This window comes from Streptomyces sp. NPDC040432 (genome assembly GCF_055595445.1).
Genome location: NZ_JBVIVP010000021.1, coordinates 1 through 56417 on the forward strand (window position 1 = coordinate 1; position 56417 = coordinate 56417).

52 protein-coding genes and 1 pseudogene (1 of these 53 running past the window's edge) are annotated in these 56417 nt (G+C 71.4%); 31 read left to right on the top strand and 22 right to left on the bottom strand.

Annotation, left to right across the window (positions count from 1 at the left end; all coding sequences use genetic code 11):
- Positions 1–98: 98 nt before the first annotated feature.
- The 4 genes and pseudogenes from ACZ58N_RS30500 to ACZ58N_RS30515 all read right to left on the bottom strand — a co-directional run bounded on the left by ACZ58N_RS30500 (position 99) and on the right by ACZ58N_RS30515 (position 2638).
- On the bottom strand, positions 99–701 hold the full coding sequence (locus tag ACZ58N_RS30500) for an NUDIX hydrolase (protein ID WP_471166329.1): 603 nt from the start codon (positions 699–701) through the stop codon (positions 99–101).
- Positions 702–984: 283 nt separating this feature from the next.
- Positions 985–1140: pseudogene (locus ACZ58N_RS30505) on the bottom strand (pirin); the annotation flags it as partial.
- 189 nt (positions 1141–1329) lie between these two features.
- Positions 1330–1770 (bottom strand): acetate--CoA ligase family protein, encoded by a 441-nt coding sequence (locus ACZ58N_RS30510; RefSeq protein ID WP_471166332.1) that lies wholly within the window; start codon positions 1768–1770, stop codon positions 1330–1332.
- A gap of 319 nt (positions 1771–2089) precedes the next feature.
- Complete coding sequence (locus ACZ58N_RS30515; RefSeq protein WP_471166335.1) at positions 2090–2638, bottom strand: universal stress protein; 549 nt, start codon at positions 2636–2638, stop codon at positions 2090–2092.
- A 255-nt stretch (positions 2639–2893) separates the two neighbouring features.
- On the opposite strand from ACZ58N_RS30515, the gene ACZ58N_RS30520 reads away from it, so the two are divergent.
- Positions 2894–3247: an SAV_915 family protein gene (locus ACZ58N_RS30520; protein WP_471166337.1), complete on the top strand. Its 354-nt coding sequence runs from the start codon at positions 2894–2896 to the stop codon at positions 3245–3247.
- Positions 3247–4596, top strand: coding sequence for a diaminopimelate decarboxylase (lysA, locus tag ACZ58N_RS30525; protein ID WP_471166339.1), 1350 nt, complete (start codon positions 3247–3249; stop codon positions 4594–4596). The genes ACZ58N_RS30520 and lysA overlap by 1 nt, the downstream gene beginning before the upstream one ends.
- Here the strand turns inward: lysA and ACZ58N_RS30530 are convergent.
- The 4 genes from ACZ58N_RS30530 to ACZ58N_RS30545 form a co-directional block, all read right to left on the bottom strand.
- Complete coding sequence (locus ACZ58N_RS30530) at positions 4593–4766, bottom strand: hypothetical protein (protein ID WP_471166342.1); 174 nt, start codon at positions 4764–4766, stop codon at positions 4593–4595. The genes lysA and ACZ58N_RS30530 overlap by 4 nt on opposite strands.
- Positions 4767–4835: 69 nt before the next feature.
- Positions 4836–6773: an APC family permease gene (locus ACZ58N_RS30535; protein WP_471166345.1), complete on the bottom strand. Its 1938-nt coding sequence runs from the start codon at positions 6771–6773 to the stop codon at positions 4836–4838.
- Between the two features lie 198 nt (positions 6774–6971).
- The gene (gene kdpB, locus ACZ58N_RS30540; RefSeq protein WP_471166348.1) at positions 6972–9122 is read right to left on the bottom strand and encodes a potassium-transporting ATPase subunit KdpB; all 2151 of its coding nucleotides are present in this window, start codon (positions 9120–9122) and stop codon (positions 6972–6974) included.
- A gap of 313 nt (positions 9123–9435) precedes the next feature.
- Positions 9436–11319, bottom strand: coding sequence for an APC family permease (locus tag ACZ58N_RS30545; RefSeq protein WP_471166351.1), 1884 nt, complete (start codon positions 11317–11319; stop codon positions 9436–9438).
- Between the two features lie 243 nt (positions 11320–11562).
- Here ACZ58N_RS30545 and kdpF (ACZ58N_RS30550) point away from each other — a divergent pair, with 243 nt between their 5' ends.
- The 12 genes from kdpF (ACZ58N_RS30550) to ACZ58N_RS30605 all read left to right on the top strand — a co-directional run bounded on the left by kdpF (ACZ58N_RS30550) (position 11563) and on the right by ACZ58N_RS30605 (position 23443).
- Positions 11563–11652, top strand: a complete 90-nt coding sequence (gene kdpF / locus ACZ58N_RS30550) for a K(+)-transporting ATPase subunit F (RefSeq protein WP_381621716.1) — start codon at positions 11563–11565, stop codon at positions 11650–11652.
- A gap of 34 nt (positions 11653–11686) precedes the next feature.
- Positions 11687–12445, top strand: coding sequence for a DUF4118 domain-containing protein (locus ACZ58N_RS30555; RefSeq protein ID WP_471166353.1), 759 nt, complete (start codon positions 11687–11689; stop codon positions 12443–12445).
- A 238-nt stretch (positions 12446–12683) separates the two neighbouring features.
- Positions 12684–12773: a K(+)-transporting ATPase subunit F gene (kdpF, locus tag ACZ58N_RS30560; RefSeq protein WP_037789535.1), complete on the top strand. Its 90-nt coding sequence runs from the start codon at positions 12684–12686 to the stop codon at positions 12771–12773.
- Between the two features lie 8 nt (positions 12774–12781).
- Positions 12782–14446 carry a potassium-transporting ATPase subunit KdpA gene (gene kdpA / locus ACZ58N_RS30565; protein ID WP_471166356.1) on the top strand — a complete coding sequence of 555 codons (1665 nt, stop codon included), beginning with the start codon at positions 12782–12784 and terminating at the stop codon, positions 14444–14446.
- A complete protein-coding gene (gene kdpB / locus ACZ58N_RS30570) occupies positions 14443–16548 on the top strand; it encodes a potassium-transporting ATPase subunit KdpB (protein WP_471166359.1) in 2106 nt (701 codons plus the stop codon). The genes kdpA and kdpB (ACZ58N_RS30570) overlap by 4 nt, the downstream gene beginning before the upstream one ends.
- A gap of 5 nt (positions 16549–16553) precedes the next feature.
- Entirely contained in the window at positions 16554–17270 is a 717-nt protein-coding gene (locus ACZ58N_RS30575) for a potassium-transporting ATPase subunit C (protein ID WP_471166362.1), read from the top strand.
- Between the two features lie 128 nt (positions 17271–17398).
- The gene (locus ACZ58N_RS30580; RefSeq protein WP_471166364.1) at positions 17399–18088 is read left to right on the top strand and encodes a response regulator; all 690 of its coding nucleotides are present in this window, start codon (positions 17399–17401) and stop codon (positions 18086–18088) included.
- A gap of 74 nt (positions 18089–18162) precedes the next feature.
- Positions 18163–20706, top strand: coding sequence for a DUF4118 domain-containing protein (locus ACZ58N_RS30585; RefSeq protein ID WP_471166366.1), 2544 nt, complete (start codon positions 18163–18165; stop codon positions 20704–20706).
- A 633-nt stretch (positions 20707–21339) separates the two neighbouring features.
- Complete coding sequence (locus tag ACZ58N_RS30590) at positions 21340–22146, top strand: SDR family NAD(P)-dependent oxidoreductase (RefSeq protein ID WP_471166368.1); 807 nt, start codon at positions 21340–21342, stop codon at positions 22144–22146.
- 14 nt (positions 22147–22160) lie between these two features.
- Positions 22161–22235, top strand: a complete 75-nt coding sequence (locus ACZ58N_RS30595) for a 50S ribosomal protein bL37 (RefSeq protein WP_466395514.1) — start codon at positions 22161–22163, stop codon at positions 22233–22235.
- 159 nt (positions 22236–22394) lie between these two features.
- A complete protein-coding gene (locus tag ACZ58N_RS30600) occupies positions 22395–22730 on the top strand; it encodes an ArsR/SmtB family transcription factor (protein ID WP_471166370.1) in 336 nt (111 codons plus the stop codon).
- Entirely contained in the window at positions 22730–23443 is a 714-nt protein-coding gene (locus ACZ58N_RS30605) for a cation efflux transmembrane domain-containing protein (RefSeq protein WP_471166372.1), read from the top strand. Before ACZ58N_RS30600 ends, ACZ58N_RS30605 begins: the two co-directional genes overlap by 1 nt.
- Positions 23444–24014: 571 nt before the next feature.
- Here ACZ58N_RS30605 and ACZ58N_RS30610 read toward each other — a convergent pair.
- A complete protein-coding gene (locus ACZ58N_RS30610) occupies positions 24015–24701 on the bottom strand; it encodes a response regulator transcription factor (protein ID WP_471166374.1) in 687 nt (228 codons plus the stop codon).
- Positions 24702–25286: 585 nt separating this feature from the next.
- Between ACZ58N_RS30610 and ACZ58N_RS30615 the strand changes: the two genes are divergently transcribed.
- The 4 genes from ACZ58N_RS30615 (at position 25287) to ACZ58N_RS30630 (ending at position 29611) form a co-directional block, all read left to right on the top strand.
- The gene (locus tag ACZ58N_RS30615; protein WP_471166377.1) at positions 25287–26072 is read left to right on the top strand and encodes a GNAT family N-acetyltransferase; all 786 of its coding nucleotides are present in this window, start codon (positions 25287–25289) and stop codon (positions 26070–26072) included.
- A 222-nt stretch (positions 26073–26294) separates the two neighbouring features.
- Positions 26295–26384 (top strand): K(+)-transporting ATPase subunit F, encoded by a 90-nt coding sequence (gene kdpF, locus ACZ58N_RS30620; RefSeq protein ID WP_391345116.1) that lies wholly within the window; start codon positions 26295–26297, stop codon positions 26382–26384.
- A gap of 2 nt (positions 26385–26386) precedes the next feature.
- Entirely contained in the window at positions 26387–28960 is a 2574-nt protein-coding gene (locus ACZ58N_RS30625; RefSeq protein WP_471166379.1) for a sensor histidine kinase, read from the top strand.
- Between the two features lie 93 nt (positions 28961–29053).
- A complete protein-coding gene (locus ACZ58N_RS30630; protein ID WP_471166382.1) occupies positions 29054–29611 on the top strand; it encodes a hypothetical protein in 558 nt (185 codons plus the stop codon).
- A 661-nt stretch (positions 29612–30272) separates the two neighbouring features.
- Here the strand turns inward: ACZ58N_RS30630 and ACZ58N_RS30635 are convergent.
- Complete coding sequence (locus ACZ58N_RS30635; protein ID WP_471166385.1) at positions 30273–31238, bottom strand: pirin family protein; 966 nt, start codon at positions 31236–31238, stop codon at positions 30273–30275.
- Between the two features lie 116 nt (positions 31239–31354).
- Between ACZ58N_RS30635 and ACZ58N_RS30640 the strand changes: the two genes are divergently transcribed.
- From ACZ58N_RS30640 to ACZ58N_RS30670, 7 genes are all read left to right on the top strand, one after another.
- Complete coding sequence (locus ACZ58N_RS30640) at positions 31355–31705, top strand: tetratricopeptide repeat protein (RefSeq protein WP_281207038.1); 351 nt, start codon at positions 31355–31357, stop codon at positions 31703–31705.
- Between the two features lie 218 nt (positions 31706–31923).
- Positions 31924–33129 (top strand): methyltransferase, encoded by a 1206-nt coding sequence (locus ACZ58N_RS30645; protein WP_471166388.1) that lies wholly within the window; start codon positions 31924–31926, stop codon positions 33127–33129.
- A 28-nt stretch (positions 33130–33157) separates the two neighbouring features.
- Positions 33158–33940, top strand: coding sequence for a MerR family transcriptional regulator (locus tag ACZ58N_RS30650; RefSeq protein WP_471166390.1), 783 nt, complete (start codon positions 33158–33160; stop codon positions 33938–33940).
- A 215-nt stretch (positions 33941–34155) separates the two neighbouring features.
- A complete protein-coding gene (locus ACZ58N_RS30655; RefSeq protein ID WP_389702491.1) occupies positions 34156–34713 on the top strand; it encodes a DUF6230 family protein in 558 nt (185 codons plus the stop codon).
- Entirely contained in the window at positions 34704–35138 is a 435-nt protein-coding gene (locus ACZ58N_RS30660) for a DUF6114 domain-containing protein (RefSeq protein ID WP_471166392.1), read from the top strand. The genes ACZ58N_RS30655 and ACZ58N_RS30660 overlap by 10 nt, the downstream gene beginning before the upstream one ends.
- Positions 35135–35785 (top strand): hypothetical protein, encoded by a 651-nt coding sequence (locus tag ACZ58N_RS30665; protein ID WP_471166395.1) that lies wholly within the window; start codon positions 35135–35137, stop codon positions 35783–35785. Before ACZ58N_RS30660 ends, ACZ58N_RS30665 begins: the two co-directional genes overlap by 4 nt.
- Before the next feature lie 79 nt (positions 35786–35864).
- Positions 35865–36200: a DUF2087 domain-containing protein gene (locus tag ACZ58N_RS30670; RefSeq protein ID WP_471166397.1), complete on the top strand. Its 336-nt coding sequence runs from the start codon at positions 35865–35867 to the stop codon at positions 36198–36200.
- Here ACZ58N_RS30670 and ACZ58N_RS30675 read toward each other — a convergent pair.
- The 8 genes from ACZ58N_RS30675 to ACZ58N_RS30710 all read right to left on the bottom strand — a co-directional run bounded on the left by ACZ58N_RS30675 (position 36173) and on the right by ACZ58N_RS30710 (position 45957).
- Positions 36173–36937 (bottom strand): metallophosphoesterase, encoded by a 765-nt coding sequence (locus tag ACZ58N_RS30675; RefSeq protein ID WP_471166400.1) that lies wholly within the window; start codon positions 36935–36937, stop codon positions 36173–36175. The two genes, ACZ58N_RS30670 and ACZ58N_RS30675, sit on opposite strands and share 28 nt — an antisense overlap.
- A gap of 45 nt (positions 36938–36982) precedes the next feature.
- Positions 36983–39217: a hypothetical protein gene (locus ACZ58N_RS30680; RefSeq protein ID WP_471166402.1), complete on the bottom strand. Its 2235-nt coding sequence runs from the start codon at positions 39215–39217 to the stop codon at positions 36983–36985.
- Positions 39218–39265: 48 nt separating this feature from the next.
- A complete protein-coding gene (locus tag ACZ58N_RS30685) occupies positions 39266–39817 on the bottom strand; it encodes a hypothetical protein (protein WP_471166404.1) in 552 nt (183 codons plus the stop codon).
- 160 nt (positions 39818–39977) lie between these two features.
- Complete coding sequence (locus ACZ58N_RS30690) at positions 39978–41408, bottom strand: dihydrolipoyl dehydrogenase family protein (protein ID WP_471166407.1); 1431 nt, start codon at positions 41406–41408, stop codon at positions 39978–39980.
- A 43-nt stretch (positions 41409–41451) separates the two neighbouring features.
- Positions 41452–41874 (bottom strand): thioredoxin family protein, encoded by a 423-nt coding sequence (locus ACZ58N_RS30695; RefSeq protein ID WP_471166409.1) that lies wholly within the window; start codon positions 41872–41874, stop codon positions 41452–41454.
- Between the two features lie 79 nt (positions 41875–41953).
- Positions 41954–43396 carry an aldehyde dehydrogenase family protein gene (locus ACZ58N_RS30700; RefSeq protein ID WP_471166412.1) on the bottom strand — a complete coding sequence of 481 codons (1443 nt, stop codon included), beginning with the start codon at positions 43394–43396 and terminating at the stop codon, positions 41954–41956.
- A gap of 150 nt (positions 43397–43546) precedes the next feature.
- A complete protein-coding gene (locus ACZ58N_RS30705; protein WP_471166414.1) occupies positions 43547–44746 on the bottom strand; it encodes a thiolase family protein in 1200 nt (399 codons plus the stop codon).
- Positions 44747–44952: 206 nt separating this feature from the next.
- On the bottom strand, positions 44953–45957 hold the full coding sequence (locus tag ACZ58N_RS30710; protein WP_471166416.1) for a LacI family DNA-binding transcriptional regulator: 1005 nt from the start codon (positions 45955–45957) through the stop codon (positions 44953–44955).
- A gap of 783 nt (positions 45958–46740) precedes the next feature.
- Here ACZ58N_RS30710 and ACZ58N_RS30715 point away from each other — a divergent pair.
- The gene (locus ACZ58N_RS30715; protein ID WP_471166600.1) at positions 46741–48165 is read left to right on the top strand and encodes an amidase; all 1425 of its coding nucleotides are present in this window, start codon (positions 46741–46743) and stop codon (positions 48163–48165) included.
- 186 nt (positions 48166–48351) lie between these two features.
- The gene (locus tag ACZ58N_RS30720; RefSeq protein WP_471166418.1) at positions 48352–48816 is read left to right on the top strand and encodes a type II toxin-antitoxin system PemK/MazF family toxin; all 465 of its coding nucleotides are present in this window, start codon (positions 48352–48354) and stop codon (positions 48814–48816) included.
- A 119-nt stretch (positions 48817–48935) separates the two neighbouring features.
- Here the strand turns inward: ACZ58N_RS30720 and ACZ58N_RS30725 are convergent, their stop codons facing one another.
- Positions 48936–49772 carry a TIGR02452 family protein gene (locus ACZ58N_RS30725; RefSeq protein ID WP_471166421.1) on the bottom strand — a complete coding sequence of 279 codons (837 nt, stop codon included), beginning with the start codon at positions 49770–49772 and terminating at the stop codon, positions 48936–48938.
- Between the two features lie 107 nt (positions 49773–49879).
- Between ACZ58N_RS30725 and egtA the strand changes: the two genes are divergently transcribed.
- From egtA to egtD, 4 genes are read left to right on the top strand one after another with little or no spacing between them, the layout of a single operon-like run.
- A complete protein-coding gene (gene egtA, locus ACZ58N_RS30730; RefSeq protein ID WP_471166424.1) occupies positions 49880–51220 on the top strand; it encodes an ergothioneine biosynthesis glutamate--cysteine ligase EgtA in 1341 nt (446 codons plus the stop codon).
- Positions 51217–52542, top strand: a complete 1326-nt coding sequence (gene egtB, locus ACZ58N_RS30735; protein ID WP_471166427.1) for an ergothioneine biosynthesis protein EgtB — start codon at positions 51217–51219, stop codon at positions 52540–52542. The genes egtA and egtB overlap by 4 nt, the downstream gene beginning before the upstream one ends.
- Complete coding sequence (gene egtC / locus ACZ58N_RS30740) at positions 52542–53300, top strand: ergothioneine biosynthesis protein EgtC (protein WP_471166429.1); 759 nt, start codon at positions 52542–52544, stop codon at positions 53298–53300. The genes egtB and egtC overlap by 1 nt, the downstream gene beginning before the upstream one ends.
- Entirely contained in the window at positions 53297–54271 is a 975-nt protein-coding gene (egtD, locus tag ACZ58N_RS30745) for an L-histidine N(alpha)-methyltransferase (protein ID WP_471166432.1), read from the top strand. The genes egtC and egtD overlap by 4 nt, the downstream gene beginning before the upstream one ends.
- Here the strand turns inward: egtD and ACZ58N_RS30750 are convergent.
- The 3 genes from ACZ58N_RS30750 to ACZ58N_RS30760 form a co-directional block, all read right to left on the bottom strand.
- Positions 54154–55281 (bottom strand): lysophospholipid acyltransferase family protein, encoded by a 1128-nt coding sequence (locus tag ACZ58N_RS30750; protein WP_471166434.1) that lies wholly within the window; start codon positions 55279–55281, stop codon positions 54154–54156. The two genes, egtD and ACZ58N_RS30750, sit on opposite strands and share 118 nt — an antisense overlap.
- Positions 55278–56054, bottom strand: coding sequence for a GNAT family N-acetyltransferase (locus ACZ58N_RS30755; protein ID WP_471166437.1), 777 nt, complete (start codon positions 56052–56054; stop codon positions 55278–55280). The genes ACZ58N_RS30750 and ACZ58N_RS30755 overlap by 4 nt, the downstream gene beginning before the upstream one ends.
- A gap of 212 nt (positions 56055–56266) precedes the next feature.
- A protein-coding gene (locus tag ACZ58N_RS30760; RefSeq protein WP_471166440.1) for an extracellular solute-binding protein crosses the window boundary here: on the bottom strand, positions 56267–56417 show its 3' portion. It continues 1112 nt past the right edge of the window; only the last 151 of its 1263 coding nucleotides appear in the window; its start codon lies beyond the right edge, outside the window — the gene reads right to left on this strand; the stop codon is at positions 56267–56269.

Here is a 56417-nt window from a genome sequence, read left to right on the forward strand (position 1 = left end):
CCTCACCGGCATCTACGACCTCACCCTCCTCAACAAGGTCCTCAAGGCCGCCGGCAAGCCCGAGGTCACCGACGCCGGCCTCGGCGCCAAGTAACCCCTCAGCCCGGCAGACCCGGGAGGTGACGACCAGAGCTCCCGGCGAGCCCGTCACCCTCCCGGGCGGTGCCCTGCTCCGACGAGCGGGATGGACGGGCGTCCCCGGGTCGCCCACGAGGCAGCGCCGACATGAGGCCCCGACGGCACGTCAACATGGAGACGAATCGCTGCTTCGCCACCTCCGCCCGAAGGCTGCCGGCGACGACGGCACCCCGCAGGACGCGGGCGATCTCCACGGGCCTGAGGTCGATGCCGTCGAGTCCCTCCACGGTCAACGGGATCTCCTCCAGCGCGTATTCACCACGGCCCTCGGCGTTGAACTCGGGACCGGTGCGGTCCCCGAAGGACCAGGTCGCGATGGCGGCGAGATAGAAGAGCTGACGCTCACCGTCGGACTCCACCGTGTGGAGCAGGCGGACGATGTCGGCCTTCCCCGCGATCTCCTCGTGGATCTCCCGGTGGAGGGCGGCCTCCCTCGACTCGTCGCCGGGCTCGACACCGCCGCCGGGGAGCACCCAGTACGGGGGGATGTCGGGTCTGGTGCGGCGGATGACCAGCATCATCTTGTCCGGGGTGACGAGGACGGCGCGGACGCGTTCCTTCATTCCGGTCTGTCTCCTTGCTTGTTGTCGGTCTCCGTGCGGCAGCCGGCCGCCGTCGACGTGGACGGATCGCCCGTGACGAACGATGCGCCGGCGCTCGATCCGCTCCGCCCGCCCTGCCGGGTGGGGACGGTGTTCCCGGCTTCGATCCGGATGGCACCGGGCATGAACGCCGGGGGCCCACAGAGGGCCTCCCGGAGCCTCCCCTCGCCGGTATGCCCTCAGCAAGGGACACGCCCCTCCCGTGCCGAGCTCGGCCGGTCGACGTGCCTCACCAAAGCCCAGGTCAGCGCACCCGACCCCGCGCCTTCAGCGGCACCGGCGGGAGCTGCGGAGCGGGGATCGGGGGGCCGTCGTAGCCCTTCACCTCGCCGTACCGGGTGCCGTTCGTCCAGTCCTCGCGGAACCGGACGATCTCCTCGTTGCTCCGGCCGATCCAGTTCGAGCTTCCCAGCGCTGTGTGGCACGGACTCCTCACTCACGGGCGGTACCTGGACCTGGAGCCGTTCGAAGCCCCCGGGGGCAGTCACCGCCGGGGACGAGGTGCAGGACGGGGACGGGGAGGCGTTCCCCTGCATGTTTCCGTTACCGCGGCTTCGTCACGACGGGGCCGCTCGCGTGGGCGTTCCTGTCAGCGTTCCGTGGCGGCTTCGCGCTGGTAGATGTCGGGGATGCCGTCGGCGTCGGCGTCGACGGTCTCCTCCTCGTAGAGCCGCTTGTACACCGTGTTGCGGCGGCGCAGCACGACGGCGGCGAGGAGGGCCGCGGTCACGGAGCCGATGAGGACGGCTGCCTTGGCGTGTTCGCCCGCCTCCTGGCCGGGCGGCGTGGTCGGCGAGCACCTCGGTCGCTGTGCCTCGTCCTGAACGACACCGGCGATGAGTTCGACGCCTCGCCGCGCCATGGGCTGCACCAGGACACCGGCAAGCCTCCCGCGGAAGCGCTCGGCCAGGTCCCAGTAGGCGGCCGACACCTGGGCATCGCCCTGGAGGTCGAGCCCGACGGCGTGTTCCTCGCTCTTGTGGACGAGGCCCGGCCAGTGCCTTGAGCACTGCTCCGCCGTGCCTGTCACGGAACCTGAGGGCGGCGGAAACGGCGTCCGCCTCGTTCTGCGCCCACGCCCACAGAGTCTGCGAAATGCCGGAGCGATCCAGGAGGTTGGCGCAGGTACCGGGGTTCGGGGTGGGCCATCGCTACGGCCGAGGCCCGTGTGGAAGGCCCCAAGGCTCTGGACCGACCCCGGAGCATCGGTGCGTCAGCGGGGTCAGTCCTGTGTCCAAGCCGAGAAATCGAAGCACAGGCCGCCTTGATCGTCCGGGTGGCCGCCGCCACCGACTCGGCAGTGGACCCGCCGACCTGGTCACTCCTGATGGCGTCTCGGTACGGGTGGCTCAAGACGTCAGCTCTCGCGGGTCCAGCGGGATTCTCCAGACGTTCCGGCGGTGCACGGCGTCCAGGTCGGCCTTGAGTACGGACGGGGGTACCGTCAGGACGGGGCAGGCTGCGTGGGCGAGGCAGTAGCGGGCCACCGAGGGACGGACGAGGCGGCGCATCGGGGCACGGGATCCCGTGCCGACCACGAGGAGGTCCTCCGGGTCGCGGGCGGTGTCCACGAGGGCTGCACCAGGGTTACCACGTACCGTGTGGCCCACCAGGATGACACCGGGCTTCAGCGTGCCGAAGGCCGTGTCGAGGACCTCACGGAGTCTTTCGACGGCTGCGGCGCGGCACGCCGCAAGAGCCGAGGGCCCGAGGCCGTTGCGACTGGCAAGTTCTCCGCCCGGTGACTGCCAGGCCAGGACGGGCCATAGGGCAGCGTCCCGGGCGCGAGCCTCCGCGGCGGCCCGGTGCAGCGCGGAGAGATTCCCCGGGGTTCCTGTCACGCCCACCACAACTCTTCGCACGGCCTCGTTCCTCTCGTTTCGTCCGACGGCCTCCATGAAACGGTCACGGCGGCAGGTGAAGCACCGTTGCTGATGACCCCCTGATGCGGAAATCCGCAACCATGACGGGTTTCTGACGCCACCGCCGGCCGGCGTCAGTGATCCGTCAGAACTTGGCCTCGCGCCGTATGGGTCCCGTTACGGGGCGGCCTCAGGTACAGAAGTGCGGGGATAGCTTCGATGGCGTGCCCCGGACTGCCTCCCCGCACCCGGAGCCTCACCTGCCGCTCGTGGTTCCTCCGGGAGGGCCTCATGTGTTTGTTCCAGTACGACGACGACCCCGAACCTGAAGAACGGATCCCTGCCGGGCCTCTCTGTGTCCCGGTCCGGCCGGGACGGTCGGAAGTCGTGCTGCGGCTCTTCCGCACCCCGCTGGGGGCTCGTACCGCCGTCGGTTTCACCAGCCCGGACCGGCTGCGGGCCACCCTCGGCGCCGAACAGTCCTGGATCAGGCTCTCCGAAGCCGCGCTCCGCGCGATGACCGGGCCCCTGGGCGCATCTCTGCTGACCGTCGACCCGACGTTCACCGCTCCTGCGGTCACCACGACGCCCGCGGTCGTAGGTCCATGGGCGGAGCAGCCGCCAGTCGCGGCCCGGACCATCTGATGGGTGATCAAGCGACGGCTACCGCCCTCCTTTCGAAGGTCCGGGCCGATACGGACGATCTGTCGATCTGGCCGGCTTCCACGACGCGGCTCCCGCACGGTGGGCTTGCTGTCGGCGGAGTGTCGCTGGTGGAGCTCGTCGAGCGCTTCGACACCCCTGCCTATGTCCTGGACGAGGGCGAGGTCCGCGGGCGCTGTCGGACCTATCGGGATGCCTTCCCCGAGGCCGATGTCCTCTACGCCGCCAAGGCGTTCCTCTCCCGGGCCATGGTGCGCTGGGTCGACGAGGAGGGCCTCGGGCTCGACGTGTGCTCGGCCGGCGAGCTGGAACTTGCTGTCACCGCCGGTTTCCCACGGGACCGGATCGTGCTGCACGGAAACGCGAAATCTCCCCGCGACCTGGAGGCGGCACTGCGCCTCGGGGTGGGGCGGATCGTCATCGACAGCGCGTCCGAGATCGCCAGGATCGCCGCGGCCGTCGGTCCCGACGGCCGCCAGAAGGTCATGATGCGGGTGGTGCCGGGCGTCTCGGCCGGGGCCCACGAGAAGATCCGCACCGGTGAGGACGGCCAGAAGTTCGGTCTCTCCCTCACCGATGGCGGCGCTCAGCACGCGATCACCCGGGTACTCGGTCAGCCGCAGCTCGAACTCACCGGGCTGCACTGCCACATCGGCTCCCAGATCTCCGACGTCAAGCCCTACCTGGTGGCTCTGCGCCGGATGGTCGGGCTGATGGCCCGCGTCCGTGACGCCCACGGCATCGTCCTGCCCGAGCTGGACATGGGCGGCGGCCACAGCGTCGCCTACCGGCCGGGCGAGTCCGCCCTCGACCTCACCGCCCTCGCGCGGAGGATGCGCTGTGAACTCGTCAGGGGCTGCGCAGCTGCCGGGCTGACCGTGCCCCGGCTCGCGGTCGAGCCCGGGCGGGCCATCGTCGGGCCGTCCGGAGTCGCCCTGTACCGGGTGCTCACCGTCAAACGCAGCGGCGAGAAGGTGTTCGTCGCTGTCGACGGAGGGATGAGCGACAACCCCCGGCCGGCTCTGTACGGGGCGAGGTACGCGCCCCGCCTCATCGGCCGTCACTCGACCGCGGCGCAGGGCACGGCGACCGTCGTGGGCCGGCACTGCGAGGCGGGCGACGTCCTGGCAACCGATGTGGAACTGCCGGGCGACCTTCGCTCCGGCGACCTGCTCGCCGTGCCGGTGGCGGGCGCCTATCAGTTGTCGATGGCGTCCGGCTACAACCTCGTCGGCCGGCCCGCGGTCATCGCGGTCCACGAGGGTTCGGCCCGGGTGCTGGTCCGGCGCGAGACCCTGGAGGACTTCCGCCGCCGGGACATCGGCGGTTAGGGGCGGTGGACCAGCTCTATCGCCAATGCGCCGATGACTCCCCAGACGCCGATGCCGAGCAGCCACAGCGTGTCGAGGGCGGCTCCTGCCGTGATCAGGGTCAGGCCGGCGGCCCCGAGGGCGAGCATGGTCCGGCGGATGCCGCGGTCGGGGTGCCAGGAAGACGTCACAACACTGAGAATCGCGCCGGATCCTCCCCGAGGGGAGGATCCGGCGCGATTCCTGTCGGGTTCTTGACGTCAGCCGGCGTGGACGTGGGGGCGGCGGTTCCGGTCCGGTTCGGCCTCGCGGATGACCTCGCGGGTGACGGGGGCCACCTCGCCCTGCCCGAAGAGGAAGAAGCGGAGGAAGTTGGCCATCGGGTTGCCTTCGGTCCACTCGAAGTAGATGTGCGGACGCTGGCCGGTCTCGTCCCGGACGTGGAGGAGGAGGGCGGCGAGGGCGTTGGGGATGCTGGAGCTCTCCAGGGTCAGGACGCGGTAGCGGTCGTGCAGCACTTCGCCGCGTACGCGCATGCCGGATTCGAACTCGGAGGCGTCCAGGACGGTGACCTCGACGAACATCACGTCGTCCCCGGCGGGGATGTCGTTGTCCGCGCGGATCTGCTCCTTCTTCAGCCGGTATTCGGTGAGGTCCCGGTTGTCGGGCTCGTTGGCGATGAACCGGATGGTGCGGTTGGAGGTGTCGCGGATGAAGCGCTGGGCCATGTCGTCGAACTCGATGTGCGTGACGCGCAGCTCGAAGACCCGGGCCAGACGGGAGAGCAGCGAGAGGGCGATGATGCCGGCGATGAAGCAGGCGCCGATCTTCACGCCGTCGGGGCGTTCGACGATGTTGACGGCGGTCGTGTAGATGAAGACGGCGGAGATGACGCCGAAGCCGATGGTCCAGCCGCGCTCTCCGGCCCTGCGGGCGGCGATGGTCACGGCGACTGCCGCCGAGGTGATCAGGACGAGGACACCGGTGGCGTACGCGCCGCCTTGTGCGTCCACGTCGGCGTCGAAGATCCAGGTGACCAGGAACGCGATCAGGGTGAAGACGATGACCATGGGGCGCAGGGCGCGGGCCCAGTGCGGGGCCATGCCGTAGCGGGGCAGGTAGCGCGGCATCAGGTTGAGCAGGCCGGCCATGGCGGACGAGCCTGCGAACCACAGGATCAGGATCGTGGAGATGTCGTACGCCGTGCCGAAGGCGGAGCCCAGGTACTCGTGGGCCAGGTAGGCCAGCGCCCGGCCGTTGGCCTCGCCGCCCGGCTCGAACTGGGCGGCCGGGATCAGCAGGGTCGTGATGAGGCTGGAACAGATCAGGAAGATGCTCATGATCACGGCAGCCGTGGTCAGCAGCTTCTTGGCACCGCGGATCCGACCGGCCGGCTTCTCCGGTGCGTCGTCCGGGTTGCCCTTGACGTGCGGCATGACCGCGACGCCGGTCTCGAACCCGGAGAGGCCGAGCGCGAGCTTGGGGAACACCACGAGCGCGATGGCGATCATCATGAAGGGGTTGCCGTGCTCGGTGGTCAGCGCGGTCGTCCAGTCGGTGATGACCTGCGGTGCGGTGAACACGTGCCACAGCCCGACGGCCACGACGACGACGTTGAGGCCGAGGTAGGTGACGACGAGGACCACGGCGACACCGATGGCCTCGCTGAACCCCTTGAGGAACACAGCGCCGAGGAGCGCGATCATGATGAGGGTGATCAGCACCTCGTGGCCGTGCAGGGTACTGGTGAGGTGCGGGTTCTCCACCAGGTGCGCGGTGGCGTCGGCGGCCGAGAGGGTGATGGTGATGAGGAAGTCGGTCGCCGCGAAGCCGAGCAGTGTCAGGACGAACAGCTTCCCCTTCCAGAACGTCAGCAGCCGCTCCAGCATGGCGATGGAGCCCTCGCCGTGCGGGCTCTCCTCTGCCACCCGCCGGTACACCGGCAAAGCGCCGAACAAGGTCAGCAGCACGAGCACGATGGTCGCCAGGGGCGACAGCAGACCGGCGGCGAGGAACGCGATACCGGGCTGGTAGCCGAGGGTGGAGAAGTAGTCCAGACCCGTCAGGCACATGACCCGCCACCACGGGCGTCCGTGGGGCTGGGCCGCCGCCTCCTTGGCGGCGGGCGAACTTTTCTCGGCGGTCAAGCCTTCCAGCATCCAGGCGCGCAGGCGCGTGGAGCGGGCCGGGGTGGCCATCGTGGGGAGCTCCTGTCGTACGGCAAAGCTTCAGCCATCGACATCGATGGCTGAGCCAGCGTACGCAGCCCGGTCATTTATGCACGTGAGGGGACAGATCCTGACGTGTCCTTAACGCAGATGGATGGCGTCTGTGGCGTACGGCACGTCGCTGTCCTGCCTTCCCGCGGCCGGCCGGCTACGGGGAGCGGGTGGCATCTATCCGAGACCGGGGATGGTGGATACCACCAGGTCGATCAGCTTGATGCCGACGAAGGGCAGGATCAGGCCGCCGAGGCCGTAGACGCCGAGGTTGCGGCGCAGCAGGGCGTGGGCGGAGGCCGGCTTGTAGCGGACGCCGCGCAGGGCCAGGGGAATGAGGGCGACGATGATCAGGGCGTTGAAGATGATCGCCGAGGTGATGGCCGAGGTCGGGCTGCTCAGGCCCATGATGTTGAGGGCTTCGAGTCCTGGATAGGCCGCGGTGAACATGGCGGGGATGATCGCGAAGTACTTCGCGACGTCGTTCGTGATGGAGAAGGTGGTGAGGGCACCGCGGGTGATGAGGAGCTGCTTGCCGATCTCGACGATGTCGATGAGCTTGGTGGGGTTGGAGTCGAGGTCCACCATGTTCCCGGCCTCCTTGGCGGCCGAGGTGCCGGTGCTCATCGCGACGCCGACGTCGGCCTGGGCCAGGGCCGGGGCGTCGTTCGTACCGTCTCCGGTCATCGCGACGAGCTTGCCGCCCTCCTGCTCCCGCTTGATGAGGGCCAGCTTGTCCTCCGGGGTGGCCTCGGCGAGGTATTCGTCGACCCCGGCCTCCGTGGCGATGGCGCGGGCCGTGAGCTCGTTGTCGCCGGTCACCATGACCGTACGGATGCCCATGGCGCGCAGTTCCGCGAAGCGGTCCCGGATGCCCTCCTTGACCACGTCCTTGAGGTGGATGATGCCGAGGACACGCGGTCCGTCCCAGTCGTGGACCGCGACGAGCAGCGGCGTGCCCCCGGACTCCGACACGCTCGCGGACCAGGTGACGGCTTCGGCGGGGACGGTACCGCCACGCGCCGCCACCCAGTCGCAGACCTGGGCGGTCGCGCCCTTGCGGATGGCGCAGCCGGCGCCGTTGTCCCAGTTGAGGTTGACGCCACTCATCCGGGTGCGGGCGCTGAACTGGGTGAAGTGCGGGTTGCTGAGGTCCTCCGCGGCGGCCGGCTGCAAGCCGTACCGCAGGGCCAGGGCGACGACCGACCGGCCCTCCGGCGTCTCGTCGGCGAGGGAGGACAACTGGGCCGCGTCCGCGAGCTTGGTGTGGTCGACGCCGGGCAGCGGGATGAAGGCCGCGGCCTCCCGGTTGCCGAGGGTGATGGTGCCGGTCTTGTCGAGGAGGAGAGTGTTGACGTCGCCGGCCGCCTCGACGGCGCGGCCGCTCATCGCGATGACGTTGCGCTGGACGAGGCGGTCCATGCCGGCGATGCCGATCGCGGACAGCAGGGCGCCGATGGTGGTGGGGATGAGGGTCACGAGGAGGGCGACCAGGACGGTCGTGGACTGTGCGGCGTGCGCGTAGGCGGCCATCGGCTGGATGGCGACGACCACCAGGATGAAGATGACGGTCAGGGCTGCCAGCAGGATGTTGAGTGCGATCTCGTTCGGGGTCTTCCGGCGGGTGGCGCCCTCGACGAGGGCGATCATGCGGTCGATGAAGCTGTTCCCCGGGCGGGAGGTGACGCGTACGACGACCGAGTCGGAGAGCACGGTCGTTCCGCCCGTGACCCCGGACCGGTCGCCGCCCGACTCACGCAGCACCGGAGCCGATTCACCGGTGACGGCCGACTCGTCCACCATCGCGGCCCCGTCGACCACGTCGCCGTCCGCCGGGATCAGCTCGCCGGCCTCGACGAGTACGAAGTCGAAGGGCTGGAGCTCGGCGGGCGTGACCACCTCCGACTCCGCCCGGCGCAGGTTCGTCCCGTACGTCCAGTGGTTCAGCCGCACCGCGACCGTGTCCGTGCGCGCCTTGCGCAGCGACTCGGCCTGGGCACGGCCCCGCCCTTCGGCGACCGCCTCGGCCAGGTTGGCGAACAGGACGGTCAGCCACAGCCAGACGCTGATCACCCAGGTGAAGACGGACGGGTGGATGAGCGCCGAGAGCGTGGTGAGGACGGATCCGACGGCTACGACGAACAGCACCGGCTTCTTGACCAGTTCGCGCGGGTGGAGCTTGCCGACGGCCTCCCGTGCGGAGGCCGCAAGGAGCTCGGGATCCAGCACGTTCGCCTGGCCGGACCGTTTGCGGGACGGCCGGTTGACCGGAGTCCGCGGAGGGGTCCCCAGACCTGGAGGAATGTGCTGCGCGGCGGCGGGAGGCATGAAGCGACCTTATGGATGGGTTCGGAGGTGTGGCAGCCCCTGTCAGAGCGGGCTCAGGGCGCCTAGGGCCTGTCGTCAAAGTCCCGTCTTCGCCGAGGCAGACGGGACTTTGACGACAGGCCCTAGAGGAGTGTCGCCGCCGGGGACCGTCTCCATGGACCCCCTCGGCCGTCATGTGAGTGATCGAGATCCCCGGCGGCGCAACAGGCAGGAAACTACTGCCCGTTCCAGCGGAACTGCGCGTGTGGGAGCGGGATTTGGCGCCGTCTTGACGGCGGCGCACAGGTCGCGTCAAGCCGCCGTCAGGGGTGCGTCAATGCGTGTCGGACGTGATGCGGAAGCGGAGTCGGCAGATGACGGCGTCGGTGTCACGGCGCACCGCGTGGGCGACGACGGAGCCGCGCTGGTTCTGGAGCAGCCGCTGCCACAGGCGAGCGGGTTCGGTCTCCGGGATGAGTACGGTGACCTGGGCATCCGGACGGGTCCGTGCCAGCTCCCGCACGTACGCGGATACGGGGCGTCCGAGCGAGCGCGTGCCCGAGGGAAGCTCGAGCAATGCGACGCCCGGGTTCCACAACTCCCAGTCCCTGCGAAGGGCTTCGGAGACCCGCCGGTCCTCGTCGGCGGGATGTGTGACGGTGACGGCGAGGACCTCGTCGCCGAGCGAGCGGGCAGCGGTGAGGGCCTGGCCGGTCAGTCGTGACAGGCCGGAGACGGGGACCACGACCAGGGAGCGGAAGCGGTGCGGGGGCTCCGGGATGCGTCCCAGCTCCAGCCGGTCGCCGATCTCGGTGTACGCGCGGTGGATCCGCTCGAAGCCGACCACGATGAGCGGCAGGGCGAGGACGATCAGCCAGGCGCCCTCCGTGAACTTGGTCGCGGTGACGACGATCGCCGAGATGCCGGTGAGCAGGGCGCCGAAGCCGTTGAGGCCGGCCTTCGCCCGCCAGCCGCGCGGTCGTTCGCCGCACCAGTGCCGGACCATGCCGACCTGGCAGATGGTGAAGCCGACGAAGACACCGATGGCGAACAGTGGGACGAGGGTGTTCGTATCACCGCCGGAGAAGACCAGCAGTGCCGCGGAGACGGCCGCGAGGGCGAGGACTCCGTACCGGTGCACCTGCCGGTCCGCCTTGAGGGCGAAGAGGTGCGGCAGGTGGTTGTCGCGGGCCAACAGGCTCATCAGCACGGGCAGACCGCCGAAGGAGGTGTTCGCAGCCAACGCCAGCAGCACCATCGTGGCGAACTGCACGATGTAGAAGGCCGCGTTGTGACCGAAGGAGGCGTCGGCGAGCTGGGCGAGGACGGTCACGCCCTCGACCGGTTGGAGGTGGAAGCGGCCGATGAGGATCGACAGGCCGATCAGCATCACGCCCAGGAGCGCGCCGAGTGCGACCTCCGTGTGCTGGGCGCGGCGAGCCGCCGGAGCCCGGAAGGAGGGCACGGCGTTGGCGACGGCCTCGACTCCCGTCAGGGCAGAACAGCCTGCGGCGAACGCCTTCAGCAGCAGGAGCGCGCCCACGGTGGTGGCGCCCTCGCCGAGCACTGAGGCGTGGCCGGCGGCCGAGGCCGTACTGACGGGGCCGTCCCGGAGGAGTCCGGCGACGATCATGGCCAGGATCGACCCGACGAAGACGGCCGTGGGGACGAGGAACGCCTTGGCTGAGTCCACGACCCCGCGCAGGTTCACCGCGGTCACCAGGAGCAGGATGCCCAGGCAGATCCATACCCGCTCGCCGTACAGCTCGGGGAAGGTGGAGGTCAGGGCGGCCACGCCGGCGGTGACGGAGACCGCGACGTTCAGCACGTAGTCGAGGATCAGTGAGGCGGCGGCGACCAGGCTCGTCCGCCGGCCGAGGTGCTTCTTCGCGACGGCGTACGAGCCGCCGCCGTCCGGGAACGCGGCGATCACCTGCCGGTACGAGGCCACCAGGACCGCGAGCAGCGCGGCGATCGCCAGGGTGACGGGGAGGGTGAAGCCCATCCCGTAGGCACCGGCCGCGGCCAGAACGAGCACGATCGACTCCGGCCCGTACGCCACGGACGCCATCGCGTCGAGTGACAGTGCGGCGAGGCCCTGGAGGGCGGTCAGCCGGTGCCGGTCCCCGGCCTCGGGCGTCCGTACGCCGGTATCAGGAGGCTCCTCCGTGCCCGGGACCTGTCCTGCTGTGCTCGGCTTTCCCATCTCTATGGACATCTTTCGCAGTTCCTCCGTTGGACAAAAGTGAGGACAGCGTCGGAATGCCGTGGCCGGATCGCCAGTGTCCTTGGCGATATCCATACGGCCTTCGCTTCGGTCTTCGCGCGCCCTTGATGTCGGGACACGAAAGGCATATGAGGTGCGTCAAGACCTCGTCGGAGTGTGCGGCGGCCCCGCCCCGGCGGGCAGGGTTGACATGGGTGCTTTCCCACCCGCCACCGGAAAGGGAAGAAGGCTTCCATGGAAGCGGAGAACGTGGTCGGGTTGCTCGTCGCCGTCGCTCTGCTCGGCTATCTCGTGGTCGCGCTCATCAGGCCCGAGAAGTTCTGATCCCCTACCCACCCGTCCGGACGGGAGGCTCCATATGTCCGGAAACGCGTACAGGCTCCGCGACCGCGCCGCCCTGCTCGCGGCGCTGCTGGTCCCCTTCCTCGTGGCGCTCGCGCTCGTGCCGGTCCGCGCCGACCTCTCGGCGACCAACACGGCTCTCGTCCTCGTCGTCGCCGTGGTTGCGGTCGCCGCCGTCGGTACGCGGGCCGCAGGAGCTCTGGCCGCCCTCTCGGCCGCCGCCTGGTTCGACTTCTTCCTCACCGAGCCCTATCAGCGGTTCGTGATCGCCGACCGGAACGACGCCGAGACGGCGGTCCTGCTGCTCGTCGTCGGCCTGATCGTCTCGCAGCTGTCCGTGCGCGCACGGCGGCTCCAATCGACCGTGACCAGCGATGCCGCGCAGCTGTCCAGCCTCCGCGGAAGCGCCCGGCCGGCCGAGGACGGCCGCTCACCGGAAGCGGTCGTCGAGTACGTGCGCCGGGAACTCGTCGGCCTGCTGGGGCTCCGCGGCTGCCGCTTCGAGTACGGAACCCTGATGGGCCGGCTGCCGCGGCTGGAGCACGACGGCAGTGTGTGGCTGCGCGGAGGGGGCGTGATCACGGAGTACGCCGACTGGCCGAACGGCGAGACCGAACTGCGGGTCGTCGGTGGCGGCCACTACTACGGCCGCTTCCTCCTCGATGCGTGTCCCGGCCGCCCCCTGCCGTCGGAACAGGACCGCTTGGTGGCCGTCACCCTGGCCGCACAGGCCGGCGGCGCCCTGGACACGGCAGGCCTGTCCCGCCGGGGCTGATCGGCTTCTCCGGCCTTTCGCGTAAGGGCCGCGTCAAGAGTTCCCCTGCGCTCGTATGGACCCCGTCAAGGCGTCTTAACACCGGGCCGAAGACACGGTTATCTCGTCATCGGCCAGCTGGCCGATTTCATTCCTTCCACTTCATCCAGGAGCTCACGGTGGCCGATCTGGCCTTCGTCGTCACCACGGTCGCGGTGTTCGCGCTGGTGGCTCTCATCGCCCGGGGGGTGACCAAGCTGTGAACGCCGAGAACATCGTCGGCCTCGTCGTGGCCGTCTCCCTGCTCGGATACCTCGTCCTCGCCCTTGTGTACCCGGAGAGGTTCTGAGCACTGATATGAGCCCCGTAACCGCTGGTGTGCTCCAGCTGCTCGCGCTGATCGCCGCGCTCGCGCTTGCCTACCGTCCGCTGGGCGACCACATGGCCCGCGTCTACTCCTCCGAGAAGCACTGGAAACCGGAGAAGTGGATCTACAAGGCCATCGGCGCCAACCCGTCGGCCGAGATGCGCTGGCCCGCCTACCTGCGCGGCGTCCTCGCCTTCTCCGCCGTGAGCGTCCTCTTCCTCTACCTCCTGCAACGTCTGCAGGGCGTCCTGCCCGGCTCGCTCGGCTTCGTGGCGATCGACCCCGACCAGGCCTTCAACACCGCCGCCTCGTTCGTCGCCAACACGAACTGGCAGTCGTACTACGGCGAGCAGGCCATGGGCCACGTCGTGCAGACCGGCGGCTTGGCCGTGCAGAACTTCGTCTCCGCCGCGGTGGGCATGGCCGTCGCGGTCGCCCTCGTCCGGGGCTTCGCGCGCTCCCGCACCGGTGAGCTGGGCAACTTCTGGGCCGACTTGGTCCGCGGTGTCGTCCGGATCCTGCTGCCCCTCTCCGTGATCGGTGCGATCATCCTGGTCGCGTGCGGTGCGATCCAGAACTTCGCCGGGATCCACGAGGTCGGGCAGTTCATGGGCGGCAGCCAGCAGTGGAACGGCGGCGCGGTCGCCTCCCAGGAGGTCATCAAGGAGCTGGGCACCAACGGTGGCGGCTACTTCAACGCCAACTCCGCCCACCCCTTCGAGAACCCCACCCCGTTCTCGAACCTCTTCGAGATCTTCCTGATCCTCGTGATCCCGTTCTCGCTGACCCGGACCTTCGGCAAGATGGTCGGCTCGGTCAAGCAGGGCTACGCGATCCTCGCGACCATGGCGGTCATCTGGGTCGGCTTCGTCGCGCTGATGATGTGGACCGAGTTCGCGGGCAAGGGCCCGGCCTTCGAGGTCGCGGGCGGGGCGATGGAGGGCAAGGAGACCCGCTTCGGGATCGGCGCGTCGGCGGTCTTCTCGGTCTCCACCACGCTGACCTCGACCGGTGCGGTGAACTCCTTCCACTCCTCCTACACCGGTTTCGGCGGCGGTATCCAGCTGCTGGGCATGCAGCTGGGCGAGATCGCGCCCGGCGGTGTCGGCTCCGGCCTCTACGGCATGCTGATCATGGCGATCATCGCGGTGTTCATCGCCGGGCTGATGGTCGGCCGTACGCCGGAGTACCTCGGCAAGAAGATCGGCACCCGCGAGATCAAGTTCGCCGCCTGCTACATCCTCATCACCCCCGCCCTGGTACTCGGCTTCACCGCCGCCGCGATGGCGCTGGACACCCCGGTCAACTCGATGACCAACTCCGGCGCGCACGGCTTCTCCGAGATCCTCTACGCCTACACCTCCGGCGCCAACAACAACGGCTCCGCCTTCGCCGGCCTGAACGCCGACACCCAGTGGTTCAACAGCACCATCGGCATCGCCATGCTGCTCGGCCGCTTCCTGCCCATGGTGTTCGTCCTCGCACTCGCCGGTTCGCTGGCCGAGCAGAAGCCAGTGCCGGAGACGGCGGGCACCCTGCGCACCGACAAGCCGCTCTACACCGGCCTGCTCGTCGGCACCATCCTCATCGTCACCGGACTCACCTACTTCCCTGCCCTCGCGCTGGGACCGCTCGCCGAAGGGCTCGCAGCATGAGCACCGCCACACCCACAAGGGCTCCGCACCAGGACGTGCCCACCGGCCACAAGCCGGACGGCGGACGCGTCGGCGGCGGCCTCTTCGACCCCAAGCAGCTACTGAAGTCCTTCCCCGACGCGATCCGCAAGCTCGACCCCCGCATCATGATCAAGTCGCCGGTCATGTTCGTGGTCCTGATCGGCTCCGTCGTCACCACCGTCCTGGCGGTCAAGGACCCGACGGACTGGTTCGGCTGGGCCATCACCGCCTGGCTGTGGCTGACCACGATCTTCGCGAACCTCGCCGAAGCCGTCGCCGAGGGCCGCGGCAAGGCCCAGGCCGACACCCTGCGCAAGGCCAAGACCGACTCCGTCGCCCGCCGCCTGACTCAGGACGGAACGACCGAGGAGCAGGTCCCCGGCACCGATCTGAAGATCGGCGACCTGGTCGTCTGCGAGGCCGGCGACATCATCCCCGGCGACGGTGACGTCGTCGAAGGCGTCGCCTCGGTCGACGAGTCCGCCATCACCGGCGAGTCCGCCCCGGTCATCCGCGAGTCCGGCGGCGACCGCTCGGCCGTCACCGGCGGTACGAAGGTCCTCTCCGACCGAGTCGTCATCAAGATCACGACGAAGCCCGGTGAGACCTTCATCGACCGCATGATCGCCCTCGTCGAGGGCGCCGCCCGGCAGAAGACGCCCAACGAGATCGCGCTGAACATCCTGCTCGCCTCGCTGACGATCGTCTTCCTGCTGGCCGTGGTCACTCTGCAGCCGTTCGCGATCTACGCGGGCGCCGAGCAGTCGATGATCGTGCTGACGGCGCTGCTGGTCTGCCTGATCCCCACCACGATCGGCGCCCTTCTGTCCGCCATCGGAATCGCGGGCATGGACCGCCTCGTCCAGCGCAACGTGCTGGCCATGTCCGGCCGCGCGGTCGAGGCAGCCGGGGACGTCTCCACGCTGCTGCTCGACAAGACCGGCACCATCACCCTCGGCAACCGGCAGGCCTCCGAGTTCGTACCCGTCAAGGGCACCACGGAGGCGGAGCTGGCGGACGCCGCGCAGCTGTCGTCGCTGGCCGACGAGACGCCCGAGGGTCGTTCCATCGTGGTCCTGGCGAAGGAGAAGTACGGGCTGCGCGAACGCCACCAGGGCGAGCTGTCGCACGCCGAGTGGATCGCCTTCACCGCCCAGACCCGTATGTCGGGTGTCGACGTCGACGGCAGGAAGACCCGCAAGGGCGCGGCCGGCTCCGTCATCACCTGGGTCAAGGAGCAGGGCGGCCGGGTCTCCGACGATGCCGACCTTCTGGCCAACCGGATCTCGGAGGCCGGCGGCACCCCGCTCCTGGTGGCGGTGGAGGACGAGCGCGGCGCCCGCGTCCTGGGCGTCATCCACCTCAAGGACGTGGTCAAGGAGGGCATGCGCGAGCGGTTCGCCGAACTGCGCCGCATGGGCATCAAGACCGTCATGATCACCGGCGACAACCCGCTCACCGCGAAGGCCATCGCCGAGGAGGCGGGCGTCGACGACTTCCTCGCCGAGGCCACCCCCGAGGACAAGATGGCCCTCATCAAGCGGGAACAGGCCGGCGGCAAGCTCGTCGCGATGACCGGCGACGGCACCAACGACGCCCCCGCCCTCGCCCAGGCCGACGTGGGCGTGGCCATGAACACCGGGACCTCGGCCGCCAAGGAGGCCGGGAACATGGTGGACCTCGACTCCAACCCCACCAAGCTCATCGAGATCGTCGAGATCGGCAAGCAGCTCCTCATCACGCGGGGCGCGTTGACGACCTTCTCCATCGCGAACGACGTCGCGAAGTACTTCGCGATCATCCCGGCCATGTTCGCGGTCGTCTACCCGGGCCTCGACAAGCTCAACATCATGGGCCTGACCTCACCCGAGTCGGCGATCCTGTCCGCCGTCATCTTCAACGCGCTGATCATCATCGCGCTCGTCCCGCTCGCCCTGAAGGGTGTCCAGTACCGGCCCACCAGCGCGGACAAGATGCTCCGCCGCAACATCGGCCTCTACGGACTCGGCGGTCTGATCGCACCGTTCATCGGCATCAAGCTCATCGACATGGCTCTCTCCCTCATCCCCGGAATCGGCTGACACCCATGAACAACTCTGTAAGCAACACAGTGCGGTTGATCGGGGCCGGCCTGCGAGCTCTGCTCGTTCTGACCGTGATCTGCGGGGTCATCTACCCGCTCGCCGTCACCGGGATCGCCCAGGCCCTCTTCAACGACAAGGCCAACGGCTCCGAGATCAAGGACAAGAGCGGCCAGGTCGTCGGCTCCTCCCTCATCGGCCAGACCTACAACCTGCCGAAGAACGACCCGAACGACGCCGAAGAGGCCGCGCGGCCGGACCTGAAGTGGTTCCAGCCGCGCCCGTCCAACGGCCTGGGCTCCAACAGCGTCAACACCCAGTACTCGCTGATCCTCTCCGGCGCCACCAACCGCTCCGCCGACAACGGGGCCGTGAACGGCCGGTGCACCAAGGACGCCGAGGAAGGCACCCTCTGCGCCCAGGTCGTCGCCGCCAAGGAAGCCGTCATCGCCGACAACTCCACCGCGGGCCATCCCGTCAAGCCCGAGGACGTCCCGGCCGACGCCGTCACCTCCTCCGGCTCCGGCCTCGACCCCAACATCTCCCCCGCCTACGCCAAGCTCCAGGTCCACCGCGTCGCCGAGCGGAACAATCTCGACGTCAAGCAGGTCGAGAAGCTCGTCGCCGACCACACGACCGGCCGGACCCTCGGCTTCATGGGCGAGCCCCGTGTCAACGTCCTCGAACTCAACATCGCCCTGAAGGCGCTGCCCAAGAGCTGATGTTCCCCATCGCGCGGATCGGGAGCCGACGGTACGCCGGTGCCTCCCCCAGGAGACTCCGGGGAGGCACCGGCGTACCGTCGGCTCCCACCGTGCCGTGCCCGCAACGAAGGAAAGGCTGCACACCGATGACCCGGGTGCTGGTGGTGGAGGACGACCCACAGCTCGTCCGCGCGCTCAAGATCAACCTCCAGGCGCGCAAGTTCGACGTGGAGGAGGCACCCGACGGCGGCTCGGCCCTGCGGCTCGCGGCCGCCCGCAAGCCCGACGTCATAGTGCTGGACCTCGGGCTGCCCGACCTGGACGGCGTCGACGTGATCAAGAGTGTCCGCCGCTGGAGCCGGGTACCGATCCTGGTCCTCTCCGCCCGTCACACCTCGGAGGACAAGATCCGGGCGCTGGACGCCGGCGCGGACGACTACGTGACGAAACCGTTCAGCATGGACGAGCTCCTGGCCCGTCTGCGGGCGGCCTCGCGGAGACAGGAGGCCCCGTCCCCCTCGCAGGCCGACGAGGTCACCGTCGTCACGACCGACGAGTTCACCGTCGACCTCGTCGCGAAGAAGGTACTGCGAGGTGAGCGCGCCGTACGGCTGACCCCGACCGAGTGGCACCTGTTGGAGATCCTCATCACCCACCCGGGACGCCTGATCACCCAGAGTCGCCTCCTGCTGGAGGTCTGGGGCCCGACTTACGGGGAGAACACCAACTACCTGCGCGTCTACATGGCCCAGCTCCGGCGCAAACTGGAAGCGGACCCTTCGCATCCGCGATACCTGATCACCGAACCGGGCATGGGCTACCGCTTCGAGCCCTGATCACCCGCCCGATCACCACCAGAAACCGATCGTCACCGAAGACCCCACCGTCAGCAGAGAAGAAGAGTCGGAACATGAGACGCGGCAAGCTCCGCATCTACCTCGGCGCAGCGCCGGGCGTCGGCAAGACCTACGCGATGCTGTCCGAGGCGCACCGCCGGATCGAGCGGGGCACCGACTGCGTCGTCGGCTTCGTCGAACACCACAGCCGGCCGCGCACCGAGGTCATGCTGCACGGCCTCGAACTCATCCAGCGGCGCGAGATCGACTACAGGGGCGGCACGTTCACCGAGATGGACGTCGACGCGATCCTCGCGCGGCGCCCTGCCGTCGCGTTGGTGGACGAGCTCGCCCACACCAACGTCCCCGGCTCCCGCAATGCCAAGCGCTGGCAGGACGTCGAGGAACTCCTCCAGGCCGGCATCGACGTCGTCTCCACCGTCAACATCCAGCACCTGGAATCGCTGGGCGACGTGGTCGAGACGATCACCGGAGTCCGGCAGCGGGAGACGGTCCCCGACGAGGTCGCGCGCCGCGCCGACCAGATCGAGCTCGTCGACATGTCCCCGCAGGCACTGCGCCGCCGCATGGCCCACGGCAACGTCTACAAGCCCGACAAGGTCGACGCGGCCCTTTCCAACTACTTCCGCCCCGGCAACCTGACCGCGCTGCGCGAGCTCGCCCTGCTGTGGGTCGCGGACCGGGTCGACGAGTACCTCCAGGAATACCGCGGCGAGCACAACATCCGCTCCACCTGGCAGGCCCGCGAACGCATCGTCGTCGGTCTCACCGGCGGCCCCGAAGGGCGTACGCTCATCCGTCGCGCGGCCCGGCTCGCCGAGAAGGGAGCGGGCGGCGAGGTCCTCGCCGTCTACATCGCCGCCAGTAACGGGCTCACCTCCGCCTCCCCGAAGGAACTCGCCGTCCAGCGCACGCTCGTCGAGGACCTGGGTGGCACCTTCCACCACGTCATAGGCGACCACGTGCCCGACGCGCTGCTGGAGTTCGCCCGTGGTTGCAATGCCACCCAGATCATCCTCGGCGTCAGCCGCCGCCGCTCCTGGCAGTCCGTGTTCCGCCCGGGCGTCAGCGCCACCGTCGCCCGCGAGTCAGGCCCTGACCTCGACGTCCACATCGTCACCCACGACCAGGCCGCCAAGGGCCGGGGGCTGCCCACCGCGCGCGGCGCGCGTCTGGGGCGGTCCCGCGTCATCTGGGGCTGGCTGACCGGTATCGTCGGCCCCGCCCTGCTGACGGTCCTGCTGAACCAGGTCGTCCCCGACCTCGGCCTCGCCAACGACATGCTGCTGTTCCTCACCTTCACCGTGGCGGCAGCCCTGCTCGGCGGGCTCCTCCCCGCTCTGGCCTCGGCGGCGTTCGGGTCCCTGCTCCTGAACTACTTCTTCACTCCCCCGCTGCACGAGTTCACGATTTCCGATCCGAAGAACATCGTCGCCATCGTGATCTTCGTGGGTGTGGCCGTGTCCGTGGCGTCCGTGGTCGACCTGGCCGCCCGGCGCACCCACCAGGCAGCCCGACTCCGTGCCGAGTCCGAGATCCTCTCCTTCCTCGCGGGCAGCGTCCTGCGCGGCGAGAACTCCCTCGACGCCCTCCTGGAACGCCTCCGCGAAACCTTCGCCATGCAGTCGGTCGCACTTCTGGAACGCACCAGCGACGTCGATCCCTGGACCACGGCGGCATCGGTCGGCATCAGCCCGGCCGCCCGCCCCGACGAAGCCGACGTCGACCTGCCCATAGGCGACACCATGGCCCTCGCGCTCACCGGCCGTGTCCTCCCGGCCGAGGACCGGCGCGTGCTCGGCGCCTTCGCCGCGCAGGCAGCCGTCGTGCTCGACCGACAGCGCCTCGTCGACGAGGCGGGCAAGGCCCGTGAACTCGCCGAGGGCAACCGCATCCGCACCGCCCTGCTCGCCGCCGTCAGCCACGACCTGCGCACCCCGCTCGCCGGCATCAAGGCATCCGTCACCTCACTGCGTTCCGACGACGTCGAGTGGTCCGACGACGACAGGGCCGAGCTGCTCGAAGGCATCGAGGACGGCGCCGACCGCCTCGCCGCCCTGATCGGGAACCTCCTCGACATGTCCCGCCTCAACACCGGCACCGTCGTCCCCCTCATCCGGGAGACCGACCTCGACGAAGTCGTCCCGATGGCCCTGGGCGGCGTACCCGAGGACAGCGTGGACCTCGACATCCCCGAAACGCTGCCGATGGTGGCCGTCGACCGCGGCCTCCTTGAGCGGGCCGTCGCCAACATCGTCGAGAACGCGGTCAAATACAGCCCGGCGGGCCAGCCCGTCAACGTCTCCGCGAGCGCCTTGGGGAGCCGCGTCGAGCTACGGGTGGTCGACCGCGGCCCCGGCGTCCCGGACGAGGCCAAGGACCGCATATTCGAACCCTTCCAACGCCACGGCGACGCCCCGCGCGGCGCCGGAGTCGGGCTCGGCCTCGCCGTCGCCCGCGGCTTCACCGACGCGATCGGCGGGACCCTGACCGCCGAGGACACCCCAGGCGGCGGACTCACCATGGTCCTCACCCTCCCCATAGCCGGCGGTACCCCTCCGGTCACGGCGCAACCCCCGACCGCGGCGTTCACCTGACGCCTCCGGGCGCCCCCGGGCGCCCCGCCCGAAAACCACGTGAGCCGTCCGGCTCCGGAATCCCCACCCCGGAAAGCCGGACGGCTCATGTGGTGTGCGACAGCTGACCGGCACGCGGATCGCATCGGCCCGTACCCCCACGGTGGGACCGTGCAAGCGTCGCGGGCGGTGTTCAGGTCACCACCCACCAGCCGCGTGCCGCCGGTCCGTCGTCCGGCTCTGTCGCCACACCAGTCTGTGCCCGGCCGACCGCCGTGGCAGCACTCCTTGACGAGCTTCTTCCGCCCCCAAGTCGATCTTTGACGCGCCCCTGACGAACGACGTCAGAAGGTCATCAAGGAAGCATTCCGGGCTTGCCACCACATCCCCTCATGCGCTGGGATTGCGGTCATGAACAGCGGTCCGCACTACGACGATCGGCCACCCCATCGGGTGCAGCCGACGGCGCCCGCTGTCCGCCCGGCCCTCTGACGTCGGCCGCGCGTCATCCGCGTATGTCTGCCACCAGCCCTTGAAGGGCGCTGTTCGAGGCTTCGTACGCATCCTCACCTTCACCGCATGATCCGAGCCCGCACTCCCGCCTCGCGCCGGGGCGCCGGGCACGTCAGCCATGCCTGTTTACGGGAATCCGACATGTCCTCATCCCTGTCCGGCCGTACCGTCCTCGTCACCGGAGCCACCTCCGGTATCGGCTACGAGGCCGCACGCCAGCTCGCCGAGCGCGGCTGCACCGTCCTCCTCCACGGCCGCACGCCCGAGGAAGCCCAGGGGGCCACCGACCGGCTGATCGCCACCACCGGCATCGACGGCACGCTCCTGCGCCCTCTCGCAGCCGACTTCGCCCGTCTGGAAGAAGTCGAAAACCTGGCCCATGCCGTCGTACGGGAGCACCCGCGCCTGGACGTACTCGTCAACAACGCGGCGATCGCCGCGCCCGAGCGCCACACGCTCACCACCGACGGCAACGAGATCGCCTTCCAGGTCAACTTCCTCGCCCACTACCTCCTGACGAACCTCCTGGAGCCGGCGCTGACCACCGACCCGGGCGGCCGGGTCGTCAACGTCTCCTCCTCACTGCACCGCACCGGCGCCATCCAGTGGAACGACCCCCAGCGCATCCGCCGGTACTCCCGCCTCGCCGCGTACGCGCAGTCACAGCTGGCACTGACCGTCTTCGCCGCCGACCCGCGCGTCACCGCCGTCTCGGTCAACCCCGGCACCTGCGAGACCGGGCTCCTCCCCCTCTACGGCCACGCGGGCGCCCCGGCGACCGAGGGTGCGGCTCACGTCGTGCGGCTCTGCGACCCGGCCACCGAGATCGTCAACGGCGCCTACTACGACCGCGACGAGCGCGTCGCCCCGGCCCCGGCCGCGACCGAGGACCGGACCGTCAAGCGCCTCAACAAGCTCGCCGACCTCCTCGTCGGCCACACCGCCTGAAGGGAACGACCCCCATGTCCAAGCGCGCACGCAAGAAGAGGGCCCGCCGCAAGAAGGGCTCCAACCACGGCAGTAAACCCTCCTGCTGACCAGCGACCCACTCCACGGGGCGGCCCTCCGAACAGGGCCGCCCCGCTTCGACGTCCGATCGAAGGGCACGGCCCATCCCACAGCGGCGAGCAGCGGCGGGCAGCGGCGTCAAACAATCCACGATTTCCTGAATTCAGACTCCCATGTACTGTCGTGGTGTGCTGAATGTCGCTCCTGACATCGAGGTGCTGGCCCGTTTCGGCCGCGCGCTCGCCGATCCGATCCGCTGCCGGATCCTGCTCGCCCTGCGCGAGGCGCCGGCCCACCCCTCCGATCTCGCCGAGGCCATCGGCGTCTCACGGACCCGACTGTCAAACCACCTGGCCTGTCTGCGGGACTGCGGGCTGGTCGTCGCGACCCCCGACGGCCGGCGCACCCGATACGAGCTGGCCGACGAACGCCTGGGCCACGCCCTGGAAGACCTGCGCCAGGCCGTCGTGGCGGTCGAGCACGACAAGACCTGCCCGGACGCCGAGAGGGAAGGATGCTGCTGATGGCCTCCATGTCCCTGGGGCCGTCGCCTGCCCGCCGCGACGCCCTGGCCCGCCGGATACGTCTCCTGGTCGCCGCGACCATCACCTACAACGTCGTCGAGGCGGTGGTCGCCATCACAGCGGGGACGATGGCATCGTCGACGGCGCTGATCGGCTTCGGCCTGGACTCGGTCATCGAGGTGTCCTCGGCCGCCGCGGTGGCCTGGCAGTTCTCCACCCGCGACCACGTCGTACGCGAGGCGCGGGAGAAGACGACATTGCGGATCATCGCGGTCTCCTTCTTCGCGCTCGCCGCCTACGTCACGCTCGACGCCGTCCGCGCGCTGACCGGCACCGGCGGGGCGGAGGTGTCCGTCCCCGGCATTGTCATCGCCGCGCTGTCGTTGGCGGTCATGCCGTTCCTGTCCGCAGCCCAGCGCCGGGCCGGGCGGGAGCTCGGCTCCGCCAGCGCGGTCGCGGACGCCAAGCAGACCCTGCTGTGCACGTACCTGTCCGCCGTCCTCCTGGCCGGCCTGGTGCTCAATGCCACCCTCGGCTGGTCGTGGGCCGACCCGATCGCGGCCCTGGTCATCGCCGCGATCGCCCTCAAGGAAGGCCGTGATGCCTGGCAGGGCAAGGGCTGCTGCGCCCCCACGGCCACGCCCGACCGCGTCCCGGTGGCGGACGCCCCGGACGGGTGCGGCCGCGCACCCGGATGCTCCTGCTGCTCCTGAACATCGCACCGACCCGCACCGGCCCGCCGCCGGCAGGCAGCAGCCGGCTCGAACTCCTCGCCTGCGGGCTCGCAACCGGCACTCGGGTACAGGTTTACCGTCGGAGGTGTTCCCCCTTTGCGGGAAGCGTGACGACGGGAGTGAGCGCGATGAGTTAATACGGCATGGGTGCCGCAGTCCTGCACGCTGCCCACCGAGGAGCGGCCCCTGCGGGTCGCGGAGTGGGACGGACTGTTCGCCGAGCGGCTGACTTCGCTGTCGCGGCTCGGACCGCTGCGGCTGCGCGTGGACCTGGCCGGCGGTCCCGGAGTGGAGGAGCGGGTGCGGGACCTGGTGGGGCGGGAGGTCGGCTGCTGCTCGTTCTTCAGCTTCACTGCCGGACGTGCCGGCCGTGCTGGATACATCCTCCGAGATCCCCGACCTGATCCAGGGCACGGTGAACGCCTCGTCCCCGGCGTGGCGGAGACTCGACGCCCTCATCCGCGCCCAGTTGGGATCGTGAGCCGACCTCCATGGAGACGGGCCCCCTCCACCAGGACTCGGCCCGTCGACGCGCCGCGGGCTCGCCCGCTCACGCGTCGAAGCGGTACCCCATCCCCGGGGAGGTGATCAGGTGGCGCGGACGCGACGGGTCGGCTTCCAGTTTCCGTCGGAGGTGAGCGATGTACACGCGCAGGTAGTTGGTCTGCGTTCCGTAGGAGGAACCCCACACCTCCTGGAGCAGACGGCGTTGGCTGACGAGACGGCCCCGGTCTCGGATCAGGACCTCCAAGAGGTGCCACTCCGTGGGCGTGAGCCTGATGGCCTTCCCCCTGCGCCTGGCCTTCTTCGCGAGCAGGTCAATGGTGAACTCCTCGGTCTCGACGACCTTTGCATCCGCCTCACCCGAACCGCCGGCCCTCGTACGGCGGGCGACGGCTCCAAGCCGTGCCAGCAGTTCGTCCATGCTGAAGGGCTTGGTGATGTAGTCGTCGGCGCCCGCGTTCAGGGCCTGGATCTTCTCCTCGGAGCCGTGGCGGGCGGACACCACCAGGATGGGCACGCGTGACCAACCGCGCAGATGCCTGATCACATCGATCCCGTCCATGTCGGGAAGTCCGAGGTCGAGGAGCACGACGTCCGGTCGGCAGGCCGCCACGGCGTCCAGAGCCGAACCTCCGTCCTGCGCGCAGTCCACCTCGTACTTCCTCGCCTTCAGATTGATGACCAGCAACCGAGCAAGCTGCGGCTCGTCATCCACCACCAGTACCCGGGGCATCGGCGTGCCGCCTTCCTGTCGTGATTCCTTCAAGGTCCGGCCGTCTCGCACCGGGAGCTCCTGATGCACTTCGGGCGACACGGTTGGCTAGAGGAAACAGCACCTTTGGAAGGGTTCGGCAGACGTTGACGACGTCCGTACGGCTGCGGGCACTACCTTGACGCCGTTCTGACGGCACGAGTTTCACGTCAGGGCCCGGGGCTGCCGAGGGTGCTGCACCGGCCCGTATCAGAGCCGCGTCAAATACTGGTCCGCCTGCTTGAGACCCGTCTCGCAAAGCTGTTGGCTGAGCCGTGTGAACAGCGGCCTGCGCCATGACGACCGGCCACCTCATACGGTGGGCCCGGCTTCGCGCGCCGCTCACCCTCCGGTGCGCTGACACACCGTCCCGTTCGCGGCCGCCCGCCCCCGCCCGGTTCGCGGGCGGCCGCTTCCGTCCCGGGCCCACGGCCCCGGGACATCACTGGTACGTACCTCCGCTCAGCCCGTGTCCCTCAGGCCACGGCGCGGAGCCGGAGACGCCACCCGTTCAGGGCCGCACTTCTCCCCCTGACCGCTGACCCGTGCACCGCCTGGAGACCCTTCATGATCGAGATCTCCCCCCAGCAGCTCCCTGCCCTGAGCCGTTGGTTCCCCACTGGCTCCCCCGGACCCGGGACTCTCGCCGAGCACGTCCTGGCCACCGGTGCCGGCCGCTGGTGGGCGGACCGCGTCAACCGGCCCAGGGTCCTCGCCGTCAGCTGCGCGGACCACGTGCTTCTTCGAGGCGACCCGAGCAGGCTCACCCCGGACGACCTGGCCAGGTTCGCCGGTCAGTACATCGAGGCCCCCGCCCGGTTCCGGCCCTCGCTCGGATCCGCCTTCGACCGCGTCGTCCCCTGGGAGCGCATGCTGTACGTCCAGCAGGCGCAGGTGTCCCTCCCCCGCCCGCCGCGGGGCGTCACCGTGCGGCGGCTTACCCCTGAGGACGCCCCGGCACTGGCCGGCCTGCACCCGGAGCACGCCTGGATACACGCAAGTTGGGGTGGACCCGGCCGGCTCGCCGCTTCCGGGCACGGCTGGGCGGCGTTCAGCAGGAGCCGGATTCTTTCCGTCGCTTGCACCTACTTCCTGGGCAGCGCTTACGAGGACATCGCGGTCGTCACCGTGCCCGATCGCCGCCGTGAAAGCCTCGCGCTCGCCGGCGTCGCCGGCCTGACGGCAGACATCCAGGCCCGAGGGCGCACCGCGAGCTGGTGCTGCTCACGCGACAACCGACCCAGCCGACTCCTGGCCTGGACGGCAGGCTTCCGGCTGACCCGCGAGTACGTCCACCACGCCACCGGGCGAGCCATGGCACACCAGGTCCAGGCAGCCCCGGTCCCGGCGTGAGCCGAGCCGGATCGGCCCCGAACCGACGCGGGACGGACCAAGGGATCACCGAGGCCGGTCGGTCCCCCGGCGACCCCCGTCTTCAGCCGTTCGGCGGAGTGGCCGTCAACACCCCGTCAAGGTCCGAGGCGACAGGCGTCAGGAGTGCGTCAGAGCCGTTCTGTTCAGGTCCTCCTTGATGTTCGCTGGTGCGGTCGGGTCATGCGAAGGAGTCGGGTACGGGTGAGCGCGGAAAATGTCGTGGGCATCGCCATCGCGGTGAGCCTGGTCGGGTATCTGGTCCTGGCGCTGTACTTCCCCGAGAAGTTCTGAGCATGACGACCACGCACCGGGTCGGCTCAGCAGAGGAGGCCCAGCCGGAGGTACGCCCGGGGAAGCTCAAGGTCTTCCTGGGCGCGGCCCCCGGAGTCGGCAAGACGTACCGGATGCTCGGCGAGGCACACCGCCGGGTCGCACGGGGTACTGATGTGGTGATCGGATTGGTCCAGTGCCACCAGCGCCGGCACACCGAGGCGAAGCTCGACGGCATGGAAGCCCTCCCCCTGGCCGCGCGCGCCTACCGCGCTGCACGGCAAGGGGAGCTGGACCTCCAAGCTCTGCTGTCCAGACGCCCGCAGGTGGTGTTGATCGACGAACTCGCCCACACCAACGTCCCCGGGGGCGGTCGGCACCCCAAGCGCTGGCAGGACGTCGAGGACATTCTCGCTTCAGGCATCGACGTCTTCACCACCCTCAACATTCAGCACCTGGAGTCGCTCAGCGACGTTGTCGAGAAGATCACCGGAGTGCCGCAGCACGACACGGTCCCCGACGAGTTCGTGCGCCGCGCCGATGAGATCGAGCTGGTCGATCTGCCTCCCGAGGGGCTACGGCGCCGGATGGCCCACGGCAACATCTACCCGCCGGAGCGGATCGACGCTTCCATGGCGAACTACTTCCGGAGCGGGAATCTCATCGCGCTCCGGGAGCTGGCCCTGCTGTGGCTGGCCGGGCGGGTGGACGAGGCCCTGCACAGGTACCGCACCGAGCATGGCATCGGGGAGGTCTGGGAGACCCGGGAACGGGTCGTGGTGGCCCTCACGGGTGGGCCCGAGGGCGAGACCCTGATCCGTCGCGCGGCGCGTATCGCCGGCCGGTCCGCGGGCGGCGACCTGCTCGCCGTGCACGTCGCGCGGAGCGACGGGCTCGCCGCCGGTGTCTCGCAGGCGGCGCTGGCCTGCCAGCGGGTGCTCGTCGAGCAGCTGGGCGGCAGCTACCACTCCGTCGTCGGTGACGAAGTACCGACCGCCCTGGTGGACTTCGCGCTGGCGGCCAACGCCACGCAGCTCGTTCTCGGTACCAGCCGACGACGCCGGCTGGAACGATTCCTCACCGGCCGCGGAATCGGCGAGACCGTCGTGGCGCTGTCCGAGGACATCGACGTCCACATGGTCACTCACGAGCGGGCGGGCCACGGACGGCTGCTGCCGTCCCGTCGCCGCACGCTCTCCACTTCCCGGCGCATCGCCGGACCCCTGACCGGCGTCATGCTCCCCGTCCTGCTCACCCTCGCCCTCGACCGGATGCGCGGGACGCTGAACCTCACCAGCGAGGCTCTGCTGTTCCTCGTGGCCGTCGTTGGAGTGGCCTGCATCGGTGGGGTGGCCTCAGCGCTGGTCGCAGCGCTGACTGCCGCGCTGCTTCTCAACCACTGGTTCATGCCGCCCATAGGCGAGTTCACGATGAGCGACCCGGACAGCGTGTTGGCCTTGGCGGTCTTCGCCGTGGTCGCCGTCACCGTGGCCGCCGCGGCGGACAGATCGCTGAGGCTGTCCCGCAGAGCGGCTCGGGCAACCGCCGAAGCAGAGACGATGTCCTCCCTCGCAGGCAGCATCGTTCGAGGCGACCAGACGATACCGGCACTGCTGGAACGTACGCGTGAGACGTTCGGCATGGAGACCGTCGAACTGGTCCAGGAGGCAACAGGCACGGGTACGGGTGCCCGGCACGGGCACGACCGCGTCGGCGCGCCGGACCCCTCCCTGGTCGTGGCAGCCGGTCCGGAGTCCTCCCTCGTCCTGCGCGGCCGAACACTGCCCTCCTCCGAACGCCGTGTACTGGCCGCCTTCGCCGCGCACGTCGGCGCTGCGGTCGAGCGGGCCCGGCTCGCCGAAGCCGCCGCCGAAGTCGAGCCCATCAAAGCCGCCGACCGCCTGCGCACCGCGCTCCTGCGCGCTGTCGGCCACGACCTGCGGACTCCGCTGGCCGGGGCGCTGGCCGCGGTCAGCTCACTGCGCACCGAGGACGTGGACTTCTCGGCAGAGGACCGGGCAGAGTTGCTCGAATCCGCCGAGACGTCCCTGCACCGACTGAACCGCCTGGTGGACAACCTGCTCGATCTCAGTCGTCTGCAAGCGGGCGCCCTTGCCCTCGACCTGCGGCCCACCAGTCTCGAAGAGGTCCTCCCGGCCGCTCTGGAGTCCCTGGAACTCGCCTCCACAGGAGTGCCCGCCATCGAGGTGCAAAACCTGGAGACGGTGCCGGCACTGCAGGCAGATCCACCGCTGCTCGAGCGGGTGCTGGCCAACCTGGTCGGCAACGCCGTCCGCCACGCCCCCGGAGACCGCCCGGTGCTGGTGACGGCAAGCACGCTTGCAGGGCGGGTGGAGGTCAGGATCGCCGACCGCGGTCCAGGGATCGCCGACGACGACCGCGAGCGCGTCTTCGAACCCTTTCAGCGACTCGGCGACCGCGACAACACGGCCGGCCTCGGTCTCGGCCTCGCCCTGGCCCGGGGCCTCACCGAGGCGATGGACGGAACGCTCACCCCGGAGGACACCCCCGGCGGAGGCCTGACCATGGTCCTGTCCCTGCCGGTCGCCGAGGCCGCCCCCGCGGCACGGCTCTGACCGCGCGGCGCCACGTCAACATCCCGTAGCCATCACGCCAGCACTGCGTCAGGGTCCGTACCCAACGCCTCCACCAGCCCTAACGTCTCCTTCATGGACCGACGTTTCACTGGGGCGGCGACCGGCGCGCCTGTCGCCGAAGCGGTATCCGGCCCCACCACTCACGACATCCACTGGGCCGGTGAACGGCGCTCGGCGATCGCCATCGCCTTCCTTCTGTTCACAGCCCTGTTCGCCGTCGACGCAGGGCTCGGAGGCCTCGACGTGCCCCGCGGCATCATCTGGACCGGCCTCGCGGGCCTGATCTTCGTGATCCTGCTTCCCCGCCGGGTCTCCGTGGAACCGGGCCTCCTGAGCGCCCGCGGGCTCCTCGTGTCGGACACCGTCCGTACCGACTCCCTCGTGGCGGTCCGGTGGTCCGACGGGATTGCTCAGCGGATGGTTCTCCGGGACTCGGACGGGAACCAGGTCGAGATCGACCCGAACGTCCTGGTCCGCAATCCGGCGATGTGGAGCCGTCTCGACACGGACACCCGCACATCGCTCCAGCACGGCACCCTGCTGCGCGGCACGACGGTGCTGCGACAGCTGGCGGAGCGCCTCGACCGCGAGACGGCCCACACGGTCTTCAAGCTCTCCGGCCTGCACTGACCTGCTCATGCCCCGGACGGCTGCCGTCCCGCGCGCCTACGGATGCGGCCAGGCTCGACGTCTACCTCGCAGCTCCGTCCGCGCCCGACTCGGGGGCGTCGGCGAACCATGCGTTCACGCCGCCTCCCGCACCGACGTTTTCAAGGCCGGAGGTACACGGCCTGCGAGGTGGCCGGTGGGACCACGCATGTGGCGGACGCCGATGAATTCGCCGAGGTCGCGTGGGTGACCCTGGCGGAGATCCCGCGGTACATCCCGTACGGACTCTTCAAGCCGGGCGCAGCCTGACAGAAGGGGTTGGGCGGGAGAGGCCGTTGTCGCCTGTGCACAAGATCCGCCACACACGCTGCATCCACGAATCGCACGCCTGGCTGGAACCGAAGTCGCGACCTTGGGTGCTGGCAGCGCAGCAGCGGCCACCACCGGCCTTCACGGCAAAGCGGACTCAACGCAACCGGCGACCACACCTGACCACTCGTCAGCAAAGTCAGCAAAAGGTCAGCATTCGTCCGACCAAACGTGGTTACAGCCTGCAACAGATGAGACTCAACCCCCAGCGCCCACGCTCTCGCATCGCGTCGGACGGCCCGCCCTGCGAGACCAGAAGCGGAGGGGCGGCCGCGAGCACCGCGCCCGACCCTCGCCTCCATGAACTAGCAGGTCAACGCACCCGCCCCCTGGGTTTCAAGTGGGTCGGGGGGAGCTCAGGGGCCGGAATCGGAGGGCCGTCGTAGCCCTTCACCTCGCCATAGCGGGACCCGTTCATCCACTCTTCGCGGGCCTGCGCGATATCGTCGTGTGACCGGCCGATCCAGTTCCAGAACATGACGATCTCCTCCTCGAACGGTTCGCCGCCCAGCAGCATGAGGCCGGCGTCCGAGGCTGCGCGGAGGGGGAGTTCGGTGCGGCCACAGCCGAGGTAGAGCATGGCGCCCGGGAGTACGGGGACGCCGTCCACGTGGACCTCGCCGGACATCGACAGGACCGCGTACTCGAAGTCCGGGTCGAGGGGCAGTCGGGTCTCGGTGCCGCCGGCGAGGGTGAGGTCGGCGCCGACGATGGGGGTGTACGCCGTACCGGGCGAGGTGGCCCCGTCCAGGCTGCCCAGGATCACCGTGGCCGTCAGGCCGGGGGCGGTGACCTGCGGGAGTTCCGGGTGGTGCTGGAAGTGGGGGGCCACGTCGCGGTGCGCGTCCGGCAGGGCCACCCACAGTTGGGCGCCGTGCAGGAATCGGGCGTGCGGGCGGGGGCTCTCCTCCGAGTGGCTGATGCCCCGGCCGGAGGTCATCAGGCCCAGCTCGCGGGGGCGGATCGTCGCGAGGCTGCCTTCGCTGTCGCGGTGCAGGACCTCCCCGTCGTGCAGCCAGCTCACGGTCTGCAACCCCGAGTGGGGGTGCGGTGCGACCTGCATGCCGGGCTCGTCCGCGATGTCGTCCGGACCGTAGTGGTCGACGAAGCACCAGGCGCCCACCATGCGGCGACCCAGGTTCGGCAGGAGGCGGCGGACCTCGGTGGATCCGCCGAGTTTGACGGTGCGCGGGCTGAGGAGCTCGCGTACCGGTTCGGCCACGACGAAACCGCGGCCGCCGCAGGCGGAGAGAGCTGGCTGGCGATCGAGATTGCTCATGTCGGACAACTTAGTGCCGTACCGGGGCGGAGTCGTCGGTCCTTTGCCTGGAATGTTCCGACAGGAAGGCGTGTTGGACGGACCGACACCCACCGGGAGCGATCGGAAGGGACGCGATGAACGCGCCGACGGCATACCACGAGCACGGCACCGCGGCGGAGCGCTGGGAGCGCGCCGGGCTGTTCTTCGAGGCGAAGGAGTACGCGACGGCCGCGCGCGTCCTGGTCACGGTCGCCGACGAGGCGCCGGAGCAGCTGGCTCCACGGCTGCTGCTGGCCCGGGCCTACTACCACTCCGCCCAGCTGTCGCGCGCGGAGCGCGAGCTGCGCGCGATCCTGGAGCGCTGGCCGGTCGAGGACTACGCTCAGCTGCTGCTCGGGCGCACGCTGCAGCGTCAGGGTCGGGCCGCCGAGGCGGCCCCGCACCTGCGGATCGCGGCGGCCATGGCGGGCGATTTCCCCGAGTAGGCCCGAGTGGGCCCGGGTGGCGTGTCCGGCGGGCCGCCGGGCATCCGCCCGGGCTCCCTCGCCGTCTCCCCGCACGTGAGCGCGTCCCGGCGGACCCGCTCCGGCCCGGGGATACGGGGGCGGCGGGCGCGGCGGCGGGCGTGCCCCGCGAGTCGTGCGCCGCCTGCGGCCCGGCGTGTGCGGGGCCGGGCGGCCGACTCCGATAGCCTGGGTTCCATATGAATCGCCTGACCACGCCCTTCGGCTCCTACGAACTCACCCGCTTCCCCGCGGATCCGCGCGACCGGCTCCAGGCCTGGGACGCCGCCGACGAGTACCTGCTGCGTCATCTCGACGGCGGTACCGGCGAGCGGGGCCCCGTGGACCTGGCCGGTGCCGGACAGATCACCGTGCTCGGTGACCGCTGGGGAACCCTGACGACGGCCCTGGCCTCGTACCGTCCGACGCAGATCACCGATTCCTCACTGACCCGGGCCGCCACCGAGGCGAACCTGGACCGGGCCGGGATCGGTACGTCCAAGGCGACGGTGTCCCTGCTGACCACGCAGGACGCGCCACCGGAGCGGATCGACGTCCTGCTCGTGCGGGTGCCGAAGAGCCTGGCACTGCTGGAGGACCAGTTGTACCGGGTCGCTCCGCACGTGCACGCGGGCACCGTGGTCGTGGGCGCCGGCATGGTCAAGGAGATCCACACCTCGACGCTGCGTCTCTTCGAGAAGATCCTCGGCCCGACGAAGACCTCCCTCGCGGAGAAGAAGGCGCGCCTGATCTTCTGCACGCCGGGCAATCCGGGCGCCACGCGGCCCACCACCCCCGGTCCCTGGCCGCTCACGTACACCGTGGACGAGGACGGCGGCTCGGGCGCCGGCCTGAAGGTCGTCAATCACGCGGGGATCTTCTGCGCGGACCGGCTGGACATCGGTACGCGCTTCTTCCTCCAGAGCATCCCGACGAACACGGACGGGGCCCGGGTCGTGGACCTGGGCTGCGGCAACGGCGTCGTCGGCACGGCGGTCGCGGTCGCCGATCCGGACGCTGAGGTCGTCTTCACGGACGAGTCGTACCAGGCCGTCGCCTCCGCGCGGGCCACGTACGAGGCCAACGTGCCGGCCGGTCGGCGCACGGCGGAGTTCCTGGTCGGTGACGGGGTCTCGATGCTGCCGCCCGGTTCCGTGGACCTGGTGCTGTGCAATCCGCCCTTCCACTCGCACCAGGCGACTACGGACGCGACGGCCCTGCGCATGTTCGCGCAGTCGCGCAAGGTGCTGCGGCCCGGCGGTGAACTGTGGGTGGTGGCCAACCGTCACATGGGCTACCACACCCATCTGCGCCGACTTTTCGGGAACAGCGAAGTCGCCGCGAGCGAACCGAAGTTCGTGGTGCTGCGGGCGATCAAGCACGAGCAGCGGACACGCCCCATGTGACCTGCCGGTACGTCCTACACTCTGCCGCGTGAGCAGCCAGGTGCAGACGGACGGAACGGTCGAGGGCATGGCCGCGGGTGGGGTGTCGGGGCGGCGTTACCGCCGGGAGGACGTGGCCCGCGCGGCCGGTGTGAAGGTGCGCAACCTGCGCTACTACCAGGAGCGCGGGTTGCTGCCGCCGCCCCGTCGGGAGGGGCGGATCGCCTGGTACTCCGACGATCACCTGACCCGGCTGCGTCTGATCAGCGACCTCCTGGGGCGCGGGTACACCGTGAACGGTATCGGCGAGCTGCTGACCGCCTGGGAGGAGGGCGGCGGACTGTCCCAACTCCTTGGGTTCGAGCGGGAGATGACCCGGGACTGGGTCCACGAGGAGCCGGTGACGATGACCCGGGCCGAGTTGCGGGAGCTGTTCGGCCCGGAGGCGACCGCCGAACACACGCGGCGGGCCGCCGAGTTGGGTTACGTACGGGTCGACGGGGACCGGGTGACGTATCCGAACCGGCGGTTGCTGGAGGCGACGCTGGCTCTGGTGCGGCAGGGGGTTCCGTTGGGGGAGATCCTGGACGCGGGGGACTTCGTCCAGATCCAGGCGAACGCGCTCGCGGACCGCTTCGTCGGACTTTTCCGGCGGCATGTGATCGGTGCGGAAGGTCTGGAACCACTTTCGGCCACCCAGTTGGATCACGTCCGGGAGGCGGTGGCCGCGTTGCGGCCGGTGGCCGGCGAGGTCGTGGCCGCCGAGTTCGCGCGGGCGATGGCTCGTCGGGTGGAGGCGGAGGTCGCCGAACTGCTGCGTACGGAGCAGTAGGAGTCGGCTCAAAAGGTGCGCTCGCACAACCTTGCCAACCACCATTGGCACTCTTACATTCAACTCGTCGGTAACAAAGGTGCACAGCCGAGATAAGGGACGATCTCATGGCGGATTCACCGAACTTATCCGAGCCCCCCGGCACGGACGGCGGGGACGGAACGAGCGACGCGGGCGCAACGGAGGGGCGGGTGCGTTGGCGCCGGTTCGCCCTGCTGACCGTGCCCGCCGTGGCCGTGACGGCGGGACTCGGGATCGCCCTCGCGCAAGGGGCGCTCGCCGCGTCCTTCGCGGTGTCGGGGCAGCAGTTCAAGGTGTCGGCGAAGAGTCTGGAGGGCGAGGGCTTCGCGCAGTACGGCAGCGTCGATGTCAATGCCCGTCAGGAACTGATCCCGGTGGCGGTCACCGCCATCAGGGAAGCGAAGTTGAACAGCCTGTGCCAGTCGGTGGTCACGACCCTTCCGATGATCGGCGACATCTCGCTCAACCTGACGGCCGGGCAGAAGAAGCCGGTCGAGGCGACCAACCTGTTCGTCGACGCGACGCAGCTCTCGGGTGACGCGGTCTTCACGAACATCGAGATCGGCCGCGACGCCTCCACCCTGGACAAGGGCCCCGCGGAGGCGCAGGGCATGCAGGACCTGTTCGCCCAGCAGGCGGACACGGTGAGCATCACCGGTCTCCAGCAGACGGCCTGGGCGACCAATGCAGGAACGTTCAAGCTGTCCGGGCTGAACATGAGCGTCAGCAAGGGCAAGAAGGAATGCTTCTGAGCCGCTGGCGGCGGTGGCGGCGCGGCAGGCCGTTCTGGGGCGGGCTCTTCGCCGTCCTGGCCGGAGCGTGGATCTGCGTCCTGCCGCTGGCACCGCTGAAGATCATGCTCCAGCAGGGGGTGGCGGGCATTCCGTCCGTCCTGATGGGGATCGTCATGATCGTCCTCGGTCTCACCGCCTGGTTCTCCCCCCGGCAACGCTCCCTCGCCGGGGTGCTCACCACGCTCATCGCCACCGCCGCGCTGGTCCTGTCGAACCTCGGCGGGTTCCTGATCGGCACCCTTCTCGGCATCATCGGCGGCGGCCTGATGTTCGCCTGGCAGCCGTCCGCGAACCGTCGCCCCGGGGGCTCCGCCGCCCCCGGGGCGACGGACACGCCCCCCGCTCCCACCCCGCACCACGATCCCCAAGGAGCTCAGACATGAGCCGTACGCGCACCGCGCTCGCCCTCGGGATGGCGGCCGCGGCCGCCCTGACGGTGGCCTCGGCCACCGCCACCGCCAGTCCGTTACCGCTGGCCGGGTCGACCACCGTCACCCCGGCCGGGCACGCCTTCCAGGCCACCCTCAGCGGGAAGGCCACCCTCAAGGCCGGTTCGGTCACGGTGACCTGCACGGTCTCCGCGTCCACCGGGACGGTGCCGGCCGCTCCCGGCAACCAGAACCCGGCCGGGCCGGTCTCCTCGCCCATCAGCCCGCCGACCTACAGCTCCTGTACCGCCAACGTCTGGGGCGTGACCCCGACGGTCACCACCAGTGGCGCCTGGTCGGTGTCGATGCAGCACGGTTCCCCGATCACCGCGACGATGAACGTTCCGGTCGGCGGGCTCGTCGTCACCACGACCGGCTTGGCCAACTGCGTCGTGACCACCGCGCCCACGGCCCCGGCCGCCGTCAACGGCACCTGGACGAACGGTGCGCCGCCCAGCCTGACCTTCGTCAACGCCACCGTTCCGGTCACGGTCACGGGCGGCTTCGGCTGCCCGACGAGCGCGACCACCTCCACCTTCAACGCCGTCTACAAGGTCTCCGACACCACGAACCCGGCCCAGCAGATCACCGTCGGCCCCTGAGCGGATCACTTCGGTACCCGGCCCCTCCCCGGAGGAAATCGCGTTGCTCCGGAGAGGGGAACGGGCAAAGCTCGCTGACATGTCACAGAGCACTGAGCATGACGATTCCCCCGAGACCGCCTCCCTCGCCACGTCAGCCCCCGCCGTCCGGCAGGGTCGCGGCGTGGAGGACCTCTTCTCCGGCGGGCGGCTGCTCGCGATCCCGCGCAAGGCGGCCAGGCGCGAGCAGTTGCTCACCCACCTCGCCGAGACCCTGTTCGCGCGGGACCGCGACTACACCGAGCCCGAGGTCAACGCGGCGCTGCGCACCGTGCACGAGGACTGCTCCGCGCTCCGGCGGTACCTCATCACCTCGGGACGCCTCACCCGGACCCGGGACGGCAGCAGCTACCGGCGGGCGGTGACCACCCGGTAGTGGGTCGTCAGCCGCCCGTCGTCGCCCAGCACGTGGAAGGCGACGGCGGGCGGCTCGTCGAGGTGGACGTGGTGATCGGGACCCGTCGCGGGCTCCCACGGGAGCCGGAGGGTGGACACCACTCCGGGCGCCACCAGCAGCGGCAGGCCCGCGAAGGTCGTCGCGGCCGCGGTGTGCGCGTGCCCGCACAGGAAGGCACGCAGGTGCGGGTGCCGACCGGCCAACTCCGCGAGGCGTTCCTCGCCGAACTGCCTGATCGCGTCGACGTACGGCATGTGCAGCGGCACCGGCGGATGGTGGAACGCGACCAGGACCGGCACCTCCTGCGGGGTGTCCGCCAGGACGCCGTCCAGCCAGGTCAGGGTCCGTTCCGTCAGGAACCCGTGGTCCTCGCCGGGTACCGAGGAGTCGCACACGGCCAGGACGAACCCGTCACCGCGCAGCACCTGATCGACCGGCAGCTCGGACGGCTCCTCCTCCCCCAGCATGATCCGGCGGTAGGCGAGGCGTTCGTCGTGGTTGCCGGGACAGACGACCGTCGGGTGCCGGGAGGCGAGCAGCTCGCGGGCCTCCTCGTACTCGGCGGGCTTGCCCGTGTCGGCTATGTCCCCGCTCACCAGCACCGCGTCGAGGTCGTGCGGCAGGGCGTCCAGGTACTCCATGACGGCGCGGGTGCGTTCGGCGGCCCGCCGACCGCCGTCGAGGTGGACGTCGCCGAGGTGGGCGATCACGATCACGGGAGGTGGCTCCTTCGTTCGCCGCGGCCGTTGGCCATGGGCACCTCAGGCCGTGCTGCCCGCCCGCTTGCGGCGTACCAGGACCCAGCCGGCGGCGGTGAGGACGGCCGCGCTCCCGGCGAGCGTGGCGACCGTGGTGCCGGTGGAGGCGAGCGCGCCACCGCCCGTGGTGGTGGCGCCGGGACCGCCGGCCGTGCCGCCGGAAGCGGACGGGCCTCCGGAGCCGACCGCGCCGCCGGATCCCGCCGCGTCTCCCGATCCGGACGCGCCCCCCGCGCCGGCAGCTCCGGAGGTGCCGGACGTACCGTCGCCGGTGGTGCTGCCGGACGGACCGGAACCACCGCCCGTGGTGTCGCCGGTGCTGCCGCCGTCGGCGCCCGCGCCGCCCGTCGCGCCGTCGCTCGTACCCGCGTTGCCGGCGCCGCCCGTGGTGGCGTCGGGCGCGCCGACCGTCAGGGTGACCGGCGTGGTGCGGCTGGTGCCCGCCTCGTTGTGGAATTCGGCGCGGAAGCGGTGGCCGTTGTCGCAGGCGCGGGCCGTGAAGGAGTGCACCGGGGCGTTCGCGCCGTCGATCGCCTTCCACGTCCGGCCCCCGTCGGCGCTGACCTGCCAGGTGACGGTGGGCGTCGGCATCCCGTCGGCCCGCGCGGTCAGCACGGCTCGGGTTCCCTCCGTGACGGTCTGGTCCGTGGGGCCCTGGGTGACCTTCGGCGAGACGGAACGTTGCAGCCGGGTGATGCGGCCCTCGGCGGGGTTGGAGACGAAGACCGTCCCGCCGCCGGGTTCGACCGCGAGGGAGGCGAACCCCAACTGGCCCTGGTTGCCGGGGAGCACGACCGGTTTCGCCGCCTCCGCGAAGTCGGTGGTGCGGTACACGGTCAAGCTGCCGTTGTTGTCGCTGCCGGGTAGCGAGGTGTCTCCCGGGTCCTGCCGGACGACGTACGCCTCGTGCGTGACGGGGTCGAACCTCGCCGCCCGGGGCAGGTCGTCGCCGGTCAGTACGCGCAGGCGCTTGCCCGTCGCGTCGTGGACGACGACCGAGGTGCCGATGCCGACCCAGACCGCACCCGTCTCCGGGTCGACCTCGGTGAATCCGACGTGGTCCTCGCCTGCGGGGAGTTCGACGTCGGCGGTGACCTGGAGGGTGGTGGCGTCGATCCGGTACATCCGCCCGTTGGACGGGTCGGGGAACCAGATCGTCCTGCGCACCGGGTCCACGGCGAAGCCGTCACCGCCCTCCAGGGTGATGCCGCGTTTCACCGCGGCGGTGGCGACGTCGACCTCGGACAGTACGGGGCCCTGCGCGACGAACACGGTGCCCGCGGCGAGGCCGGGTCGGGTGTCGGTGACGGTTCCGCCCGGTACCCAGGCGCCGGCCGCGACGGTGTCGCCGTCCTTGGCGGTGCCGATGCCGCGGAGCGGGTAGGAGAAGACGACCCCGTCGCCGGGGAGCGGGGCGATCAGCCGGCGGACCGCCCGCCGCCCCGGCGTGCCGTTGGCCCCGGGCGCCTGGTTGACGGTGCTGCGCACCCTGCCGTCGATCGGGTCGAGGACGTGGAGTCCGCTCTCGTTGACGTCCGCGGTGTCGGGGAGGTCGTCCGAACCCACGTACAGCTTGCGGGAGTCGGGGTGGAACATCAGGTCGCGCGGTTTGCCCGCGGTGGTGAAGTCCGCGACCGGCCGGTAGGCGACGGTGCCCTGCGGTACGTCGACGCCATCGCCTCCGGGATCCACCGGGTCCTGGCCCCTGAAGGCGATGGGAACCCGTACGTCCTGGGAGCGGTCGCCGGCGCCCCGATGGTCGACCCGGGTGACGACGGAGCACGTCACCTGCGTGCAGTCCAGTCCCTCGTTCTTGGCCGCCAGCCGCAACTCCACGTCGAAGCGCCCGCCTTCGCCGTACGGGATCCCCAGTTCCCCGGCGTGCGCGTCGCCGCGGGGCACGATCCACTGCGAGGCCTTGGAGCCGCCGGTCGTGTCGGCTCCCCCGACGCAGGGTGCGGGCACCCGGTTGTCCCCGTTGTCCTTGCAGAAGGCGACGTAGATGCCCTTCGTGGCGTCGTAGCCCCCTCCGGTGACGCGCACGGTCCGGCCGAGCGGATCCAGACCGGACGCGGCGGAGACGGTCAACTGCTGTCCGCCCGCTCCCAGTACGGTACGTCCGGGTCCCTCGCCGGCCGGACCCGCGCCGGCCGCCGGGGCGGCCGAGACGAGGACGAGCGCGAGGGCGGCGGAGGCCGCGCCCGTCCGGGCAGGGGTGGTGGGGTGCTGGGGTGTCATGGCTTCCTCGTCGACGTGACCGCTGGTCCGGAGGGGGCGATCGACCGGCTAGTTGAAGGTCACCGGGACGTGGACGTCATACTTGCGGTTGGTGGAGTTGAAGTGGTCCGCGCGGGTGACGACGGCGCACTCGACGGTCTCGCCGCAGATGTTCCCGTTGCCGAGATCGGCCTTGACGTGGATGGTGACGCCGAGGGTGCCGCCGGGCCCGAACTTGGAGGTGTTCGGCAGGGTGCCGCCGAAGGTGTTGTTGATCCAGTGCGAGGCCCCGGTGGTGCCCGCCTGGTCCGAACCGCCGAGGCAGGGGGTCGGCTTGTACTGACCGGGTGCGCCGTCCACCGCACAGAGGCCCACGTATATGCCCTTCGCGGTGTTGAACCCGCTGCCGGTGACGGTGATGTTCTGACCGCCGGCGGCGGCCGTGCCGGGAGCGCTGACGCTCAGGTTGTAGGTCGTCCCGCCGTCCGTCACCGTGCGCGTCGAGGTCGCGGCGTTGGCGGCGCCGGCCGTGCCGAGGGCGAGGGCCACGGCGGCGGTCGCGGCGAAGGCGGCGCGGGCGGCCAGCCGGACGGTCTTGCGGGGCAGGTGGGCAACGCGCATGGCAAAACGCCTTTCCAGGGACGGACTTGATCGACTTAGGTAAGGCTAACCTAATATCGATCGAGCCTGAACCTGTTGCCCCTCCTCTGGCCGATTCCCGTCCCCTTGGCCGATCCCGCTCCCTCCCGCCCGCGCACCCCTGGCCGGCGCCGCCGGCCCTCTACCCCCGGTAGGCCTCCAGCAGCCGCAGCCAGACCTCGCTGATGGTGGGGAACGCCGGAACCGCGTGCCACAGCCGGTCGATCGGAACCTCGCCCACCACGGCGATGGTGGCCGCGTGGACCAGTTCGGCGGCGCCCGCACCCACGAAGGTGACCCCGAGGAGCACCTCCCGGTCGAGGTCGACCACCATCCGGGCCCGCCCGCGGTATCCCTCGGCGTAGAGACCCGCGCCCGAGACCTTCCCCAGGTCGTGGTCGACGGCCCGCACACGGTGCCCGGCCCGCTCCGCCTCGGCCAGGGTCAATCCGACGGCGGCCGCTTCAGGGTCGGTGAAGACGGCCTGCGGCACGGCCCGGACATCGGCCGTGGCGGCGTGGGCGCCCCAGGGGGAGGTGTCCACGGCGTCGGACCCGGCCGCGCGGGCGGCGATGGCCGCGCCCGCGATCCGGGCCTGGTACTTGCCCTGATGGGTGAGGAGCGCCCGGTGGTTCACGTCGCCGACGGCGTAGAGCCAGTCATTGCCGGGCACCCGGCAGCTCTCGTCCACCCCGATCCAGTCGCCGGGGGTCAGACCCACGGTGTCCAGTCCGATGTCCTCGGTCCGGGGGGCCCGGCCGGTCGCCACGAGCAGTTCGTCGCCCTCCAACCGCTCCCCGCCGGCCAGCACCACCGTGACGGGTCCGGTCGACCCCTCGCGCTCCACCGCCTCGACCGACACCCCGGTACGCACCACCGCGCCGGCCTCGCGCAGCGACTCGGCGACCAACTCCCCCGCGAACGGTTCCATCCGCGGCAGCAGCCCTGACCCCCTCACCAGCAGCGTCACTCGGGAACCGAGGGCCTGATGGGCGGTGGCCATCTCGGTGGCCACGACCGAGCCGCCCATGATCAGCAGCCGGCCCGGTACCCGCCGCGCGGACGTCGCCTCGCGGCTGGTCCACGGCCGGGCCTCGGCCAGCCCGGGAACGTCCGGGATCACGGCACGGGTCCCGGTGGCCACGACCACCGCGTGCCGGGCGGACAGGATGTGGTGCTCCCCCTCCGGGCTGCTCACGGCCACCTTCCGGATGCCGTAGAGCCGGCCGTGTCCCCGGTAGAGGTCGGCCCCGGTGGAGTCGATCCACTCGACCTGGCCGTCGTCGTTCCAGTTGCCGGTCCAGTAGTCGCGGTGCGCGAACACCGCCTCCGCGTCGAGCGGACCCGCCACGGAGCCCGCCAGCCCCGGCACCCGGCGGGCCTCGGCGCGCGCCAGCGCCGGGCGGAGCAGCGCCTTGCTCGGCACGCAGGCCCAGTAGGAACACTCCCCGCCGACGAGCTCGCCCTCCACCAGCGCCGTACTCAACCCGGCGGCCCGGGCCCGGTCGACGACGTTCTCCCCGGCCGGTCCCCCGCCGAGCACCACGACGTCGTACTCCATCGCTTCAGTCATGGGGACCAGTGTCTCCGCAGCGCCCGGGCCCCGGCCGGCAAGGTCAGGACTCCGGCGTGCCGGGGCCCTCGTCGGACCGCGGCTGCTCGGGCGCCGCCCCCTCCCCCTGACCGGACTCGGCGATCTTCGCCTTGACCTCGTCCATGTCGAGGGCACGGGCCTGTTCGATCAGGTCGGTCAGCGCCGCTTCCGGCAGCGCGCCGGGCTGCGCGAAGATCGCCACCTGGTCCCGCACGATCATCAGGGTCGGGATGGAGGTGATCTGGAAGGCCTCGGCCAGCTCCTGCTGGGCCTCGGTGTCCACCTTGGCGAAGACCAGGTCGGGATGGGCCTGCGCGGCCTTCTCGTAGACCGGGGCGAACTGGAGGCAGGGCCGGCACCAGCCCGCCCAGAAGTCGATCAGCACGAACGGGTTCTCGCTGACCGTCCGGTCGAAGTTCTCCTTGGTGAGCTCGACTGTAGCCACGGGTCCGGACCTCCTGTTTGGTGCGTGTCCTGTGTGAACGACCGGCCGACCCGGCGAATTCCGCGTCGGCCCCGTATCCCTAGAACGGGTGACCGGGCGGGCTGGTGCGGAGCGTCGTCCAGCGGAGTTCGGTGAAGGCGTCGAGGTTCGCCTCGCCCCCGAACCGGGCTCCCGTACCGGAGGCCCCGACGCCACCGAAGGGGGCCACGGCCTCGTCGTTCACGGTCTGGTCGTTGATGTGCGCGATGCCGGTCGGGATCCGGTCGGCCAGCTCCATGCCGCGCGCCGCGTCGCGGGTGACGATGCCCAGCGAGAGCCCGTAGGGGCCGGCCGAGGCCAGCTCGACGGCCTCGTCCTCGGTCACGAAGGACCGGACGGGCGCCACCGGGCCGAAGACCTCCTGCGCGTAGGCCGGCGTGTCGTCGGCCACCCCGGCCAGCACCGTGGGCCGGTAGAAGAGGTCCCGGTGGGTGCCTCCGGCGACGAGCTTGGCGCCCTGTCCGATGCTGGCCTCGACCAGCCCGTGGACCCGCTCCAACTGCGCTTCGTCGAGCAGCGGGCCCAGGTGGACCGGTTCGCGGTACGGGTCCCCCACGGCCAGCGCCTCGGCCCGCGCGGCGAGCCGCTCGACGTACTCGTCGTGGAGCGAGGCGTGGACGAGGTGCCGGCCCGTGGTCATGCAGACCTGCCCCTGGTGGAAGAACGAGCCCCAGGATGCCTGCGCGACGGCGGCTTCCACGTCCGCGTCGGCGAGCACCACGAGCGCCGAGTTCCCGCCCAGCTCCAGGTGTGCGCGCTTGAGGTGGCGCCCGGCCAACTCGCCGACCGTGCGACCGGACGCGGTGGAGCCGGTGAAGGACACCACCCGCACGCGCGGGTCGGCCACCACCGCGGCACCCGTCTCCGCCCCTCCGGGCAGTACGTGGAGCAGCCCGGCCGGTAGTCCGGCGGCCGACAGGACGGCGGCCAGGGCGAGGCCGCCGCAGACGGCGGTGCGGCGGTCCGGCTTGAGCAGGACCGCGTTGCCGAGCGCCAGGGCCGGTGCCACGGAACGGATCGACAGGATCAGCGGGGCGTTGAAGGGCGCTATGACCCCGACGACGCCTGCCGGAACCCGGCGGGTGAAGGAGAGCCGGGGCGCCTCGCCGGCCAGTACCTGCCCCGTCGGCCGGGAGGCGAGGGCCGCGGCCTCGTAGCACTCCTGGGCGGCGACGTGCAGTTCGAAGTCCGCCTTCCCGGGTATGGATCCCGACTCCCGGACCAGCCATTCCCGCAGTTCGTCGGCGTGCGACGCGAACAGGTCACCGGCGCGGCGCAGCACGGCGGCCCGCTCCGGGTGGGTGGCCCGCGCCCAGTCCCGCTGCGCGGCCCGGGCCCGTACCGCGGCCTCGGCCACGTCGGCGGGGGCGGCGAGGTCGAGCGTGGCGAGGGTGCGCCCGGTCGCTGGTTCGACGACCGGGGCCGTGCCGCCGGTGAGGGTGGGTCCGTCCTGCCAGAGCGTCGGGTCGAGGAGCGGCGTCACGCGGGGCCTCCGGAAGGGGATGGTGCGGGGCGGGGGGCGGCAGCACGCGCCATCGTGCCAGACCGGAGACACCACTTCTGTTCAGTTATTGGGCAGTTGACCAACCGTCATGTCTGGAAATGATCGACCGTCACGCGGTGGGGCGGGGGCTCACCTCTCCAGGACGAGAGCGATGCCCTGTCCGACGCCGATGCACAGCGCCGCCATGCCCGTACCCGAGCCCGCGGCCGCCAGTTGGTGGGCCACGGAGCCGGCCAGCCGGGCTCCGGAGGCGCCGAGGGGGTGGCCGATGGCGATGGCCCCGCCGCGCGGGTTGACCACCTCCGGGTCCAACTCGGGCCAGGCGGCGAGACAGCCCAACGCCTGTGCGGCGAAAGCCTCGTTGAGCTCGAAGGCCGTCAGGTCGGTCAGTGAACGGCCCGCCTTGCCGAGGGCCCGTGCGACGGCGTCGACCGGGCCGAGGCCGAAGAGCTGGGGTTCGATCCCGGTGACGGCGCTCGCGCTGATCCGGGCCAACGGCTCGCGGCCGGTGGCGGCCAGCCCGGCTTCGTCCGTCAGCAGCAGGGCGGCCGCCCCGTCGTTGAGCGGGGAGGCGTTCGCGGCCGTGACCGTACCGGAGCCGTCCGTCCGGAACGCGGGCTTCAGACGGGCGAGGGCCTCCGGGGTGGAGCCCTCGCGGATGCACTCGTCGCGCGCGAGGTCCACACCGGCGTACGGGACGACCTCGTCGTCGTACAGTCCGGCGGCCCAGGCGGCGGCGGCCTTGTGGTGGCTGCGCAGCGCGAAGGCGTCCTGCTCCTCGCGGGTGATGCCGTGCTTCTCGGCGACGAGTTCGGCGCCCTCGCCGAGCGAGCCCGTCCACTCGGCGGGCATGCGGGGGTTGGTCATCCGCCAGCCGAGGGTGGTGGACCACATCTGCTGGTGCCCCGCGGGGAAGGCCCGCTCCGGCTTCTGCACCACCCAGGGGGCGCGGCTCATCGACTCGACGCCGCCCGCGATGGCGACGGAGGCGTCACCGAGCGCGATGGCGCGGGCCGCCTGGACGACGGCTTCCAGGCCGGATCCGCAGAGCCGGTTGACGGTGACCCCGGGGACGGTGACGGGCAGTCCGGCGAGCAGCACCGCCATGCGGGCCACGTCCCGGTTGTCCTCACCGGCGCCGTTGGCGTCGCCGAAGACCACGTCGTCGATGCGGGCCGGGTCGAGTTCGGGCGTACGGTCCACCAGCGCGCGGACCACATGGGCGGCCAGGTCGTCCGGCCGGACTCCGGCGAGTGCCCCGCCGAACTTGCCGATCGGGGTGCGGACGGCGTCGACGACGTACACGTCGCGGACGGTGCGGATGCTCATGGGGTCTCTCCTGGGCGGATCCGTACGGGCGGCGGCGCGTCGGAGCCGGCTTCGGCGCCGGTCACACCGCCGGGGACGCCCGGTGGGGCGCGCCCGCAGTCTCCGCCGGGCCGTCATCGCCTGTCAACGGCCACCCGCTAGCCGCGGGGCAGGGCCGGGCCCGGCGCCCCGGGAGCCGCGGCGCACCGGGCGGGCCCGGCGGAGCCTCAGGTGGACTCGCGGGGCACCACCTGGACGGCCATCAGGTCATGTCGTTCGGCGACCTCCGACGGTTCGCGCACCGCCCGGTCGACCAGGGACGCCAGGTGGTCCCCGGTCGGCATCTCCAGCCGGACGGTGCTCAGCCGGGGTCGCAGGAGCCGGCCGATGAGCAGGTCGTCGGCCCCCATGACCGCCACGTCCTCGGGGATCCGCAGGCCCGCGTCCTGTAGGGCGCGCATCAGCAGCATCGCGTACTCGTCGTTGTAGGCGAAGACCGCGTCGAGCCCGAGCGAGGGCCAGCGGGCGGCGAGTTCCGTCGCCGATTCCTCGGTGTGGGCCAGCGGCACCTCCACGACCTCCGCTCCCGTCACGGAACGGGCACCGGCCAGTCGGGGTCCGGAGAACAGCTCCAGTCCCGCCTCCCGGGGCACGACCACTCCGATGCGGCGACGGCCGCGCTCCACGAGGTGCCCGGCGGCACGGGCCCCGATCTCCGCCTGGTCCATGACGAGCGCGTGCGCGCCGGGCACGCCGGCGGGCCCCAGGGTGATGACCGCGCGGGCGCCGGCCCGCTTGAGGGTGGCGACGTTGTGCGGGGACAGGGCGATCTCCCCGAGGGAGATGACCGCGACCGGCCGCAGCTCGGCCCAGGCACGGGCGGCCTCGTCCCCGTTCAGGCCGAGGCTGCCGTACTGGACCACGGTGTAGTCCAGCCGGCGCAGCGCCCACTGGAGCTGGTCGAGGAAGGCGCTGTAGAGCGGGCCGACCGGCACGTGGGAGGTGGGCAGCAGGACGATCCGGGTGTGTCCGGCGCGCAGGCTGCGCGCGGCGGCGTGGGGGACGTAGCCGAGCTCCTCGGCGGCCTCCCGGACCTTGCGACGGGTCGGCTCGCTGATCCGCACGGCCGCCGCGTTGTTGAGGACGTAGGAGACCGTCGCGCGCGACACGCCCGCGAGGCGGGCGACGTCGGCGCTGGTCGGTACGTTCGGCGATTTCGATGACTGGGACATTGCCGTCGCATCTTTCCAGACCTGTCGCTCCCGGGGGCTGGCGGATGGCCTGAAAGGGATGCTACATAGTGGTTACACGATTCATTGACACGTGTAACTGACGCGTCGCCCTTCCCTGGGGAGCGTGACGCCGCACGTGTCCGACCGTGCCGCCGTCCCGTCGCGCTCCGTCGCACCCCCGCCGTCGCGACGGGGCGGCGCGCACCCCCACCTCGCATCGCAACCCCTGCCCGGGAGGGCGCCGCGGCCCTTCCCTCCCCCGACTCCGGCACCGCCCCCACCTCTGCCGAAGCCCCGGAAGCGCCACCTCGCCCGGGCACCGCACCCCCGCCCGACCGCGGTCCGCCCCCGCCGCTCCTCCTCGGCAACAGCGCCATGCACGCGCTCCGCATCGGCGTCGCCGGCATCCTGCTCGCGCTCCGGGTCGAACAGGTCGACCCGGCGAACAAGGTCACCGACTTCGGCCTGATCCCGGGGGTCTCCGCCATCTTCGCGACGGTCCTCAACCCGGTCTCGGGCGCCCTCTCGGACCGCGGCGGACGCCGCGATCCGCGGATCCCGGGAGGCGGGCTCGCCGCGGGACCGGCGATGTTCCTGCTCGGCCTCGCCGAGCGAGCAGGGGTGCCAGGATCCGCCGGCCCGCATCGACCCCGGTCGCCCCGGCCTCCTCGAACCGAGGGCCGGATACGGGCGCGCTCGGGACTGTCGGGCACGGGGTCCGGCCCGCTACCGTCTTGCTACCGATCAGTAGGGGGAGGTCCGGTGGCGGGTTCGTTGGATGTGGTGGGGTCGCCCGGAACGTCGCGACCGCCCGGAGCCGGGCTCGCCCCGGGGTTGCGGGACATGGCGACGGCGCTCGCCGAGGGCGCCGTCACGTCCAGGGAGTTGACCGAGGGGTGCCTGGCCCGGATCGCCGCCGCGCAGCCCTCGCTCAACGCCTTCCGGATCGTGCGCGCCGAAGCCGCGCTCGCCGAGGCGGAGGCCGCTGACCGGCGCCTCGCCCGGGGGGAGCGGCTGCCGCTGCTGGGGATTCCGGTGGCGGTCAAGGACGACATGGACGTGGCCGGCGAACCGACCGCCTTCGGCTGCGCCGGGGACTTCCCCGCGCAGCGCGCCGACAGCGAGGCCGTCCGACGGCTGCGCGCGGCGGGGGCGGTGATCGTCGGCAAGACGCAGACGCCGGAGCTGGGCCAGTGGCCGTTCACCGAGGGCCACGCCTTCGGCGCGACGCGCAACCCGTGGAACACGCTCCACACCCCCGGCGGTTCCTCGGGCGGATCCGCGGCGGCCGTGGCGGCGGGCCTGGTGCCGGCCGCCCTCGGTTCGGACGGGGCGGGTTCGGTGCGGATCCCCGCGGCCTGGACCCATCTGGTGGGGGTGAAGCCCCAGCGCGGGCGGATCTCGACCTGGCCGGCGCCCGAGTCCTTCCACGGGCTCACCGTCAACGGCGTGCTGGCCCGTACGGTCGCGGACGCCGCACTGTTGTTGGACGCGGCGAGCGGCTCCGATCCGGGCGACCTGCACCGGCCCGCCCGCATCCCCGCGGCGGAGGCGGCGCTGCGCGCGCCGGGCCGGTTGCGGATCGCGCTGTCCTACGGGACGGCCTTCACGGCGACGCCCAAGTCCTTGGACCCGGTGGTGCGTTCGGCGGTGGAGCGGCTGGCCGGACGGCTGGAGGAGCTGGGCCACGAGGTGGTCCCCGAGGATCCGCGCTACGGCCTCATCGGGTTGACGTTCGTGCCCCGGGCGACGGTGGGCGTACGGGAACTGGCGGCCCTGGTGCCCGATCCCGCGTTGCTGGATCCGCGTACGCACGAGGCGGTGCGCACCGGGCGACTGCTGGGCGGGCCCGTGCTGCGGTTCTCCCGATGGGCCGAGGTGGCGCTGCGCCGCCGGGTCGGGGAGATCTTCGGCCGCTTCGACGTGGTGCTCACGCCGACCACCGCCACTCCCCCGCTGCGGATCGGAGCGCTGGCCGGCATGGGGGCCATGGCCACGGACCGGGCGATGATCGCCGCGTGCCCGTACGCCTGGACGTGGAACGTACTGGGCTGGCCCGGGGTGAGCGTCCCGGCGGGCTTCACCCCGGACGGGCTGCCGATCGGGGCCCAGCTGCTGGGTCCGGCGGACGCGGAACCGCGACTGCTGTCCCTGGCCGCACAGTTGGAGGCGGTGGAGGACTGGTCGACGCACTGGCCCACCCTCTGAGCCGGGCCCGGGACCCGATCGCGCCGTCGCCCGTCCGGGCGGATCGGGCGGGCGCTCCGCCGACCTCTCGGCGCGGTGGGTTCGCGGCCCGCGGCCCGGTGACCGGGCGGATCCGGGCGGGCACGGACCGCGTACGGGTCCGGGTGCGTGCCCGGGCGGGGTGCCCGGGCCAGTAATCTCGCCCGAATGACGGCACTTTCGCACCACGGCAACAGTCACGTCGAGCAGCCCGGCCGGGACGGGGCCACCGCCACCACCGAGGCGGATCCGCGCGCCACGGGGCCGGTGCGCACCGAGTACGCGCCCGACCGGGACGGGGATCCGGACCCGGGGGAGATCGTGTGGACCTGGGTTCCCTACGAGGAGAACGACGGCCGGGGCAAGGACCGCCCCGTCCTGGTCGTCGCCCGGGAGGCGGGCGGGCGGACCCTGCTCGCCGTCCAGTTGTCGAGCAAGCGGCACGACGCCGACCGGGAGTGGGTGCCGATCGGCTCGGGGCCCTGGGACTCCGCGGGTCGGGAGTCCTGGGTGGACCTGGACCGGGTGCTGCGGGTGCACGAGTCGGGGATGCGGCGCGAGGCGTGCGCGCTGGACCGGGGGCGGTTCGAGCTGGTCGTGGAGCGGCTGCGGGAGCGCTACGGCTGGCAGTGACGGCCCCTTGGGGCCTGTCGTCAAAGTCCCGTCGTCGCCCGCGAGGCAGACGGGATTTTGCGACAGGTCCCAGGGCCGGGGCGGGTCCGGAGCGCGCGGCTCGGGCCGGCCCCCACCCGTCAGCGCGTCGGCGGTGTCGCGAAGGCGCGGGCGAAGGCTTCGCGCGGCGCGGGGTCGCGGTCGAGCACTCCGAACACGACGCGCTCGAACGTCCCGGCGAAGCGTCCGGTGAGCAGGGCCCTGAAGGCCTCCGCGACCTGGGCGGGGTCGTTCCGGAAGACCCCGCAGCCCCAGGCGCCGAGGACCAGGCCCCGGTAGCCGTGCAGTGCGGCGACCTCCAGGACCAGTTCCGCCCGCCGGGCGAGCGCGGCCGGTATCTCGGGGGTGCGTTCCGGTTCCTGCCGGCGGATCGTGCCCGCGTTGGGGGCGGGGGAGGTCAGGAAGCCGGCCCGGAAGGGCGTCTCCAGCAGGACGCCCCGGTCGTCCCGGAACACGGGGACGCCTGGGGAGTGAATCACCCGGTCGGTGTAGAAGGTGCTCTCGGCCGCGCGGTGGACCTCGTAGTACTCCGGCGCCTCCAACAGGGTCTCGTAGAGCGCCGAGGCGCGGCACAGCGCTTCCTCCTGCGCCTTGGCCCCGCGCACGTAGCCGCCCCCGGGATTGCGGGCCGAGGCGAAGTTCAGGACGGCCACCGGGGCGGCTCGCCCACCATCGCCGGCGAGGCGGCGGGCGGCGACCGTACTGCTCTCCCCCGTGACCTCGATGACGGTGCGGACTCCCCCACCAACGGGTCCTTCGTCTGGAATGACCCGGTTTGGGCCGTATATCGTGGTTCCTGCTTTGGCTTCCGTCACGGCGGCGGCGAGGGAAACCTGCCGCCCGGATCGCGTCCGGTACCCACCGGCCGCCACGATCAGCGCGTTCTCCCGCGCGATCTCACGCAATCGACTGCTCACGCCGCAAGCTTCGGGCGCCGCCCGGGGCAAAGCAAAGGAATTTGTGTCCCGAGGACGGGTAGGCACGGGTGACATCAAGGCCGACGACAGGAGACGAGGAAACGGTGATGCCGGAAATCCCGCCCGATCCGTTCGCCCAGGACTTGGACCGCACCCCCCTCACCGAGGCCACCGCCGAGGAGCTGGTGCACGGCATATGTTTCAAGACCGGCCCGCCCCGCCTCATCGGCGCCGAGCTGGAATGGCTCGTGCTCGACGCCGAACGGCCGTGGCTGCCGGTCCCGCCCGACCGACTGGCCGCCGCACACGAGGCCGCACACGCCCTGTCCCTCCACTCGCGGGTCACCGTCGAGCCCGGCGGGCAGCTGGAGCTCAGCTCGGAGCCCGCGTCCTCCCTGACCGTCTGCGTGGACGACCTCCAGGAAGACCTCACCGCCGTGCGCGCCGCCCTGGACGCCTCGGGGTTGGTCCTGCGGGGCCTCGGTCAGGACCCGCGCCGCCCCCTGCGGCGGCTGCTGCACAGCCCGCGCTACGACGCGATGGAAACCTACTTCGACCGCACCGGCCCGGCCGGCCGGGCCATGATGTGCTCCTCCGCCTCCGTCCAGGTCTGCGTGGACGCCGGCCACGAGGAACCCGGACCGCTCGGTTACGGCCGCCGCTGGCGGCTGGCCCACCTGCTGGGCGCGGTGCTGGTCGCGGCTTTCGCCAACTCCCCTGCGCGGGAGGGCCCGTACCGGGGATGGCGGTGCGCCCGGCAGGGCATCTGGCACGACATCGACACCCGACGCTCCCTGGCCCCACCGCTGGACGCCGAGCCACGCGCCGGCTGGACCCGGCACGCCCTGGACACCGGGGTGATGTGCGTGCGGTCCGAGGACGACGGGCCGTGGCCGGTGCCCGGCGGGCTGACCTTCCGGGACTGGCTGCGCGGCGACGTCCCCACCGACGTCCGCCACGGTGGTGGTCCCGGCGGACTGCGACAGCCGACCGCGCAGGACCTGGAGTACCACCTCGGCACCCTCTTCCCGCCGGTCCGGCCGCGCGGCCACCTGGAGCTGAGGATGATCGACGCGCAGCCCGGCGACGACGGATGGTTGGTGCCGGCCGCCGTCGTGCACGCGCTCTTCGACGACCCGGAGGCCGCCGAGACGGCGTACCGGGTGTCCAAGGCGCTGGCCGACGCCTACGGCGGCCGGGCGGCCCCGCGCAATCCCCTGTGGCGGACCGCCGCCCGGGAGGGGCTCGCCGACCCCGATCTGCGGTGGGCCGCCGCCGCGTGCTTCCTGGCGGCCCGCGAGGCGCTGCCGCGCCTGGGCGCGAGCACGCACGTCCGGGACACGGTCGGCGCCTTCACCGAACGCTACGTCCTGCGCGGCCGCTGCCCGGCCGACGAGGCCGAGGAGGACGACCTGTGGCAGCCCGCCGGGAAGGGACACCGCACATGAGCATCGACAGCCCGCACCGGAGCGCCGCCCCCGAGGCCCTGCGCGAGCGCGCCGTGGCCGCCCTGACCGCCGCGCGGGCGCGTACCGCCGCGCTGACCGACCCGGTGGACGACCGGGACCTGACCGCCCAGCACTCCCCCCTGATGTCCCCGCTCGTGTGGGACCTGGCACACATCGGGAACATGGAGGAACTCTGGCTGCTGCGCCAGGTGGCCGGGCGCGAGTCCCTGCGTCCGGAGATCGACCCGCTGTACGACGCCTTCGAGCACCCCCGTTCCGAACGGCCGAAGCTGCCGCTGCTCGGTCCGGACGAGGCGCGCCGGTACGCGGCCGAGGTGCGCGGGCGCGTCTTCGACCTGCTGGAGCACGTCCCGTTCGAGGGCACCGGCCTGCTGACCGACGGGTACGTCTTCGGGATGATCGCCCAGCACGAACAGCAGCACGACGAGACCATGTTGATCACCCATCAACTCAGGGCGGGCGCACCGGTACTGACCGCCCCGGAGCCCGACGCCTCGCAGGGTCCGCCTCCGGTCGCGGCCGAAGTCCTCGTACCGGCGGGTCCGTTCACCATGGGAACCTCCACCGAACCCTGGTCGCTGGACAACGAACGACCCGCGCACGTACGCGACACGGCGGCCTTCCTGATCGACACGGTGCCGGTGACCAACACCGCTTACCAGGCCTTCATCGCGGACGGCGGCTACCGGGAGCCCCGCTGGTGGGCCCCCGAGGGCTGGGAACAGATCCGCTCGCACGACATCGGGGCCCCGCTGTTCTGGCACCGGGAGGGGGAGCAGTGGCTGCGCCGCCGGTTCGGGGTGACCGAGCCCGTTCCCGGCGACGAACCGGTTCTGCACGTGAGCTGGTACGAGGCGGACGCCTACGCCCGTTGGGCGGGCCGCCGACTGCCCACCGAGGCCGAATGGGAGAAGGCCGCCCGGCACGACCCGGCCACCGGGCGGTCCCGCCGCTACCCGTGGGGGGACGCGGATCCGACGCCCGCACACGCCAACCTGGGCCAGCGACACCTTCGCCCGGCCCCGGCCGGCGCCTACCCGGCCGGACAATCCCCGCTCGGAGTGCGCCAGTTGATCGGCGACGTGTGGGAGTGGACCGCCTCGGACTTCCTGCCGTACCCGGGCTTCAGCGCCTTCCCGTACCGGGAGTACTCGGAGGTGTTCTTCGGCCCCGAACACAAGGTGCTGCGCGGCGGTTCCTTCGCCGTGGACCCGGTCGCCTGCCGGGGCACCTTCCGCAACTGGGACCTGCCGGTGCGCCGACAGATCTTCTCCGGCTTCCGGACCGCGAGGGACGCCTGATGTGCCGCCATCTCGCCTATCTGGGGCCGGAGGTGCCCCTGGGACGCATACTCGACGAGCCGGAGCACTCCCTCGTACGACAGTCGTGGGAACCGCGTCGGCAGCGGTACGGCACGGTCAACGCGGACGGGTTCGGCGTCGGCTGGTACGCGCCGGGCGATCCCGTGCCGGCGCGCTACCGGCGGGCCGGGCCCGTCTGGGGCGACCTGACCTTCGCCGACCTCACCCGTGTCGTGCGCAGCGGCGCGGTGCTGGCCGCCGTACGCGACGCGACTCTCGCGGGCGCGGACGGGGAGGCCGCGGCGGCCCCGTTCGCCTCGGGTCCCTGGCTGTTCAGCCACAACGGCGCCGTGCGGGACCATCCGGACTCCGTGGCCGCACTGGCCGCGGGGCTGCCACCCCGGGAACTGCTCCAGCTGGCCGCCCGCACCGATTCGGCGCTGGTGTGGGCGCTGGTCCTGCACCGGCTGCGGCAGGGCGACGACGGGGGCACTGCCCTCGCCGAGGCGGTCCGTGAGGTGTCCTGCGCGGCTCCGGACTCCCGACTGAACCTGCTGCTGACCGACGGTACGGCCATCGCGGCGACCGCCTGGGGCGACTCCCTCTGGTACCTGTCCGATCCGCCCGGCGGCCGCACGGTCGTGGCGTCCGAGCCGTACGACGACGATCCCCGGTGGTGCGAAGTGCCCGACCGGACCCTGCTGACCGCCACCCGCACGAGGGTCGCCCTGACCCCACTCAAGGAGACCACCCCGTGAGCGACTTCCAGTTGACCCGGACCCTCGACGAGCACGCCGCCGAGTCGGCTCTGCGCACCGACGTCCGGCGGGGGCTGACCGCTTCCCCCAAGGAGCTGCCGCCCAAGTGGTTCTACGACGCCCGGGGCAGCGAGCTGTTCGAGGAGATCACCCGCCTGCCCGAGTACTACCCGACGCGCGCGGAGCGGGAGATCCTGCTGGAGCGGGCCCGGGAGATCGCCTCGGCGAGCGGGGCGCGCACACTGGTGGAATTGGGTTCCGGCTCCTCCGAGAAGACCCGCCACCTGATCGAGGCGATGCCCGCGCTGGAGACGTACGTACCGGTCGACGTGAGCGAGAGCGCGCTGATCGGGGCGGCCGATTCCCTGATGGTGGAACATCCGGGGCTGCGGGTGCACGCCCTCCTGGCGGACTTCACGCAGCCGCTGCGGCTGCCGCCGGCGCAGGGCCCGCGGTTGGTGGTGTTCCTCGGCGGGACGATCGGGAACCTGCGTCCGCCGGAGCGCGCGCGGTTCCTGGCGTCCGTACGGGCGATGCTGTCGCCCGGGGACGCGCTGCTGATGGGGACGGACCTGGTGAAGGACGAGGCCACGCTGGTCGCGGCGTACGACGACGCCCGGGGCGTGACCGCGGAGTTCAACAAGAACGTCCTGGCCGTGATCGACCGGGAACTGGGCGCGGACTTCCACACCGCCGACTTCGCGCACGTGGCGGTGTGGAACCGGGAGCAGGAGTGGATCGAGATGCGGCTGCGCGCCCGGTCCGCGGTGACGGTGAAGATCCGGGCCCTGGACCTGGTGGTGCCGTTCCAGGAGGGCGAGGAGATCCTGACGGAGGTGTCGGCGAAGTTCCGTCAGGAGGGGCTGCGCAAGGAGCTCTCCTCCGCAGGACTTGAGTTGACGCAGTGGTGGACGGACGCGGAGGGACGGTTCGCCTTGTCCCTGTCCGTGGCGGACGGCGTCGCGGGCTGATCCGTCCGGTGGGGCGGGCGGCCGGGTGAGCGGTGGGACGGCCGCGGCTGTGCGGGGATGCCGGGCAGCGGCGGCCGCACCGGCGCGGCGCCCACCGACGCGGACGGATCGTGCGGGCTCGGCGCCGCGGCCGGCCGCCGCGCGTCCGCGGCCCGGAGGGCCGGTGCGTGCCCGTGGGCGGGTGCGTGCCGGGGCGCCGGTGCGTGCGTCGGCCGTTCCGCCTCGGCGAGCACGGCCCGCCGGGCGGCGTCCGCGAGGTCCCGGCGGTCGGCGTACCGGCCCGGCGGGATCCGCGGCAACAGCCGCACCTCGGCGCGCACCCCGCGGGCCCGGGCGATCCGCCAGAGGGAGGCGGCCAGCGGGTCGTCCCCGACGAAGGCGGGCGCTCCGGCGAGCGCCCCGTCCGCCAGCCGGTACCCGATCCGTACGGGCTGTACGGGTACCCGCGCGTCCAGCGCCGATTGGAAGGCGGCCCGCCGGAAGGGGCCCTGGGCCCGGCCGCACCAGGTGGAGCCCTCGGGGAAGACGGTGACCCTGGCCCCGCCCAGCAGCACCCGGGTGAGGGTGTCGACGGTGGCGGGCAGGGCCCGGATCCGGTCGCGTTCGATGAACAGGGTGCCGCCGCGGGCGGCGAGCCCGCCGATCACCGGCCAGCCGCGGATGTCGCTCTTGGCGAGCATCCGGCAGGGCAGGACGGCGGCGACGAGCGGGACGTCCAGCCAGGAGATGTGGTTGGCGACGATCAGACGGCCCCCGTCCGGCCCGGGGGCGCCGTGCACGGTGATCCGTACGCCCAGGGACCGGAGCAGGAGAGTCGCCCAGGCCCGGACCAGGGCGTGTCGGGAGGCGGCCGGGAGCAGCCGTACCGGCGGGGCGGTCAGGGCGGCGAGCAGGACCAGGGCGAGGGCGGCGGCCAGCCGCAGGACCGCGCGCGGCACGCCCGCGACCGGCCCGGTGTGGGCGGCGCATGCTGCGGGGGTGCAGGGCCCGGTGGGCAGCCAGGCGCTCATGCGCCCGGGGCGAGCGAGAGGAAGTGGTTCAGGTAGCGCGGGTTGGTCCGGCGCAGGGAGAGCAGGACGTACAGGTCGGCGCAGCCGAAGTTGGTGTCGAGGGCCGGCTCGCCGCAGACCCAGGCGCCCAGACGGAGGTAGCCGCGGAGCAGCGGCGGCAGCTCCATCCGGCCGGGGACGGTGATGCCGTCGGGGGTCCACGGCAGGTGCGGGGTGACCCGGTACTCCTCGGGGGCGAGGTTGCGTGCGAGGACGGTCTCCCGGGTCGCGGCGGCGAGCACCCCGCCGTCGGCGAGCGGGACCGAGCAGCAGCCGGCGAGCCAGTTGTGGCCGGCGCGGTCCATGTAGCGGGCGAGGCCGGCCCAGACGAGGGCGATGACGGCGCCGTTGCGGTGGTCGGGGTGGACACAGGATCGGCCGACCTCGACCAGGTCGGGTCGGATCGGGGCGAGGGCCGAGAGGTCGAACTCGCCTTCGGAGTAGAGACGACCCGCCACGGCGGCGCGTTCGGGGGGCAGCATCCGGTAGGTGCCGACCACCTGCTCGGTCTCCTCGTCGAGGACGAGGAGGTGGTCGCAGTGGGCGTCGAAGGCGTCGGAGTCCAGGCCCGGCTCGGGCCCGTCCAGGCGGGCGCCGAGCTCTCCCGCGAAGACGAGGTGGCGCAGCCGCTGGGCGGCGCGGACCTCGTCCTCGTCGCGGGCGAGGCGGACGGTGTAGCGGGGGGCGCCGACGGCGGGTGCGAGGGGGGACGGGGACAGGGGGGCGATGGTCATGGCTGCTCCTGATCCGGGCACGGGATGCCGGGCCGCGGGCGGCGGGCCCGGCTCCTCTACTTCTTCCGTGACCGACTGGATTCGACATGACCGCTCAGCGGCACCCGGATGTGCGGACGCTGAACTCGGCGGACGCTGAACTCGGCGGACGCGGCGCTCGCCGGCGCCGCCCTGCGGTGCTCCGCGCTGCCCGACGGGTGCGGCGGGCGTGCTCAGCGGTCCGAGCTGAGCACCTGACTGATCGTGTCGGAGGCGGCCTTGGCCGCCTCCTTGGGGTCCTGGCCATTGAGCACGGCCGTCATGTACGGCTTGATCGGGTTCTTGGCCTCGATCTCGGCCCACCGGGCGGACTTGGGGGTGGCG

Bases quoted from the DNA above. Each gene is read 5' to 3' on its own strand.
- ACZ58N_RS30500 (WP_471166329.1), bottom strand. From the start codon at position 701: ATGAAGGAACGCGTCCGCGCCGTCCTCGTCACCCCGGACAAGATGATG.
- ACZ58N_RS30515 (WP_471166335.1), bottom strand. From the start codon at position 2,638: ATGGAGGCCGTCGGACGAAACGAGAGGAACGAGGCCGTGCGAAGAGTT.
- ACZ58N_RS30520 (WP_471166337.1), top strand. From the start codon at position 2,894: ATGTGTTTGTTCCAGTACGACGACGACCCCGAACCTGAAGAACGGATC.
- lysA (WP_471166339.1), top strand. From the start codon at position 3,247: ATGGGTGATCAAGCGACGGCTACCGCCCTCCTTTCGAAGGTCCGGGCC.
- ACZ58N_RS30535 (WP_471166345.1), bottom strand. From the start codon at position 6,773: ATGGCCACCCCGGCCCGCTCCACGCGCCTGCGCGCCTGGATGCTGGAA.
- kdpB (WP_471166348.1), bottom strand. From the start codon at position 9,122: ATGCCTCCCGCCGCCGCGCAGCACATTCCTCCAGGTCTGGGGACCCCT.
- ACZ58N_RS30545 (WP_471166351.1), bottom strand. From the start codon at position 11,319: ATGTCCATAGAGATGGGAAAGCCGAGCACAGCAGGACAGGTCCCGGGC.
- kdpF (WP_381621716.1), top strand. From the start codon at position 11,563: ATGGAAGCGGAGAACGTGGTCGGGTTGCTCGTCGCCGTCGCTCTGCTC.
- ACZ58N_RS30555 (WP_471166353.1), top strand. From the start codon at position 11,687: ATGTCCGGAAACGCGTACAGGCTCCGCGACCGCGCCGCCCTGCTCGCG.
- kdpA (WP_471166356.1), top strand. From the start codon at position 12,782: ATGAGCCCCGTAACCGCTGGTGTGCTCCAGCTGCTCGCGCTGATCGCC.
- kdpB (WP_471166359.1), top strand. From the start codon at position 14,443: ATGAGCACCGCCACACCCACAAGGGCTCCGCACCAGGACGTGCCCACC.
- ACZ58N_RS30575 (WP_471166362.1), top strand. From the start codon at position 16,554: ATGAACAACTCTGTAAGCAACACAGTGCGGTTGATCGGGGCCGGCCTG.
- ACZ58N_RS30580 (WP_471166364.1), top strand. From the start codon at position 17,399: ATGACCCGGGTGCTGGTGGTGGAGGACGACCCACAGCTCGTCCGCGCG.
- ACZ58N_RS30585 (WP_471166366.1), top strand. From the start codon at position 18,163: ATGAGACGCGGCAAGCTCCGCATCTACCTCGGCGCAGCGCCGGGCGTC.
- ACZ58N_RS30590 (WP_471166368.1), top strand. From the start codon at position 21,340: ATGTCCTCATCCCTGTCCGGCCGTACCGTCCTCGTCACCGGAGCCACC.
- ACZ58N_RS30605 (WP_471166372.1), top strand. From the start codon at position 22,730: ATGGCCTCCATGTCCCTGGGGCCGTCGCCTGCCCGCCGCGACGCCCTG.
- ACZ58N_RS30610 (WP_471166374.1), bottom strand. From the start codon at position 24,701: ATGCCCCGGGTACTGGTGGTGGATGACGAGCCGCAGCTTGCTCGGTTG.
- ACZ58N_RS30615 (WP_471166377.1), top strand. From the start codon at position 25,287: ATGATCGAGATCTCCCCCCAGCAGCTCCCTGCCCTGAGCCGTTGGTTC.
- ACZ58N_RS30625 (WP_471166379.1), top strand. From the start codon at position 26,387: ATGACGACCACGCACCGGGTCGGCTCAGCAGAGGAGGCCCAGCCGGAG.
- ACZ58N_RS30630 (WP_471166382.1), top strand. From the start codon at position 29,054: ATGGACCGACGTTTCACTGGGGCGGCGACCGGCGCGCCTGTCGCCGAA.
- ACZ58N_RS30635 (WP_471166385.1), bottom strand. From the start codon at position 31,238: ATGAGCAATCTCGATCGCCAGCCAGCTCTCTCCGCCTGCGGCGGCCGC.
- ACZ58N_RS30640 (WP_281207038.1), top strand. From the start codon at position 31,355: ATGAACGCGCCGACGGCATACCACGAGCACGGCACCGCGGCGGAGCGC.
- ACZ58N_RS30645 (WP_471166388.1), top strand. From the start codon at position 31,924: ATGAATCGCCTGACCACGCCCTTCGGCTCCTACGAACTCACCCGCTTC.
- ACZ58N_RS30660 (WP_471166392.1), top strand. From the start codon at position 34,704: ATGCTTCTGAGCCGCTGGCGGCGGTGGCGGCGCGGCAGGCCGTTCTGG.
- ACZ58N_RS30665 (WP_471166395.1), top strand. From the start codon at position 35,135: ATGAGCCGTACGCGCACCGCGCTCGCCCTCGGGATGGCGGCCGCGGCC.
- ACZ58N_RS30670 (WP_471166397.1), top strand. From the start codon at position 35,865: ATGTCACAGAGCACTGAGCATGACGATTCCCCCGAGACCGCCTCCCTC.
- ACZ58N_RS30680 (WP_471166402.1), bottom strand. From the start codon at position 39,217: ATGACACCCCAGCACCCCACCACCCCTGCCCGGACGGGCGCGGCCTCC.
- ACZ58N_RS30685 (WP_471166404.1), bottom strand. From the start codon at position 39,817: ATGCGCGTTGCCCACCTGCCCCGCAAGACCGTCCGGCTGGCCGCCCGC.
- ACZ58N_RS30690 (WP_471166407.1), bottom strand. From the start codon at position 41,408: ATGACTGAAGCGATGGAGTACGACGTCGTGGTGCTCGGCGGGGGACCG.
- ACZ58N_RS30705 (WP_471166414.1), bottom strand. From the start codon at position 44,746: ATGAGCATCCGCACCGTCCGCGACGTGTACGTCGTCGACGCCGTCCGC.
- ACZ58N_RS30710 (WP_471166416.1), bottom strand. From the start codon at position 45,957: ATGTCCCAGTCATCGAAATCGCCGAACGTACCGACCAGCGCCGACGTC.
- ACZ58N_RS30720 (WP_471166418.1), top strand. From the start codon at position 48,352: ATGACGGCACTTTCGCACCACGGCAACAGTCACGTCGAGCAGCCCGGC.
- egtA (WP_471166424.1), top strand. From the start codon at position 49,880: ATGCCGGAAATCCCGCCCGATCCGTTCGCCCAGGACTTGGACCGCACC.
- egtB (WP_471166427.1), top strand. From the start codon at position 51,217: ATGAGCATCGACAGCCCGCACCGGAGCGCCGCCCCCGAGGCCCTGCGC.
- egtC (WP_471166429.1), top strand. From the start codon at position 52,542: ATGTGCCGCCATCTCGCCTATCTGGGGCCGGAGGTGCCCCTGGGACGC.
- ACZ58N_RS30750 (WP_471166434.1), bottom strand. From the start codon at position 55,281: ATGAGCGCCTGGCTGCCCACCGGGCCCTGCACCCCCGCAGCATGCGCC.
- ACZ58N_RS30755 (WP_471166437.1), bottom strand. From the start codon at position 56,054: ATGACCATCGCCCCCCTGTCCCCGTCCCCCCTCGCACCCGCCGTCGGC.